Genomic DNA, 56,978 nt, shown 5'->3' with positions numbered 1-56,978 from the left:
GCTGCCGATCGGGATCGTGCAGTCCATGGCGTACAGCGAGTCGCTGTTCACCGCGCTCGCCGCCTGGTCGCTGTACGCGGTGCTGACCGGACGGTGGGTGACCGCGGGTGTGCTCGCGTCGTTGTCGGGCCTGACCCGTCCGGTGGGGCTCGCGGTGGTCGCGGCGGTCTGGGTGGCCGGTCTGGCGTCCTTCACGTCCTCCCCACGGGACCGGGGCACACCCTCGGGGTCCTCGTTCGGGCGGAACCGCAGCACGGCGCCCGAACCCGGCGCGCGCTCCCCGGAACGCGCCCCCGGCCCGCCCGCCGACGCCCCTCTCCGGCGCGAACCGGCACCGGAGGGCGCAGGACGCGCCGCCCGCGCCCTCGGCATGCTCCTCGCGCCGCTGGGCACCGCGGGCTATGTGCTGTGGGTCGGCCACCGCACCGGCCAGGGCCCGCTCGGCTATCTCGATGTCCAGGCGGGCTGGCGCAACGGCTTCGACGGCGGCTACGCCTTCGCCCGTTTCATCGCCGCCAAGTTCACATCGTTTCCGGCCGCCCTGGCCGGCCTCGGCCTGATCGTCGGCGTCGCCGCGCTGATCCGGCTGTACGTCGTCTGCGTACGGCAGCGCCAGCCGCTTCCGCTGCTGGTCTACGGCGGCGTGGTGCTCGCCCTCGCCCTGTGCACGTCGAGCTACTTCGGCTCGAAACCGCGCCTGCTGCTGCCCGCCTTCCCGCTGCTGTTCCCGCTCGCCCTGGCCCTGGCCCGGTCGCGCACACCGAGGGCGGCGCTGGTCGTGGGCGGTGTCGCGGTGGCGTCGGCCGTGTACGGGGCGTGGTGGCTGAACGGTTCCGGTCCTCCGTGAGTTTCCGGTGAACTCATTCATAAGTTCCTTAAAACTGTCTCCCACATTGATCAAAGGAATTGAAGGAACCGGCGTTCGAGGATTAGCGAATCCGCAGGAATTCAGCCGCTCCTGAGAGCAATCCCACATCACATGGTCATCACAAACCAGCGGATTCGGCCGAGTGCCGAGCTCACTCGCTGTAACGTCGTTTAGGTGCGTACCGAACGAAACCTCACCCGTCTGGACCGGGTGTTCGCCAGGCTCGACCGTGAGCCGGAACGACCGGCCCACATCGACGTGCCGAGGATGAGCAGGCACCGGATCGCGCTGCTCGCGGCGACCCTGGCCTTCTATCTGGCGATCGTGTGGCTCGTGGTGGTCACCTCGTGGCTGGTCCGCCTCGACTGGCAGGTCATGTTCTTCCGGCCGTACCAGCAGTGGCCCGAGATCCACGCGTTCCTGGACTACTACGTCGTCCTCGGCCAGCGCGGCCCGACCGCCGTGATGGTCGCGGCCTGGCTCGGCTGGAGATCCTGGCGGCAGCACACCCTGCGCCCGCTGCTGACACTGGGCGCCTCCCTGCTGCTGCTGAACATCACCGTCGGCGCCGCCAAGCTCGGCATGGGCCGGCTCGGACCGCACTACGCGACCACCATCGGCTCCAACGAGATGGGCCTGGGCGGCGACATATTCCCCAGCGGTCACACCGCCAACGCGGTCGTGACCTGGGGAATCCTGGCCTATCTGGCCTCCACTCCGCGGGCCCGCCGCTGGCTGTCGGCCGTCTCCGCCGTGGTCTCGCTGGGCGTCGGCCTGACCACCGTCTACCTCGGCACGCACTGGCTGAGCGACGTCGTGCTCGGCTGGGCCGCGGGGCTGCTGATCCTGCTGGCCCTGCCCTGGTGCGAGCCGCTGATCGCCCGCGCCGAGGTCGCCATCCTCGACCTGCGCGACCGCTGGCGCGAGCGCCACGCCGGCGCTGTCCCGGCACCGGCCGCCCCCGTCGCCGTACCCGTGCCGTTCACGCCGCGGCCCACGGCCCAGGAGGAGGCCGCGGCGGCCCGCGAGACGGTCGCGGCCGCCCGTTCGCCCAGGACCCCGGCCTACCTGGCCCCGGGCCCGCACACGGCCCGTTCGGAACGCACCCCGGTCACCCCCGTCGGCAGCCGAAGACCCCCGCACACCGAGCGGCTGCCGCGCGGCGCGACCGCCTCGGCGGCCCGGCCGCTGACCGGCGGCTGACCCCCCTGAGCAGCGGGACCACCGGTACGCACAACCGGTCCCGCGACCGAAGGCCCCGGTTCCCCTCCTGACGGGAACCGGGGCCTTCGCCGTGTCCTGCTCAGCCCTTCCAGGCCCGTGCCACCCGGCCGTCGCGCACCTCGAAGTTCAGCCGCCCGAAGCGGTACTCCATGGTGATGATCGCCCCGGGCGCCAGGGAGCGGACGGTCGACCACCCCCGCTCCCGGGCGAGCCGCTCGGCGTGCTCGGCATCGAGGCCGACGTATCCGTCCGGATTGTCCTGGGGCTCATTCGCTGCCATGCGGCCCACGCTAGGCCCGGGAGGGCTGCCGGGGAAACCCCGGAACGCGGATGTGGATCACTCCGGTCACACTTCTGTCACAGGATCACGACGCGCGTTTCGGTCGAACTTGGTCACACGTACGAGCGGTTCCCGCAGCCTTCCGTACGCATTCGAACGTAATTCCCGCGTGTCGTCACGACTCCTCGAAAAAACCGGCGGAAAGTACCCGGAGAATCCTCCCCGAGCCCCTTTTCCCGGCCTTTTCGCACGGGTTCGCGGGAGCTGACACCTCGTAGGAAATGCACCACTCCGCCACACAATCTCCGCAGGGGCGAGCGATGGGGACACAGACCGTACCGACGACGGCACCATCCGTGCGGCGCGGGCGCAGGGGCCGCGTGGTGGTCGACTGGCTCACCACCACCGACCACAAGAAGATCGGTCACCTGTATCTGATCACGTCGTTCGTGTTCTTCCTGATCGGCGGGGTCATGGCCCTGCTGATGCGGGCCGAACTCGCCCGGCCCGGACTGCAGATCGTGGACAACGACCAGTTCAACCAGCTGTTCACGATGCACGGCACGATCATGCTGCTGCTCTTCGCGACCCCGTCCTTCGCGGGCTTCGCCAACGAGCTGATGCCGCTGCAGATCGGCTCCCCGGACGTCGCCTTCCCCCGGCTGAACATGTTCTCGTACTGGCTGTTCCTGTTCGGCGGGCTGATCGTGCTCGGCTCGCTGCTCACCCCGGACGGGGCCGCCGCCTTCGGCTGGTTCGCCTACGCGCCGCTCAACAGCGGCCGGTTCTCCCCCGGCGTCGGCCCCGACCTGTGGATCATGGGGCTGGCGCTGGCCGGGTTCGGCACGATCCTCGGCGCGGTCAACTTCATCACCACGATCATCTGCATGCGCGCCCCCGGCATGACGATGTTCCGGATGCCGGTCTTCGTCTGGAACACGCTGTTCACGTCGATCCTGATCCTGCTGGCGTTCCCGGTGCTGGCGGCGGCCCTGCTGGTGCTGGAGGCGGACCGGCGGTTCGGCGCCCGGGTGTTCGACGCGGCCAACGGCGGAGCGCTGCTGTGGCAGCACCTGTTCTGGTTCTTCGGGCATCCCGAGGTCTACATCATCGCGCTGCCGTTCTTCGGGATCATCACCGAGATCATCCCGGTCTTCAGCCGCAAGCCGATCTTCGGCTACCTCACCCTGGTCGGCGCGACCATGACGATCACCGGGCTGTCGATCGTCGTCTGGGCGCACCACATGTTCGTCACGGGCGCGGTGCTGCTGCCGTTCTTCTCGTTCATGAGCTTCCTGATCGCCGTCCCGACGGGCGTGAAGTTCTTCAACTGGACCGGGACCATGCTCAAGGGCTCCCTGTCGTTCGAGACGCCGATGCTGTGGGCGACGGGCTTCCTGGTGACGTTCCTGTTCGGCGGGCTGACCGGGGTGATCCTGGCATCGCCGCCGATGGACTTCCAGGTCAGCGACTCGTACTTCGTCGTCGCGCACTTCCACTACGTCGTCTTCGGCACGGTCGTCTTCGCGGTGTTCGCCGGATTCTCCTTCTGGTGGCCGAAGTTCACCGGGAAGATGCTCGACGAGCGGCTCGGGAAGATGCACTTCTGGACGCTGTTCGTCGGCTTCCACCTGACGTTCCTGGTGCAGCACTGGCTGGGCGCGGAGGGCATGCCCCGCCGGTACGCCGACTATCTCGCCGCCGACGGCTTCACCACGCTGAACACCATCTCGACGATCGGCGCGTTCCTGCTCGGCCTGTCCACGCTGCCGTTCCTCCACAACGTCTGGAAGACCACCAAGTACGCCGAGAAGGTCGAGGTCGACGACCCCTGGGGCTACGGCCGCTCCCTGGAGTGGGCGACCTCCTGCCCGCCGCCGCGGCACAACTTCACCACGCTGCCGAAGATCCGCTCGGAGTCCCCGGCGTTCGATCTGCACCACCCGGAGTACGCGGCCCTGGAGGCGACGGATCAGGGGGTGTAGGCGATCTGGGGGACGTCGAAGCAGGTGCGGTCCATGTCCCCCTGGGTGATCCAGCCCTTCCCGTCCCGCCAGCGGGCGACCGACAGACAGGTCCGTCGGGTCTCGGGGGGTGCGGCGAGCCGTTCGAAGCGGACGGGGATCAGCAGACCGTCGGCGTCGAAGCCCTCACTGCGGTCCATGAAGGCGTCCACGCACGCGCGCGTGATCCCGCTCGCCGCGCAGGACCGCGCCGCCTGTGTGAACCACAGGGCCGCGGCCCAGCCCTCCAGCTGCCACTGGGAGTGCGTCGGCAGGCCCTTCGTCGCCTCCCGGAACTCCCGTACGGCCGGGTCGGAGGTGTCGTCGAAGTTCCGGCTGGACCCGGTCACCCACAGGGCGTTGCGGCAGGCCGGGGAGTCCTTGTAGTCCTCGGGGACGGTGGACGTCCAGTTCTGCACATTGGTGACCTTGGCGGTGACCCGGGCCCCGACCTGGTCCATCGCCTCGCACAGCTGTGCGTTGCCGTGGGTGTCGAGGGCGTCGAGGACGAGGTCGGCGCCCTGCGCCTTCAGATCGGCGGCGGCGGCACGGAAGTTGGGCAGCGCGAAGTCGACCTGTTCGCCCACCACCTTGTAGCCCTCGGCCCTCAGCCCCCGCTCGACGAGCCGGGCGTAGGACGCGGACGCCGGCTGGTTGTAGGAGACGACGGCGGCGGTACGGGCGCCGTGCTCGCGCTGGAAGTAGCGGTAGACCTCGGTGCCGCCGTACAGCGTGCCGTCCCAGCCCGGGGTGCCGTCGCGGGGCGCGAGGCTGCCGTAGATGCCGTAGAGGTGCGGCCAGGTGTCGTAGGCGGGGCCGATGGGCTGGCCGCCGATGTCGGGCACGCGCGCGTGGGAGACACGAGGGGCGCCCGCGTAGTCGAGGGAGGTGGTGGCCACGAGGGCGACGACCTTGTCCTCGTCGAGCAGCTTGTGCACGCAGGTGTTGTTCCCGATGCCGCTGCCGCCGTCGTCGCAGAGCCGCACCTCGATGCGGTGGCCCGCGATGCCGCCGTGCGCGTTGAGCGTGTCGAAGTAGGCCACCGCCCCGTCGCGCGGCCCGGTGAAGGCGGCGCCGCCGACGGGGCTGGTCGTGCTGGTGAGCACGCCGACGCGGATCGTGGACGTCTGCGGGGTCGTGGTGGTGTGCTCGAAGTCGCGCTCCGGGAGCCGGCTGCCGCAGGCCGCGCCCAGCAGGAGCAGCAGCGTGGCGGCAGCGCTCTCAGCAACCCGGAACCGCCGACGCGGACGCATCACCGCTCAGCTTCACCAGGGCGCACAGGGTCGTGACGGAGACCTTCCAGGTGCCGTCCTGCAGTACGGCCCTCCCCGTGGCGTTCGGCAGCGCGGTCGCGCCGTCGAGGGTGAGGGTGTACGTCACGGTCGCCTCGGTCGGGGAGGTGAACTCGACCTTCTGGACCTCGGCCGCGACCCGTCCGCCGCGCTCGTCCCCGCCGAACGCCCGGAGCATCGGGCCCATCATCCGGCCGTTCTCCAGCAGGGCCTGCTTGTCGGCGGTGGAGGTGGCCGGGTCGAAGAACTTCTGCCAGTTCTGCCGGACCTGCTGTTCGGCCGCCGCCGTGTCGGTGGGCGCGGTAGTCGCGGTGGTCGCCCCGCCGACCGTCGCGGTGGCCGTCACGGTCGCCCCGCCGCCCCCGCCCCCGTCGTCGCTGCACGCCGCGAGGACCGGGGCGAGCACGAGGACGGCCGCCGCCGCCAGTGCCGTGCCCCGCGGGCGTCCGCGGTCGCTCCCGAGAAGCATCAGGCTCACCACCGGGTGTCGGTCCGGGCGTGCGCGCCCGGTCCTTTCAGGGTCAGCTTGCAGAAGGCATAGTGCAAGCCATCGGCGGACTGCGGCGGGAGCGTGGGATGCGGACAGGACGACTGCGGACCGTGCCCCCCGTCCTGTGGGCCGGCTGGGTCGTGCTGACCGCCGGCGCGGTGCTGTGTGTGGCGGGCTGGTACGGCGTCTCCGGCGAGCGCTTCACCGCGCGCCAGCTGCCCTATCTCGCCTCCTGCACGGTCCCGGGCGCCGCGCTGATCGTCGCCGGGGCGGTCCTGCTCGCGTCCGGGCGGGAGCGTCTCGCCACCGCGCGCGTGGAGGAGCTGTACGGCCTTCTGGTCGCCGTCGGCGAGGAGCCCGAGGCGCCGGAGGCGGCGCTCTCCGCTCCCGTCGCGGTCAGCGGTGAGCTGCGGATGGTGCCCGGGGGCACGCTGTGGCACCGGGCGGACTGTCCGCTGGTCGCCGGGAAGCCGGAGGCGGTGCCGGTGGACGGCGGGCTGCTGGCCGGCGGCGACCTCGACCCGTGCCCGATCTGCGAACCGGACGCGGCGGACTCCTGATGTCGTCCCTGACCTACGACCTCACGCTCGCCGGCCTCGCGGTCGGCAGCGCGGCCGCCCTCACGGGCATCGGTCTGATCGTCACCCATCGGGCGACCGGCGTGCTCAACTTCGCGCACGGGGCGATCGCGATGGTCTGCGCCTACGCGCTGCGGAGCTGCGTGGTGGAGTGGGGGTGGCCGCTGTGGCTCGGGGCGGTGGTGACCCTGCTGTTCCTCGCGCCCGCGATCGGGGTGCTGCTGGAACGCTTCGTCTTCCGTCCGCTCGCGGTCCTGGGCAATGATCCGGCGCGCACCCTGGTGGCGTCGATCGGCGTGTTCGTGCTGCTGGTGGGCGGGGCGGCACTGGTGTGGGGGCAGGGGGCGCGCGACGACGCGCCGGAGCTGGTCCCGGCGGATCCCTGGGGGCAGCTCGCCGTGGTGCTGGTCCTGGCGGCCGGGGTCGGCGCGGTCGTCCGGTGGACGCGCTTCGGGCGGGAGCTGCGGGCGGTGGTCGACGACCGGGAGCTGGCCGTGCTCGGCGGGGTCGACGCGGACCGGGTGGCGGCGGCGGGCTGGGCGTTCGGCTCGTTCACGGCCGGGGTGACGGGCGTGCTGCTGGCGCCGTACGTACGGCTCGACCCCTACGGCCTGCCGCTGCTGGTGATGGAGGTGCTCGCGGTCGCGGTGGCGGCCCGGATGCGCAGTCTGCCGGTCGCGGTGACGGTGGCGCTGGGCATCGGGATCGCGCAGAGCCAGCTGACCCGGCTGCACCCGTCGGGCTGGGCGGCCCCGCTGGTGCAGGCGGTCGGCGCGAACCTGTTCGTGGTCGCCCTGCTGGTCGCCGCGCTCGTCCTGCCGGGTACGGGCGGGCGGGACGCGCCGCCGGCCCCGGTGGGGACACGCGTGCGGACCCCGCCGGGAGCGTGGGTGGTGGCGGCGGTGCTGTTCCTGCTGCCGCTCGGGTTCGCGGGGTCCGACCTGCACACCGCGGTCCAGGTGCCCGCCCTCGCGGTGATCCTGCTGTCCCTGGTGGTGGTCACCGGCCGGGGCGGCCAGATCTCCCTGGGGCAGGCGGCGTACGCGGGGCTGGGCGCCCTGTTCACGGCGCTGCTGGCCGCGGGCCGCTTCCCGGGGCTCCCCCGCCTTCCCGAGCCGGCGGCCCTGGCCGTGGCGGTCCTGCTGGTGGCCCCGCTCGGCCTGCTGACCGGCTGGCCGGCGATCCGCCGTCACGGCCTCGCCCTGGCCCTCGCGACCTTCGCCGTCGGCGTCGGCGTGAGCCGTTTCGTCTTCGCCCAGCCGTACGCCACGGCCGACCTGTCCCTGGGCCGCCCCACGGGCTTCGACGGGGACCGCGCCTACTACGTCCTGGAGCTGGCGCTGCTCGCCCTGGCGCTGCTGGCGACCCGGGCGCTGCGCCGGGGCCGTACCGGGCGGGCCCTGGCGGCGATGCGGGACCACGAACCGGGCGCCTCGGCGGCGGGCGTGCGCGTGCCCTCCCTGAAACTGCTGGCCTTCGTCGCGGGGGCGGCGCTGGCCGCGCTCGGCGGCGCCCTGCTCGGCATGGGCCTGCGCGCCTTCGACGCCACGGCCTACGACCCCGTCCGCGGCCTGCTCTGGTTCGCGGCGGTGGTGGTCCTGGGCGCCGACAACACCATGGGCGCGCTCGCGGCGGCGGCCCTGCTGGTGGGCCTGGACGCGGGCGCCCGCGGTGGGGTGGCCGCGGCCCTGGTCGGGATCCTGGCGGCCCTGACGGGACGCTTCCCGGACGGCCCGTACGAGGCGCTCCGGGCGGCGTGGGCGCGGACGCTCGCTCGGCGGAGGGGGGTGCTGACGCCGTTGGGCGTGCGGGTGCGCAAACGGCTCGTACCGCGGCCCGCCCCGGAGCCGGTACCCATCCCTCTCCCTGTGCCTATGCCTACGCCTACGCCCATGTCGGTGCCGGTGTCCGGGCCGGTGGAGACCGTCCGTCGGCCGTTCCCGCCGAAACGCCCCCGGCGCCGCGGCCCCGCACCGGCCCCGGTGCTCCTCGCCGCTCGCGGGCTCGAGGCCCGCTACGGCGGTTTCACCGCTCTCGACGGGGTGGGGCTGGAGGTTCCCGGCGGGCGGGTCACCGCCGTCGTCGGGCCCAACGGCGCCGGGAAGACCACGCTGTTCCACTGTCTGGCCGGCACCCTGCGCCCGGTCCGCGGGCAGGTGCTGTTCGCCGGGCGGGACATCACCCGGCGGCCCGGGCACGCCCGTACCCGGCTCGGCGTCGCGCGGACCTTCCAGCAGCTGGCCGTGTTCCCGTCGCTGACGGTGGCGGAGAACGTGCGCGTGGGCGCCGAGCAGGGGCGGCGCGGCGGACCGGAGGCGGTGGAGCGGGCGGTGGAGCGGGCGCTGGCGCTGTTCGGGCTGGCCGGGCCGGTCCGTGCGCGGCCCGCCGCCGGGCTGCCCACCGGCACCCTGCGCCGGGTCGAGCTGGCCCGGGCGTACGCGGGAAGCCCGCGGGTGCTGCTGCTGGACGAGCCGGCCGCCGGGCTCGACACGGCCGAGGTGAGCGCGCTGGCCAGGATCCTGCGCGCCCTGGCCGCCGAGGGCACCGCCCTGCTCGTCGTCGAGCACGACCTCGATCTGGTCGCCGGGCTCGCGGACGTCGTGCACGTCATGGCGGCCGGCCGGATCGTCGCCTCGGGCCCGCCCGACCGTGTCCTGGACTCCCTGGAGGAGGCGGCCTGGTGATCTCACTGCGGCACGCGCGCGTGCGGTACGGCCCGCTGGAGGCCCTGCACGGCGTCACCCTCACCGCCCCCGCCCCGGGCCTCACCGTCCTGCTGGGCCGCAACGGCTCCGGCCGTACGACGGTGCTGCGGGCGTTGGCCGGGGCCGTACCGCTGGCGGGCGGGGCGGTGGTGTGGGACGGGGCGGACGTGACCCGGGTGCCCGCGTTCGAGCGGGCGCGGCGGGGGCTGTGCCTGGTGCCGGAACGGCGGGCGGTGTTCGGCTCGCTGACGGTCCGCGAGAACCTGGAGCTGACCGGGGCCGACCCCGCCCTCTATCCGCGGCTGGAGCCGTTGCTCGCCCGCCGCGCCGGGACCCTGTCGGGGGGTGAGCAGCGGATGGTGGCCCTGTGCCGCGCCCTGTCGGCGCACGCGCGCGTGGTCCTCGTCGACGAGCCGGCCCAGGGGATGTCCCCGGCGGTCGCGGCCCGGACGTACGCCCTGCTGGCCTCGCTCGACGCGTGCGTGGTCCTCGCCGAGCAGCGGCTGCCGCCCGCGCTGCGCGGCCGGCGGGTCTTCGTGTACGAACTGCGGCGCGGGGCGGTCGTGTTCGGCGGGGAGGCGGCCGAGTGGGCGGGACGGGCCCGGTGAACGCGCCGGCCCCGCCCGGCGGATGAACCGGGCGGGGCCGCGAGCTCCGGCGGGGCGGCTCAGTACGCGAGGCGCTGGCCGGGCAGGATCAGGTCGGGATCGTTGCCGATGACGGTCCTGTTGGCGGTGTAGAGCTGCTGCCAGGTGGTGTTGTGCGCGGCGGCGATGGTGCTGAGGGTGTCGCCGACACGGACGGTGTAGTCGCCTCGGCCGCTGCCGCGCGAGGTGCTGGTCGTGGTGCGCTCGGGCGCCCTGGAGGAACCGGACTTCGTGGTGCTGCTCGGCTTGCTCGACCGGGTCGACTTGCCGGACGTCGACTTGCTCGAGTTCGACTTGCTCGAGTTCGAGGTGCTCGACTTCGACGTGCTCGAGTGCGAGCCGGAGGTCGACGGGGCGCTGCCGGTGGCTCCGGCGCGGGCCGAGCAGACCGGCCAGGCGCCCCAGCCCTGGGACTTCTGGACCTTGGTGGCGACGGCGATCTGCTGCTCCCGGCTGGCCCCGTCGGCGGTGGCCGCGTAGGCCGAGCCGCCGTAGGCGCGCCAGGTGGAGGCGGAGAACTGCAGTCCGCCGTAGTAGCCGTTGCCGGTGTTGATGTGCCAGTTGCCGCCGCTCTCGCACTGGGCGATGCGGTCCCACACCCCGCTGTCCGCCGCCGCGGCGTTGCCGGTCGCGGCCAGCAGTCCCAGGGGGGCGAGCAGTGCCGCCCCGGCGAGGACCGCCGTCTTGCGCGTCTTGCGGGTGTAGTGATCGGCACAGTCGGACATGAAGTTCCCTCTCTGCAAACCCGGGTCTCCCCCGGGCGGGGCGCTTCCCACGTGTCGACGTGGGTGTCACGCTCCGCCCCGTCCGCCGGCGGTGTCGCTGCGCCTGGTCCTGCTCTGCGCGGCCGGTGGACGTACCCGAGCGGTGCTCGCTGCACACGGCGGAGCAATCTAGGGAGCCTGACGAGCCGTTATCAACCAGATACCTGTTCCCGCAGGCCAGTTGAGGGTTACCGTAAGTAGCAGTGAATTTCGGCCACCCACTACATCACCTGATGTCAGCCTTTGCCGGACAGCTGTCGAGGCATGCTGTGAGTCAGTTCACGGGATCAACCCCCGTGACCTCCCCGTTACTTGACAGGGAGTGCCAGATTCTCCACGGAACGTGACCATCCGTGTTCGGCGATTTGAACGACTCAGTCGTCCAGCGTGACCCCCACCACAGCTCCCCCGTTGTCATCTCATGAGCCGGGGACCCACCCGGCCCGCCCACGCACCGCCTTCCGAGGGAGTCACCCGTGCCGCGCATGCTCGACGTCAGCGACGAGGTACGCGCCGAGATCGGCGACGAAGAAGCCGACCGGCTGCTCGCCGGAGACAACGCCCCGGGCAGTTACGACTGCACGTCCTGCCGCACCCCGGGCGACTCCGCGCACGAGCGCACCAGCACCGTCCTGTTCATCGGGGACGAGACCGCCGTCCTCGCCTTCGCCCACGCCACCTGTCTGCCCTCGCAGGTCGTCCAGGTCACCGAGGAGCAGCTCCAGGGCGCCGTCCGCTCCATCAGCGGCGACACCGTCGACCTGGACCCGCAGAAGGTCGCGCCCGAGCAGGCCGTGCTCGGCGTGACCAGCGGACTCGTCCTGCTCGCCGGGGAGTTGCACCCGGCGCTGGTCGTCGAGCCCACCGCGCCCATCGTGCGCCCGGGCACCACCGGCGCCGGCGACGACTTCCTGCCGCTCCTCATCGAGCAGGGCTTCATGCCGCTGTCCGAGCTGTCCGAGGTGCCGCCGGTGCAGCACGGCTGGTCCGTGCTGCTGGCGATGGGTCAGCTGCACGCCGTGCTGCAGCCCTCGGCGAACGGCGGGCAGCCGGTCGCCTGGTGGCAGGCACACCAGCCGCTGCAGGTGACGGAGGGGTGGCGGGCCGCCGCCAACAAGCACCAGCAGGTGCTGATGTTCGCGGCGCCGGTGGGGTCGATCGGGCGGCAGCCGCGGGAGGATCTGCTGCGGGACGCGCTGGACAAGGCGGCGGCCAACGGGAAGCTGGTGGGGGCGGCGATGCCGCTGGCCGGTACCTGAGCGCCCACCGGGCGGGGGGTGCGGAGGTACGGCGGCTGCGGCGCCGTCGTGGTTGCTCGCGCAGTTCCCCGCGCCCCTGACGGTTACCGCATCTCTTTGAGGCACAGGTCGTTTGCACTTACGTGCACAGCTACGAGGTTCCCCGCCGCCCCGTGTATCCGTCGGTCCCCTCCGCGCGACCGGCCCAGGATTCCCAGGGCGGCCCGTCGGCCACGCCGATCTACGACGCGCTCTACGCCGAGTACGTCAAGACGTTCCGCTCGCTGCCGGGTGACCGCAGCGGCGAGGACGATCTGGGGTTCACCGCCTTCGGGAACATGCCGCACCGCACGGAGGCGCCGACGGCGTACCGGCCCGGCTCGTTCAGTCACTCCTACAGTGCCTACAGCGCGGGCGCGCAGAGCGCCCGGCAGCAGTCGCAGTGGCAGCGGGTCGGGCAGATCGGCCAGCTGCAGCCGGAGCGGCAGCAGACGGCGATGGTGCCCGTCCCGGTGGCGCTTCCGCCGATGTCCCGGCGGGGCTTCTGAGTGAGGGGGGTCGTGACGGCGTCACGACCCCCCTCACTCATTGCTCACTTCTTCTTGCCGCGCTTCTCGCGCACCCGGACCGAGATGTGGATCGGGGTGCCCTCGAAGCCGAACTCCTCGCGCAGCCGGCGCTCGATGAAGCGGCGGTAGCCCGCCTCGATGAAGCCGGAGGCGAAGAGGACGAACCGCGGCGGCTTGGTGCCCGCCTGGGTGCCGAAGAGGATGCGCGGCTGCTTGCCGCCCCGGATCGGGTGCGGGTGGGCGGCGACCAACTCGCCGAGGAAGGCGTTGAGGCGGCCCGTGGGGACACGGGTCTCCCAGCCGGCCAGGGCGGTCTCGATCGCCGGGACCAGCTTCTCCATGTGCCGTCCGGTGCGCGCCGAGACATTGACCCGGGGCGCCCAGGCGACCTGGCCGAACTCGGTCTCGATCTCCCGCTCCAGGTAGTAGCGGCGCTCCTCGTCGAGGGTGTCCCACTTGTTGTAGGCGATGACCATCGCGCGGCCGGCCTCGACGGCCATCGTCACGATCCGCTGGTCCTGCACCGAGATGGACTCGGAGGCGTCGATCAGGATGACCGCGACCTCGGCCTTCTCGACGGCGGCCGCGGTGCGCAGTGAGGCGTAGTAGTCGGCGCCCTGCTGGAGGTGGACCCGCTTGCGGATACCGGCGGTGTCGACGAACTTCCAGGTGACGCCGCCGAGTTCGATGAGCTCGTCGACGGGGTCACGGGTGGTGCCGGCGACCTCGTTGACGACGACGCGCTCCTCGTTCGCCACCTTGTTCAGCAGCGAGGACTTGCCGACGTTCGGGCGGCCGATGAGGGCGATCCGGCGGGGGCCGCCGATCCCGGCGCCGCCGAAGAGCTGCTCGGGGGCGTCCGGCAGCACCTCCAGGACGGCGTCCAGCATGTCGCCGGTGCCGCGACCGTGCAGCGCGGAGACGGGGTGCGGCTCGCCGAGGCCGAGGGACCACAGGTACGCGGCATCCGCCTCCCCGCTCGGCCCGTCGACCTTGTTGGCGCACAGCACGACCGGCTTGCCGGCCTTGCGCAGCAGCCGGACGACGGCCTCGTCGGTGTCGGTGGCGCCGACCTTGGCGTCCACGACGAAGACGACCGCGTCGGCGGCCTCGATCGCGTACTCGGCCTGGGCGGCCACCGAGGCGTCGATACCGAGGACGTCCTGCTCCCAGCCACCGGTGTCGACGACCTTGAAGCGGCGGCCCGACCACTCGGCCTCGTAGGTCACGCGGTCGCGGGTGACACCGGGCTTGTCCTCGACGACGGCCTCACGGCGCCCGATGATCCGGTTGACGAGGGTCGACTTGCCGACGTTCGGGCGGCCTACGACGGCGAGCACCGGGAGCGGGCCGTGTCCGGCCTCCTCGATGGCACCCTCGACGTCCTCGAGGTCGAAGCCCTCTTCCGCGGCGAGCTCCATGAACTCCGCGTACTCGGCGTCGCCGAGCGCCCCGTGATCGTGCTCGACGCCGTCCGAGCCGCCGGGCTGGATGTGGTCGTTCATGAAGTGCGTACCTCGTCGTTCCATCGTGGTGGTCGGTGGATCACCCCGTTTTGTTCCAGGTTGATCCACTACTCAGTGTCGCCCGGCGTCCGGTCGGACGCCCGGCGTTTTATGCGCCCGTGGGCGGTCGGCCGGTGAGCCGGCGGGCGTGGTCCAGGTGGGCGGCCAGGTTCTTCTGGATGCGCTCGGTCGCCTCGTCCAACGCCTTGCGCGTGCGCCGTCCGCTGCCGTCGCCCGCCTCGAACGGGTCGCCGAAGACGACGTCCACGCGGGAGCGCAGCGGGGGCAGCCCCTTGATCAACCGCCCGCGCCGCTCGGCACTTCCCAGCACCGCGACGGGCACGATCGGCGCCCCGCTGCGGACGGCGAAGTAGGCGAGCCCGGCGCGCAGGGAGGCGAAGTCGCCCTCGCCGCGGGTGCCCTCGGGGAAGATGCCGAGGACGCCGCCGTTCTCCAGGACGCCGAGGGCGCGGGCGATCGCCGTGCGGTCGGTGCTCGTACGGTCGACCGCGATCTGGCCGGTGTGGACCATGAAGCTGCCGACCGGGCCGACGAACGCCTCCTTCTTCACCAGGAAGTGCGACGCCCTGGGCGCCACGCCGATGACCATCGGGCCGTCGAGGTTGTGGGAGTGGTTCGGCGCGAAGATCACCGGGCCGCTCGCGGGCACCTTCCAGGCGCCCAGCACCCGCGGCCGCCACAGGCCGTACATCAGGCCGACGCCGATGCGCCGCCCGATCTCGGCGCCCCGCTCGGAAGGCAGCTCGCTCGTCACTTTCCGGCCCGCTTCTCCCCGACGAGGGTGACGACGCACTCGATGACCTGGGCGAGGGTCAGCTCGGTGGTGTCCACCTCGACGGCGTCGTCCGCCTTGGCGAGCGGGGAGGTCTTGCGGGAGGAGTCGGCCGCGTCCCGCTTGATCAGCGCCTCGCGGGTGGTGGCCACGTCGGCGCCCTTGAGCTCGCCGCTGCGGCGGGCGGCCCGCGCCTCCGCCGAGGCGGTGAGGAAGATCTTCAGGTCGGCGTCGGGCAGCACGGTCGTACCGATGTCCCGCCCCTCGACGACGATCCCGTGCTCGGCGTCGGCGGCCAGCGACCGCTGCAGCTCGGTGATCCGGGCCCGCACCTCCGGCACCGCGCTGACCGCGCTGACCCGGGAGGTGACCTCCTGGGTGCGGATCGGACCGGCGACGTCCACGCCGTCGACGGTGATCGTCGGGTTCGCCGGGTCGGTGCCGGAGACGATCTCCGCCTTGCCCGCGACGGCGGCGATCGCCGTCGGGTCCTCGATGTCGATCCCGTTGGTCACCATCCACCAGGTGATCGCCCGGTACTGGGCGCCGGTGTCCAGGTAGCTCAGCCCGAGCTGGGCGGCCACGGCCTTGGACGTGCTCGACTTGCCCGTGCCGGAGGGACCGTCGATGGCGACAATCACGGGCTGGGCGGCGCCGTTTTCCACGGGGGGACACCTTCCTGGTGCGAGGCGGTGGGTGTGCGGGGCGCGACTGTGCCCCGCACAAGGTTACCGGGCACGGGTCACCCTTCTGGCCGAGGCCGGTCCCCGGCCCGTGCCGCCTACTGCCGGATCGCCCAGCCCCGCTCCCGCAGCGCCGCCGAAAGAACCGTCGCCGACTTCGGTTCGACCATGAGCTGCACCAGACCCGCCTGCTGTCCGGTCGCGTGTTCGATCCGTACGTCCTCGATGTTGACGCCCGCCCGTCCGGCGTCCGCGAAGATGCGGGCCAGCTGACCCGGCTGGTCGTCGATGAGCACCGCGACGACCTCGTACACGCGCGGGGCGGCGCCGTGCTTGCCGGGGACGCGGACCTGTCCGGCGTTGCCGCGACGCAGGATGTCCTCGATGCCGTCGACGCCCTCGATGCGCTTCGCCTCGTCGGAGGACTCCAGCGCGCGCAGGGCCCGCACGGTCTCCTCCAGGTCGGCGGAGACGTCGGTGAGCAGGTCGGCGACGGGCCCCGGGTTCGCGGAGAGGATGTCGATCCACATCCGGGGATCGGAGGCGGCGATCCGGGTGACGTCCCGGATGCCCTGCCCGCACAGCCGTACGGCGGCCTCCTCGGCGTTCTGCAGCCGCGCGGCGACCATGCTGGAGACCAGGTGGGGCATGTGGGAGACGAGCGCGACGGCGCGGTCGTGGGCGTCGGCGTCCATCACCACCGGGACGGCCCGGCAGTGCGAGACGAGTTCCAGCGCGAGGTTGAGGACCTCGGTGTCGGTGTCCCGGGTCGGGGTCAGCACCCAGGGCCGGCCCTCGAAGAGGTCGCCGGTCGCGGCCAGCGGGCCGGACTTCTCCCGGCCGGACATGGGGTGGGTGCCGAGGTAGGCCGACAGGTCCAGGCCGAGCGCCTCCAGCTCCCGGCGCGGCCCGCCCTTGACGCTGGCGACGTCCAGGTAGCCGCGGGCCACGCCCCGGCGCATCGCGTCGGCGAGCACCGAGGCCACATGGGCGGGCGGGGCGGCGACCACGGCGAGGTCGACGGGCCCCTCGGGCGCGTCGTCGGTGCCGGCGCCGAGCGCGGCGGCCGTACGGGCCTGTCCGGGGTCGTGGTCCTCCAGGTGGACGACGACGCCCCGCTGGGCGAGGGCCAGGGCGGCGGAGGTGCCGATCAGCCCGGTTCCGATGACGAGTGCGGTCCTCACTGGGCGATGTCCTTGCGCAGAGCGGCGGCGGCGCCGAGGTAGACATGGCTGATCTCGGCGCGCGGCCGGTCGGACTCGACGTGCGCGAGCAGCCGCACGACCCGCGGCATGGCGCCCTCGACCGAGAGTTCCTGGGCGCAGATCAGCGGTACGTCGACGATGCCGAGCTTGCGGGCGGCGGCGGCCGGGAAGTCGCTGTGCAGATCGGGCGTGGCCGTGAACCAGATGCTGATCAGGTCGTCCGCGCTGAGGGAGTTCCGCTCCAGGACGGCGGTGAGCAGGGCCCCGACCTGCTCGTCCATGTGCCCGGCCTCGTCGCGTTCCAGTTGGACGGCTCCCCGGACCGCTCGTACCGCCACGGCGCTGCTCCTTGCTGAGGTCATTGATGCACGGCTTCTCAAACGTCCAGCCTAGTCAGCCCGGGCCGACGCGAGTGCGCCCCGCCCGCCCCCTGAGACGCGGCGCGTCCGGTTGCGGGGCACCGCCGGGACGCGCTTGGCTGGCAGCTGTACGTGCTTCCGCACCCCCGGAGTGACGCCATGACCTTCTCCCCGACACGACGCACGGTGCTCATCGTGACGGGCGGCGCGACAGCGGCCCTCGCCACGGGCTGCGGCAACGACGACGGCGGTTCGTCGTCGGACGCGGCGGACACGACGAAGTCCGCCGCCGGGGGCGCGCTGGCGAAGACCGCCGACATCCCCGAGGGCGGCGGCAAGATCTTCACGGCCGAGAAGGTCGTCGTCACCCAGCCCACGCAGGGCGACTTCAAGGCCTTCTCCGCGGTCTGCACCCACCAGGGCTGCACGGTCGGCTCCGTCGCGAACGGCACGATCAACTGCCCCTGTCACAAGAGCGAGTTCCGGATCGCCGACGGCTCGGTGGCCTCCGGTCCGGCGACGAAGCCGCTGCCGGAGAAGCAGATCACGGTGACGGGCGACACCATCACGCTGACCTGATCACAGGTGACTTGATCACAGGGGCTTGATCACAGGTCCCACAGCGCGCCGAGCGTCACCAGCTCTCCCTGGTACTCGATCCGGTCCGCCCAGGGCGTGGGCCAGGCGTCCGCGCCGGCGTGCGCGCCCGCGAAGGCGCCCGTCAGACAGGCGATGGAGTCGGAGTCGCCGGAGGAGCAGGCGGCCCGGCGCAGCGCGGTCACCGGCTCGTCGGGGAAGAGCAGGAAGCACAGCAGCCCGGTGGCCATGGCCTCCTCGGCGATCCAGCCCGCCCCGGTGGCCAGGCACGGGTCGCTCTCGGGCGCGGGGTCGCGCAGGGCCTCGGCGAGGCGGTCCAGGACGCCCAGGCACTCGTCCCAGCCGCGCGCGATGAAGTGCTCGGCGGACGGGTCCTGGCTGCGGGTCCACAGGTCGCCGAGCCAGCGCTGGTGGTAGCGGGTGCGGTTCGCGACGGCGTACGCGCGCAGCTGTCCGACCAGGCCGGCCGGCGGGGCGCCCTGGGCGAGGAGCCGTACGGCGTGGGCGGTGAGGTCGGACGCGGCGAGCGCGGTGGGGTGTCCGTGGGTGAGCGCGGACTGGAACTGGGCGGCGCCGGCGCGCTGTTCCTCGCTGAGGCCGGGGGCGAGGCCCACGGGGGCGACGCGCATGTTGGCCCCGCAGCCCTTGGAGCCGATCTGGCTGGCGTCCTGCCACAGCCGCCGCTCGTCCCTGAGCAGGTCGCAGGCGGTCAGGCAGGTCCGGCCGGGGGCCCGGTTGTTCTCGGGCGACTGGTACCAGTCCACGAACTCCTCGCGCAGCGGCCGCTCCAGCCGGGTGGGCACGAGCAGTCCCCGGTCCATCGCGGTGCGCAGGGCGCGGGCCACGGCGAGGGTCATCTGGGTGTCGTCGGAGACGACGGCGCGTCCGGGCAGTTCCATGCCCCGCCAGGGCCCGCACTTGGCGAGGATCGAGGGGACGTCGTTGAACTCGGTGGGGAAGCCGAGCGCGTCCCCGAGGGCGAGGCCCAGCAGGGCGCCGGTGGCGGCGCGCTTCCTCACGGTGGTCGTGGTCATGCGGAACGTCCTTCCCGGGGCGGTCGCAGCAGGGGCGGGTGGAGCGCGGTGGCGGTGCCCGCGCGGTAGAGCGCGGCCGGTTTGCCGCGGCCGCCGGTCAGCCGCGCGGCCCCGGGCACCGGTTCGACGAACCCCGGTGTGGCCAGCACCTTGCGGCGGAAGTTGGGACGGTCGAGCCCCGTCCCCCAGACCGTCTCGTAGACCTGCTGGAGCTCGCCGAGGGTGAACTCGGGCGGGCAGAAGGAGGTCGCGAGGCAGGTGTACTCGAGCTTGGCGCCGACCCGGTCGTGGGCGTCGGCGAGGATCCGGTCGTGGTCGAAGGCGAGCGGCCCGGTGTCGTCGTACGGCAGCCAGCGGGCCTGGGCCGCGTCGCCGCCGCCGTGCGGTTCGGGGGCGTCGGGCAGCAGTGCGGCGAAGGCGACGGACACGACCCGCATCCGGGGGTCGCGGTCGGGGTCGCTGTAGGTGCGCAGCTGCTCCAGGTGGAGTCCGGACGTCGCGCAGACCTCGTCCAGGCCGGTCTCCTCGGCCAGTTCGCGCCGGGCGGCCGTCTCGGCGGACTCGTCCGGCCGTACGAAGCCGCCGGGCAGGGCCCATTTCCCGGCGTACGGCTCCTGTCCGCGCTCGATGAGCAGCACGTGCAGGGCGCCCTCGCGGAGGGTGAGGACGGCGAGGTCGACGGTGACGGCGAAGGGCTCGTGCGCGTACTTGTCGTAGCCCTGCACCTCTGCCGCCTCCTTCACGGTCAACCTTTATGGTCAACATGACTAATAGTCGGGACGACTATAAAGAATCGGCCGACGGCCCACAAGCCCTCAGCGGCCCCCTGACAGGGTTTTGCACAAACGGAGGCGGCCGGCACCGGAGAACCCGGTACCGGCCGCCACACAGCCGTGCAGAGCGCCTCTAGAGGTCGACCTCGTTCATCAGCATGCCGACCTCCGTGTTGGACAGCCGTCGCAGCCAGCCCGACTTCTGGTCGCCCAGGGTGATCGGCCCGAAGGACGTGCGCACCAGCTTCTCGACCGGGAAGCCCGCCTCGGCCAGCATGCGGCGCACGATGTGCTTGCGGCCCTCGTGCAGGGTGACCTCGACGAGGTAGTTCTTGCCGGTCTGCTCGACGACCCGGAAGTGGTCCGCGCGCGCGTACCCGTCCTCCAGCTGGATGCCGTCCTTGAGCTTCTTGCCCAGGTCGCGCGGGATCGGGCCCACGACGGCGGCGAGGTAGGTCTTCTTCACGCCGTACTTCGGGTGGGCCAGCCGGTGCGCCAGCTCGCCGTGGTTGGTGAGCAGGATGACGCCCTCGGTCTCGGTGTCGAGCCGGCCCACGTGGAAGAGCCGCGTCTCGCGGTTGGTGACGTAGTCCCCGAGGCACTGCCGGCCCTCCGGGTCCTCCATCGTGGAGACGACACCGGCCGGCTTGTTCAGCGAGAAGAACTGGTACGACTGCGTCGCGACCGTCAGGCCGTCGACCCTGACCTCGTCCTTCTCCGGGTCGACCCGCTTGCCCTGTTCGAGCACGATCTCGCCGTTGACCTCGACCCGCGCCTGCTCGATCAGCTCCTCGCAGGCCCGGCGGGAGCCGTAGCCCGCGCGCGCGAGGACCTTCTGGAGCCGCTCGCCCTCCTGCTCGGCGCCCGGGAAGGTCTTGGGCGGCTTGATGTCCTTCTTGCCCGCGTACCGCTCGCGGTTGCGCTCCTCGGCCCGCGCCTCGTACTCGCGCGAGGTGCCCGGGGCCGTACGCCCGCGCTGGGGCTGGGGCTTCCTGGGGCCGCCCTTGGCGCCGCCGCGCGCGGAGCCTCCGCGCCCGGACTTCGGGCCGTCCGGGGAGGCGGAGGGGCCCACGTCATAGCGGCGCTCCTCGGGACGGGGCTTGCGGGGGCGCCCCTGGCCGCCCTGGCCGCCTTGTCCGCCTTGTCCGCCCTGCTTCTGGTCCCTGCCGTTGCCGGCCCCGCGGTAGTTCCCGCGCCCGCCGCTCTTCCCGCTACCGCTACCGCTGCTTCGCATCAAAATTCCGTCGTCGTCGTGTCAGTCGTCTTCGTCGTGGGCCCGTCGTCCGTGTCCGGGGCGTCCGGGTCGAACGACGGCACGGCTTCCTGGGTCTCGGCCTCGATCGCCTCCGCCTCCGGGAGGAAGGGCGCGAGCTCCGGGAGCTCGTCCAGACCGCGCAGGCCCATCCGCTCCAGGAAGTAGTTCGTCGTCGCATACAGGATCGCACCTGTTTCGGGTTCCGTGCCCGCCTCCTCGACCAGACCGCGCTGCAACAGGGTGCGCATCACACCGTCGCAGTTGACTCCGCGCACCGCGGAGACCCGGCTGCGGCTGACCGGCTGGCGGTAGGCGACCACGGCGAGCGTCTCCAGCGCGGCCTGGGTGAGCCGGGCCTGCTGCCCGTCCAGCACGAACCGCTCCACGGCGGGCGCGTACTCCGCGCGCGTGTAGAACCGCCAGCCGCCCGCGACGAACCGCAGCTCGAAGCCGCGCCCCTGCACGGTGTACTCGTCGGCCAGTTCCCGCAGCGCGTCGGCGACCTGCCGCCGGGGCCGCTCCACGATCTTCGCGAGGTGCTCCTCGGTGGCGGGCTCGTCCACGACCATCAGGACGGCCTCCAGGGCACCCTTGAGATCGAGCGCGGCGACGGTGCTCTCGGTCACGGCTTCCTCCCCTTCTCGCTTCCCTTCTCGCTTCCCTTCTCGCTTCCCTTCTCGGGCTCCTCGGGTGTCTCCGGCGGCCGGTCGAACTCGTCGGTGACCATCGGCTCGGCGTCCCCGTCCCCGGCGGTCCAGCGCACGAGCAGCTCGCCGAGCGCGGTCTCCTGGTCGAGCGCGACCGCCTTCTCCCGGTACAGCTCCAGCAGCGCCAGGAACCGGGCCACGACGGTCAGGGTGTCGTCGGTGTCCTCGACGAGCGTCCGGAAGCTGGCCACGCCCAGTTCCCGCAACCGCGCGACGACGATCCCGGCCTGCTCCTGCACGCTCACCAGCGGGGCGTGGATGTGGTCGACGTACACCTGCGGCTTCGGCCGGGGCTGCATCGCCTTGACCGCGAGTCTGGCGAATCCTTCCGCCCCGATGCTGATGACCACCTCGGGCAGCAGCTCGGCGTGGTGCGGTTCGAGGCCCACGGTACGCGGGTAGCGGCGGGCCTCGACGTCGAGCCGGTACGTGAAGATGTCGGCGACCTGTTTGTACGCGCGGTATTGGAGCAGCCGGGCGAACAGCAGGTCCCGGGCCTCCAGCAGCGCGAGGTCGGCCTCGTCCTCGACCTCGGCGGCGGGCAGCAGCCGGGCGGCCTTGAGATCGAGCAGGGTGGCGGCGACGACGAGGAACTCGGTCGTCTGGTCCAGGTCCCAGTCCGGCCCCATCGCCCGGATGTGCACCATGAACTCGTCGGTCACCCTGGACAGCGCGACCTCGGTGACGTCCAGCTTGTGCTTGGAGATCAGCTGGAGCAGCAGATCGAACGGACCCTCGAAGTTCGCGAGCCGCACCTTGAAGACGCCGTCGGGGGTTTCCGGCGGGGCTTCCGGCGGGGTTCCGGCCGGTGCTTCAGCCAATGCTTCGGCCGGCGGCACCTCCTCGACGGCCGGCGCCTCTTCGACGACCGGCTCCTGCACCGCCGTATCCGGCTCGCCCTGCGGAGCGCCCGGCCCCCGGCCCAGCACACGTCGGCGACCGCCCGCTCTGCCGGGCCCGGAAGCGTCCTGGGAGGGGTTCGAGGAGGTCATGGCCCCCGCAGGCTACCCCTACCGCCCCCGCAGCCGTCGTACGAGGATGCTGGCGTCGCCCCGGGTCTCCAGGTCGGCGAGCACCACGGCGACCGCCTCCCGCACGATCCGCCCCCGGTCCACGGCCAGCCCGTGCTCGCCGCGGAGCACCAGACGGGCGTGCTCCAGGTCCATGAGTTCCTCGGCGGACACGTACACGGTGATCTTCTCGTCGTGCCGCTCCCGCCCGCTGGGCCGGCGGGCGGCCTGCCGCCCCCGCTTGCGCGACGCCTCGCCGGAGGCGGCGGCAGAACCTTCCTGCGCCGGTGCCGCGGGCCGCCGCGCGGGGCGCTCCCCGGCGATGGTCTGGTCGGCGTCGGCCGCCACATGCTCCGGGCCCTCGCCGTCCCCGCCCTGCGCGGGGACGGCCTGTGGCGCGTCCTCGCCCGCGGCGACCCCGTCGCTCTCGCCCGCCGGGGCGGGCACCCGGGCCTCGCCACCGGCCTGGCGTCGGGGTGCGGACGGCTGCAGCGCCATCCCCCCTGTCGTACGGAAGAGTTCGTCGGCCCCCGGCAGACTCACTCGGCGTGACACCGGGCGAGCACCTCCCTGGCGAGCTGGCGGTAGGCGGCGGCGCCGACGGAGTTGGAGGCGTACGTGGTGATCGGCTCACCGGCGACCGTGGTCTCCGGGAAGCGGACCGTGCGTCCGATGACCGTGTGGTAGACGTGGTCGTCGAAGGCCTCGACCACCCGGGCCAGGACCTCGCGGCTGTGGACCGTGCGGGAGTCGTACATCGTGGCGAGGATGCCGTCGAGCTCCAGCTCCGGGTTGAGCCGCTCCTGGACCTTCTCGATGGTCTCGGTCAGCAGGGCCACACCGCGCAGCGCGAAGAACTCGCACTCCAGCGGCACGATGACCTTGTGCGCGGCCGTGAGCGCGTTGACCGTGAGCAGGCCGAGCGAGGGCTGGCAGTCGATGACGATGTAGTCGTAGTCGTCCATCAGCGGCTTGAGCGCCCGCTGGAGGGTCGACTCGCGCGCGACCTCGGAGACCAGCTGGACCTCGGCGGCCGACAGGTCGATGTTGCTGGGCAGCAGGTCCATGTTGGGGACCGCGGTCTTCAGGAGCACCTCGTCGGCCGCCATGCCCCGCTCCATGAGCAGGTTGTAGACCGTGAGGTCGAGCTCCATCGGATTGACGCCGAGGCCGACCGACAGCGCGCCCTGCGGGTCGAAGTCGACGAGCAGCACCCGGCGTCCGTACTCCGCGAGCGCGGCACCCAGGTTGATGGTCGACGTCGTCTTGCCGACGCCGCCCTTCTGGTTGCACATCGCGATGATCGTCGCGGGGCCGTGCTGGGTCAGCGGGCCCGGGATCGGGAAGTACGGCAGCGGGCGTCCGGTCGGGCCGACGCGCTCACGGCGCTGCCGTGCCGCGTCGGGCGCGAGCGTGGCCGCGTACTCCGGGTCCGGCTCGTATTCGGCGTCGGGGTCGTAGAAGTGCCCGTCGGGCAGTTCGTCGTAGTCGGCGAAGTGGTTGTGGGGCGCGCCACTTCCGTCGCCGGCCATGGCGTTCACGTGATGACCGTCCATGCTCTGGTGTGCTGACAGAGCCGTGCGGGGGCCGAGCCGGCTCTGGTGGGCTGCGAAGGTTCGGACAGCGACGGAGCCGACAGCCTCGAACCCCGCGGAACCCTGGTCCCGCGTAGGCATTCCTGGTTGACCACCCCCGGGAGCAAATGTCGACTCATTCACAAGTCGTCTTACCTCCTTGGTGACCAGGAAACTTCTAGACAAGGTCAGCGTGGCACCATGCCGACGGTTGGCGACTCTATGGCGTGTCGGGCGTCCGCAGCAACACAATCCGCCGGACCCGGCCCGATGTGTCGGCAATGAAACATGTCGCTGTCAAGGGCGTACGGCCGTCGCACGGCAGGTTCAACCGGTGTGCGAATCGGTCGAAGGGTTACGTTCGAGGCGAGTTGACCGAGAGCCGCAAAGTGACCATACACACACCCGGCCGGACCTTGTGGGGCAAGGTCCGGCCGGGTGTCTGCCGTTGACGCGCCTTGTTGACGTATCGCCTTTACGGAAAGGTGACTTAGCCGAGGAGCTGGTCGAGCTCCATGTGCTCCAGGCCGTGCGCCTCCGCCACCTCGCGGTAAACGACCTTGCCGTCATGGGTGTTGAGGCCCCGGGCCAGTGCGGCGTCGCGGCGCAGCGCCTCGACCCAGCCCCTGTCGGCGAGTTCGACGATGTAGGGCAGCGTGGCGTTGGTGAGCGCGTAGGTGGAGGTGTTGGGGACGGCGCCGGGCATGTTGGCGACGCAGTAGAAGACCGAGTTGTGGACCTGGAAGGTCGGCTCGGCGTGGGTGGTGGGGCGGGAGTCCTCGAAGCAGCCGCCCTGGTCGATCGCGATGTCGACAAGGACACTTCCGGGCTTCATCCGGGACACCAGCTCGTTGGTGACGAGCTTGGGGGCCTTGGCGCCGGGGATGAGCACGGCGCCGATGACGAGGTCGGCCTCGAGGCAGGCCTTCTCCAGCTCGAAGGCGTTGGAGACGACGGTCTGGATCCTCGTGCCGAACACCTTGTCGGCTTCCTTGAGCTTGTTGATGTCCTTGTCGAGCAGGGTGACGTGGAAGCCCATGCCGACGGCGATCTGCGCCGCGTTCCAGCCGGAGACGCCGCCGCCGATGACGACGGCCTTGCCGGCCGGGACGCCGGGGACGCCGCCGGGCAGCACACCGCGGCCGCCGCCGGCCCGCATCAGGTGGTAGGCGCCGACCTGCGGGGCGAGGCGGCCGGCCACCTCGGACATGGGCGCGAGCAGCGGCAGCGCGCGGTTCGGGAGCTCGACGGTCTCGTAGGCGATCGCCGTCGTGCCGGACTCCAGCAGGGCGTCCGTGCACTCCTTGGACGCGGCCAGGTGCAGGTAGGTGAAGAGGGTCTGGTCCTTGCGGAGGCGGTGGTACTCCTCGGCGACGGGCTCCTTGACCTTGAGCAGCAGGTCGGCGGTGGCCCACACCTCGTCGGCCGTCTCCAGGATCACGGCCCCGGCGGACACGTACTCCTCGTCGGTGATCGACGAGCCGACGCCGGCGTTGCGCTCGACGACCACCTGGTGGCCGTGGCGCACCAGCTCGTGCACGCCGGCGGGGGTGATGGCCACCCGGAACTCGTTGTTCTTGACCTCGCGGGGGATGCCGACCTTCACGTCGATCACGGTCCTTGGCTCAGAGGGTGTGGGCATAGAGATACATACCCGGATACAAGGGGTACACCGGGATACACCGCAGGAGAAGGTGCGGCAGAGCCAGTCTAATGAAGGTATTCCCGCTGTCTAGCCTTTCAATGCATCAATCTTCAGCCGAGGCACTGCGGATTTCGCAGGTGTTAGGGCTGTGTTCCAGCCGATCGTGCTCCTCGAGCAGCCGGCCCGCCTCGCCACGGTGCAGCCGCGCGGCCGTCGGATCGCCGAGATGGTCCAGGGTGTCGGCGAGGCGCAGCCGCACCGCCGCCTGCAGCCGGGTGTCCTCGGCCCGCCGCGCCCACTCCAGCGCCTCCTCGCAGGTGCGCAGCGACTCCTCGGGCCGGCCCGCGTACTCCTGGACCCGGGCCAGCTCGCTCAACGCCCGCGCGTAGGCGGCCACATCGCCGTTCTTGCGGTGTCCGGCCGCCGCGGCCCGCCAGGCCCGCTGCGCCTCGCCGTAGCGGCCCGCGTAGGTGTGCGCGCCGGCGATCCGGCCGTACAGCCGGGCGGCGTCCGTGCGCTCGTCCCGGGCCAGGCGCTGGGCGAGGGCCCGCCCGTACCAGTCGGCGGCCCGTTCGTAGTCCCCGAGTTCCAGATGCGCGCCGCCTACGGATTCCATCGCGCGGCCGGTCGCGTACGGGTCGTGCGCCGCCCGTCCGGCGTCCAGCGCCGCCCGGTAGCGCACCAGGGCCTCGGCCGTGCGCCCGGTCCTGGCGTCCACGTCGGCCAGGTTCAGCAGGGCGGCGGCCTTCTCCCGGGGCAGGTCGCGGCGCTCGGCCACGTCGAGGACCAGCCGGTGGACGCCGTAGAGGTCGGGCGCGGCCTCCTGGGTGCCGAAGTGCGCGACCATCGCCCGCACCAGCTGGGACATCAGCCGGCGGGCCAGGGTGTCCAGCTCGCCGTCCGCGACGGCCGCGCGGGCCGCGGCGAGCAGGGCGGGGCGGCGAGCGGTGAGCCACTCGGCGGCGGCGGCCCGGGTGGGGAAGCGCAGGCCGCGGGGGGTGCCCTGGAGCTTCTCGCGGGCCTGGAGGTTGTCCGGCTCGGTGACGGCCCGGCAGGACTGCAGCAGCCGTACCGTCCGCTCGAACATCCGGGCGCGGGCCAGCTGGAGCTCGGCGGGGCGTTCCTGGGCCTCGGCGGCGGCGCGCAGCAGGGGGTGCAGGGCCGCCGGGACCTCGTACTGGGGCAGCGGGGAGTCCACGGCCCGCAGGAGGCCGTGGGCGGTGAGGTCGTCCAGGGCGGTCCGGGCCGCGCTGATCGAGCAGCCGGCGAGCGCGGAGGCGGTGTGCGGGTCGGCCAGTCCGGCCGGGGCCAGCGAGAGCAGGCGCAGGGTGCGGGCGACGGGGGCGGGCAGGGTGGCGTGGACGAGGCCGAAGACATGGCTGAGCGGGGTGCCGGCGGAATCCTCGGCGATCTCCGCGTTGAGCTGTTTGGCGAGGTCGGAGACGGCCGCCTGGGGGCGGGCGGCGAGCCAGCCGCCGGCCAGGATCAGCGCGGCGGGCTGGCCCTGGCAGATCTCGACCAGGCCCTCGGCCGCGCGCGGGTCGACGGTGATGCGGACCGAGCCGGTGTACCGGGTGAGGAGGTCGAGGGCGGACTTGGTGTCCAGGCCGCCGAGGGTGCAGGGGCGGACGTCCGCGATGCCGGTGAGGGGGCCCGCGGAGACGGCGACGAGCAGGCATTCCGGGGTGTCCGGCAGCAGTGCGTCGACCTGGTCCGCGCCGGTCGCGTCGTCCAGCAGGATGAGTGCGCGCCGGTCGGCGAGGGCCTCGCGCAGGGTGGCCGCGAGCTCGTCCTCGTCGGCGCCGGCCGGGGTCGGCACCTCCAGGGCGGTGAGGAGGTCGCGGGCGGCGCGCTCGACGGGGACGGGGGTGCCGTCGGGTTCGGCGAGCCGGGTGCGCAGGACCCCGTCGGGGTAGCGGCGGGCGACCTGTCGTACGAGCTCCTCGGCGAGCGCGGTGCGGCCGGAGCCGGGCCGGCCCGCGATGAGGAGCACGCGTGCGCGGGGGGCCTTCCGCCCGGTGAGGGTGTCCAGCCCGGTGCGTTCGATGTCGGCGCGCAGTTCCTTCAACTCCCGGATCCGGCCCAGGAATTGACCCCGTGTCGCAGCGTGTCCGGACAGCTGCACGCCGCCTGTGTCCACTGCCTGATCCGTCACGGGCCACACTCCCGTCCCACGCGCACGCCTGTCCGCCGGGACTCCGGATCGGACGATTCCAGAGCCTAGTTCACGCTCTGCGACGTTCCGGGCGCAGGACGGTGGGGCGCAGCCATGAGGTCCCCCGATCGGATCAGGCGATCGTCACACCGCAGCCGCGCGTGCGGCGGCTCAGGCCTCGAACGGGCGCGCCGGCCAGGGCGCCTCCGCGGGACGCAGCGCGTCGAGGCCGTCCCCGCCGCGTGCGGCCGCGAACGACAGCACGCCCACCACGAGACAGGTGTTGTGCACATCGCCCGCGAGCACCGCCCGGACGAGCTCGTCGACCGGCACGCGCGCGTGCTCCATGTCGGCCTCCTCGTCCTCCACCGCGAAACGCTGTCCCTCGGCCTCGGACAGCCCCCGGGCGAGGAAGACCCGTACCGACTCGTCACAGCCGCCGGGAGTCGTGTACACGTCCGTCAGCACCCGCCAGTCCTCGGCCTTGACGTGTGCCTCCTCGTACAGCTCGCGCTGCGCGGCGTGCAGCGGGTTCTCGCCGGGCACGTCGAGCAGACCGGCGGGGATCTCCCAGAGCTTGTGGCGTACGGGGTGGCGGTACTGCTTGATCAGCAGCACCCGGTCCTCGTCGTCGAGGGCGAGGACGGCGACGGATCCGGGGTGGACCTGATAGTCGCGGCGGACCACGCCACCGTCGGGCATGACCACCTCATCCGTACGGACGGAGGTCTTGTTGCCCACGAAGGGGGTCTCCGTGGAGCGGATCTCCCATGCCTCGGGGGTGTCCTTGATCGTCCTGATCGTCATGCCCTGCAGCCCTTCCACGTGCATAAACGAAAACCGGGGTGCTCACCTTTGAAGGGAAGCACCCCGGCCACCGTACAAGCTGGTGTGTTACTTGGAATTCTCCCGCTCGCCCTCGACCCGCTGCCGCTCGACCGAGGCCTTCACCAGGCCGGCGAACAGCGGGTGCGGGCGCGTGGGCCGCGAGCGCAGCTCGGGGTGCGCCTGCGTGGCGACCAGGTAGGGGTGGACGTCGCGCGGGTACTCGACGTACTCGACGAGCTTGCCGTCCGGCGAGGTGCCGGAGAACAGGATGCCCGCCTTCTTCTCCAGCTCGGCGCGGTAGGCGTTGTTCACCTCGTACCGGTGACGGTGCCGCTCCTCGACGTACTCCTTGCCGTCGTAGACCTCACGGACGATGGAGCCCTCGGCCAGCTTGGCCGGGTACATGCCCAGGCGCATCGTTCCGCCCATGTCGCCCTCGCCCGCCACGATGTCGAGCTGCTCGGCCATGGTGGAGATGACCGGGTGCGCGGTGGCCGCGTCGAACTCGGTGGAGTTCGCGTCGCCGATGTCGGCGAGGTTGCGGGCCGCCTCGATCACGATGCACTGCAGGCCCAGGCAGAGGCCGAGCAGCGGGATCCGGTTCTCGCGGGCGTAGCGGATCGCGCCGACCTTGCCGAGCACACCGCGGTCGCCGAAGCCGCCCGGGATGCAGATGCCGTCCACGTCGGCGAGCTGCGCCTTGGCGCCGGCCGGGGTCTTGCAGTCGTCGGAGGTGACCCACTTGATCTTCACGCGGGCCTTGTTGGCGAAGCCGCCGGCGCGCAGCGCCTCGGTGACCGAGAGGTAGGCGTCGGGCAGGTCGATGTACTTGCCGACCAGCGCGAGGGTGATCTCGTGGTCGGGGTTGTGGACGCGGTCGAGCAGGTCGTCCCAGGTCGTCCAGTCCACATCGCGGAACGGCAGGTCCAGCTTGCGGACAACATAGGCGTCCAGGCCCTCGCCGTGCACGGTCTTCGGGATGTCGTAGATGGACCGCGCGTCGGGGCAGGCCACGACCGCCGCCTCGTCGACGTCGCACATCAGCGAGATCTTGCGCTTGATCGCGGTCGGCACCTCGCGGTCGCAGCGCAGCACGATCGCGTCGGGCTGGATACCGATGTTGCGCAGGGCGGCCACGGAGTGCTGGGTGGGCTTGGTCTTCAGCTCGCCGGACGGGCCGATGTACGGCAGGAGCGAGATGTGCACCACGAAGACGTTGTCCCGGCCGACCTCGTGCCGCACCTGGCGGACGGTCTCCAGGAACGGCAGCGACTCGATGTCGCCGACCGTGCCGCCGACCTCGGTGATCACGACGTCGACCTCGTCCGTCGCCATACGGCGGATGCGGTGCTTGATCTCGTTGGTGATGTGCGGGATGACCTGCACGGTGTCGCCCAGGTACTCGCCGCGCCGCTCCTTGGCGATCACCGTCGAGTACACCTGGCCGGTGGTGACGTTCGCCGAGCCGTCGAGGTCGCGGTCGAGGAAGCGCTCGTAGTGGCCGATGTCCAGGTCGGTCTCGGCGCCGTCGTTGGTGACGAACACCTCACCGTGCTGGAAGGGGTTCATCGTGCCCGGGTCGACGTTCAGGTACGGGTCGAGCTTCTGCATCACGACGCGCAGACCGCGCGCCTTGAGCAGCATGCCCAGGCTGGAGGCGGTCAGACCCTTGCCGAGAGAGGAGGCGACACCCCCGGTGACGAAGATGTGCTTGGTCGTCGTAGATTTCGGCGGCATGGCCAAGAGGGGGCTCCCGTGGTCGCGGTCTGGGGTCGCTGCGGTTCGGGGGTTTCGAGCCCACCGGTCCACGGGCTACCAGGGTATCAGCGCCTCGACGGGATGGCTTCCGGCCACGCTCCGGGTACGCGCCGACACCGGACGCGCCATTCGCGCGAGCCGGGCAGACTACTTCTTACGGGCTTCTCACCGGTGGCTCACCCGTTCGGCGTACGCACGTTGCCCGGAGCGACACACAGATCATCTACGTGCGTCGTATCCTGCTCGGACACTCGCTGCCGAGCCCGGCCGGTCAGACGGCACACCCCAGCCCGTAACCACCGGAACAACGAGAGCTCGTCAGTTCGTTGAGCAAGAATTGGCGTTTTGCCCATACGGCGGAGCGTTTGCTTTGCTTCATCGCTCAACGACGCATTACAACGACCCCTTGACCGCACTAGCGACAGCCCCCCGTTCGCGTGGGGGTGACGTGGCCGTTCGACTGGAGTTGCACGTGGCCGGGCGCATCGAAGACTACGCACTCATCGGAGACATGCAGACCGCTGCCCTGGTCTGCCGTGACGGGACAGTGGACTGGCTGTGCCTGCCCCGCTTCGACTCGCACGCGATCTTCGCAGGTCTGCTCGGCACAGAGGAACACGGCTTCTGGCGCCTGGGCCCCGCCCACGCCTCCGACACCCGGCCGCCCGCCGCCGCCCGCCGCACCTACCGCGGCGACTCGCTGATCCTGGAGTCCGAGTGGGACACCCCGCGCGGCACGGTCCGGATCACCGACTTCATGCCCCCGCGCGACGGCGCGCCCCAGCTGATCCGCATCGTCGAGGGCGTCACGGGCCGCGTCCCGATGCGCTCCACCCTGCGCATGCGCTTCTCCTACGGCCGTGTCGTCCCGTGGGTGCACAAGCACGAGGGGCGCACGGTCGCCGTCGCGGGCCCGGACTCGGTGTGGTTCGACACCACCGCCGAGACCTACGGGAAGTCGCTGACCACGTACGCGGACTTCACCGTCGCCCCCGGTGACCGGATCGCGTTCACGATCTCGTGGGAGCCCTCGCACAAGCAGCCGCCGCCGCTGCCGGAGCCGGAGCAGTCGCTGGAGGCGACGGAGGAGTTCTGGCGCGAGTGGGTCGAGCACTGCACCTACCACGGCCCCTACCGCGAGGCGGTGATCCGCTCCCTGATCACCCTGAAGGCCCTCACCTACGCCCCCACCGGCGGCATCGTCGCGGCCCCCACCACCTCGCTCCCCGAGGACATCGGCGGCGTCCGCAACTGGGACTACCGCTACACCTGGCTGCGCGACGCGGCCATCACCCTCTCCTCGCTGCTGCGCACCGGCTACCGCGAGGAGGCCCGCGCCTGGCGCGAGTGGCTGCTGCGCGCGGTCGCCGGCGACCCCGAGAACCTGCAGATCATGTACGGCATCGCGGGCGAGCGCGAGCTGGGCGAGGCCGAGCTGGACTGGCTGCCGGGCTACGAGAACTCCGCCCCCGTCCGGGTCGGCAACGGCGCGGCGCACCAGCTCCAGCTGGACGTCTACGGCGAGGTCACCGAGGCCCTGCACCTCGGCCACATGACGGGCCTCGCCCGCAACGACTACGCCTCCCTGCTCCAGCTGAAGCTGATCCGCTACCTGGAGAAGCACTGGGACACGCCCGACGAGGGCATCTGGGAGGTGCGCGGCCCGCGCCGGCACTTCGTGCACTCCAAGGTGATGGCGTGGGTCGCCGTCGACCGCACCATCAAGCTCATCGAGTCCGGCGACGCCGACGGCCCGCTGGAGCGGTGGCGCGAGCTGCGCGACGACATCCACCGGGACGTGTGCGAGAAGGGCTACGACAAGGAACGCAACACGTTCACCCAGTCGTACGGCTCGAAGGAACTGGACGCCTCGCTGCTCCTGATCCCCCAGATGGGCTTCCTGCCGCCCGACGACAAGCGGGTCATCGGCACCATCGAGGCGATCCAGCGGGAGCTGTCCACCCCGGACGGCTTCATCCTGCGCTACCCCACCTCGGGCGACAACGAGGGCGTCGACGGCCTCCCCGGCGACGAGGGCGCCTTCCTCGCCTGCTCGTTCTGGATGGCCGACGACCTCGCGATGATCGGCCGCGTCGACGAGGCCCGCAAGCTCTTCGAGAAGCTGCTCTCCCTGCGCAACGACCTCGGCCTCCTCGCCGAGGAATGGGACCCCCGTCTCAAGCGCCAGGTCGGCAACTTCCCCCAGGCCTTCAGCCACGTGCCCCTGATCGACACGGCACTGCGGCTGACGGCTTCGGGGGCCTACGGCGGCTGACGCGATCATCGCCGGGCAGGGGAGGATCCCTCCCCTGCGTGCCATCAGCTCCCGACGGGGCGGTATCCCCACCGGATGGTGACGGTGAGGGCTTTCGCGCCCCGCACGATGCCGAGCGTCGACGTGGAGTGCGGGCGGTGTCGGGCGGCGGCCGCGCCGAGGTCGTCGGGGGTGCGGACCGGGCGGCCGTCCACGGTCGTGATGCGGTCGCCCTCGCGCACCCCGGCCACATCGGCGGCGAAGCCCGGCACGACCTCCGTCACGCGCAGGCCGTCCGCGGCGCCGGCGGTCCGGACACCGGCGTAGGCCTGGTCGCCGTCGACAGGGCCGACGAACCTCTGCGCGAGGCCTTGTGCGTACCCCGCGACCACGTCGGAGGGCACGATCGTGCCCTGGCCGTCGGGCGTGACGAACACGACGTAACCGAGCAGTGCGGGTTCCTGGGCGCGCCGCTGCGTCAGCACCGGTGTGGTCATCAGCGGTGCCGTGCCGTCGGACGCGACGGTGGACTGGAAGAAGTCGTCGACCTCGTACAGCCGCCCCAGCCGGGAGGTGGCCCCGGCCCTGCCGGAGCCGAGGAAGGCCGTCGGGGTTCCGGCCGGCTCGGTGGCGAAGGCCCAGCGGGTCAGGTGCGGCCGGAGCGAGGCGGGAAGCCGGACGTCGACCAGACAGAAGACGGCACCCCACCGGCCCGCGCAGTGTTCGGTCCCGCCCAGCTCCGCTCCCCGGTACCGGACGCGGACGGGGTGTTCGACGGACAGCCCGTCGGCCGCGGCGGTGACGAAGAGGTAGTGGCCCCGCAGCGCGTCCGGGTCCTTCGCCTCGCCGAAGAACGTCTCCAGCGCCACTGCCTTCCACCCGCTGATCCGGGGCATGACGTAGCGGTCGGCGAGCGGGCCGATCAGGGACGCCGGGCGCTCCTGCCCGGCGCCGGGGCCCTGGACCGTGGCGGTGAGCCGCGGCGCCGCCGCGTCCAGCCAGGCGTCGGCCGCCATGGCCTTCCCCGAGCGGTGCTGCGCGACGGTCGCGGCGATGAGGAGCACGACGACGATGCCGACCACCAGCTTCAGCGCCTTGGGCGCCAGCCAGGCCGCGAGGGCGCCCGCCATCAGGACGGGGGTCCACGCGGGATGGTCCAGGAAGTCGGCGGGCCGCTCGGGGGAGGGCGCCTCGGGCAGTCGGTCCGGCGGCAGGTCGGGGCAGTTCAGGATCTTCTCGGCCAGCACGGTACGGGGGCCGGGCCGGGCGGGGTCCCAGGCGAGGCGGGCGGCGGCGTCGGTCCCGGGCAGGTCCAGGGCGCAGAAGAGCACATGGGCCGAGGTCACCTCCCGATGCCGGAGGTGGTGGGCGAGGTCGGTGGCCCGCCGCAGGCTGTCGGCGACGGCGGCGCTGACGGTCGGCGCGACGTTCCCGACCTCCACCCGCACACCGCCCTCGCGTGCTTCGTCGCCCTGTCGCGCCGGGCGGACGACGATGCCTGCCACGGCCCAGGCGTGCAGCGCCGGGTCATGGCGGTCGGCCATGTGGGCCAGCAGCCCGGCGGTGCCGGCCTCGGGTGAGGGGCCGGGGGCCGCCGCGAGCGGTCCGGCGGCCGACTGGGCCTCGGCGAGCCGCGCGGCCCAGTCGCCGAGTTCGGCCGAGGGGACCAGCCGGTACGTACCGGTCGGGCGCTGCGGGGCCTCGGAGGACTCGGGGGACTCGGGGGACTCGGGGGACTCGGGGGACTCGGGGGACGTACCGATCGGGTTCCGCGGGGCCTCGGGGGGCGAGGAGTCGGCGGGGAGCCGGGGCGCGGGCGGCAGGTCCGCACCCGGCAGGTCCGCACCGCGGACGCGGTCCACGAGCAGCCGTACGACCGCGGCCTGTCCCCGCGCATCCACGGCGCCCAGCCACACGGCCGCCGCGCAGTCGTGGTCGGCGGCCATGCCGTGGACGACATGAACGGGATCGACGACTCCGTGGCCCTGGTGCCGCGCCAGTCGCCGACCGCCTTCGAGGGCCGCCATGAGCGCCTGGCTCACCTCGAACCGCTCGTCGCATCCGACGGTCAGGACCACCCGCCCCCTCTCGTGGCCGGACCGCGTCGCGGCGCCGTCGGGAGCCACGGTGTCCAAGGCGTGCCAGAACGCCGACCACGGGGAGGCGGCGCCGCCGTCCGTCTCGGTGACCGCCGCCAGCAGCGCCAGCGTGGTCACCGGGGACCCGGACGGCAGCAGGGTCCGGGCGTGGCGCAGCGCGCGCCGGGACGACTCGCTCAGCTCGGGGCCCCGAGGTCGTGACGTCGTGGCGCCGGGGCGGCTGACCTTGCGCAGCACATCGAACCGGAGGGAGCCGTGGACGTCCGGCTGCTCGTCGTCGCTGTGGGACGTCCACGATCTCCAGGTGTCCGCGAGTCGTCGGGCCGCGGGCGGCGGGTCGGTGGTCCAGCAGGTCAGGTTCGCCCAGCCGGCGGCCGCTCCGGTGCCGACGCGCGGGGTACGGCTCAGGGTCCGCAGCGCCCCGCCCAGCGTCTGGGCCGGCCGCTCGCCCTGGGCGCTGCCCACCACGACCCGGGCGATGACGGAGGCCACGATCGGGCTGGCGTTGATCGGGGCCTGACCGCCGACCACGCTGCGGGCGCCCGCCAGGAGACACGCGGTCGGCAGGCCGAAGGGCTCCTGCGCCTCGGCCGGCAGCAGATGGGCGGCCCAGCAGGACCCCAGGACGACGGTGCCCGGCCAGTTCCATCTGCGGGCGGTGGTGGCCGACAGGTATCCGCCGTCGGCGAGGCGGACACCTCGGCTGGCGGAGTCGGGGGCGGTGTCGCCGTGGTGGAAGAGCACGGCCACGTCGTCCGGTGCGGCCGTGCGGAGGGCCTCGTGCAGGTCCGCGCGGTTCGCCGGCTCGCTCACCGGCGGCGGCAGGGGCTCCCGCTCGACGAACGCGGTGAGTCGTTCGGTGAACATCGGCACGGCGGCATGGGCGATCACCCGCCCCTGGACCGGCGGCCCGACGCGGTGTGCTGCCGTCCCCTGCCCAGCCTCCTCCTGAGCCGCCGCCCCCTCCCCCGCCGGCCGGTCCCCCGCCGGCCGGTCCCCCACCGGCCGGTCGCCCGGCGGCACCAGCAGGCCGAGGCCGGGCACGAAGACGGTGGTCGCGCACTCGGCCAGCGTCCGGTTCCCGGTGAGCCGCAGACCGGCGAAGGGCACCAGGGCGAGTGGTCCGTCCGGGACCACGACGAGGACGGCCGGGGCGTCGGGGGTGGACGACTGCTCCAGCCAGGTGCCGAGTCCGGCGGGCAGCAGCACGTCGGCCAGCTCGTCCCACACGGGCCGCGACAAGGCGATCTCGGTGTGCACCTGAGCGGCCTGCGGTATGCCGTCGTCGTCGCGGCCCTCGCCGGTGTCGGCGAGCATGGTCAGCAGCCCGTGCGGCGTACTGCCGCCGGGCGCACCCCGCGGCGGCACGGGCAGCGTCGCGCAGTGCAGTCGCACCCCCGAAGGGCCCGCCATCGCGCAGGCGATGTGCCACCCCGCCGTGTCCTCACGGCACCGGTAGGTCAGCGCCACCCGGCCGGCCAGGGCGGACTGGAGTCGGCGGACGTCGGGCAGATCGGGGAACAGCGCCTGCGCCATCTCGCGGGATTCGATCTCCATGATCTGCGCCCGCCGTACGGCCTGTGCGCCGTCCATGGCGGATGGGTGCCGCTCGTTCGCCCGCGCCGCCCGTTCCGCGGAGACCGTGACCCGCTCGTCGGCGTCCAGCTCGGCGAGCAGGGTCCGCAGCTTGTCCTCGGGGGTGTGGCGCAGGCCTCGGCGGATCGCGTCGGCCAGCGCGTTGCGGTTCAGCGACTCCATGAACCACAGGGCGAGCTCGGCGGCCCGCCGGGGGTGGTGGACCACACCGGTGTCCAGGGCGGTGAAGACGGCGTCGGCCAGAGCGCCTCGTGCCTTGGCCAGCCCGAGCCGGTTGTGGCGGTCGCGCAGTCGTCCGCGGGGCGCCTCGACCCGTTCCAGACTGTGCAGCAGGCCTTCGAGCAGGCGGTCCTCCGCCACGGCCGACCGGGCGTCCCGCCGCAGCAGACACGCGGTGATGACCCAGGCGCTCCACAGGCCCGCCTGCTCCGGCTGGGCCAGTTCCTGGAACAGTTCGCCGGCCGTGGTGAGCGGTTCGACCGCCTCGCGGTAGCGGCGCCGGGCGAGCAGCCGGTTGCCGATGAGCGCGTAGGACTCCGCCCGTACGGCGACCAGGTCCAGCGCCTCCACCGGGGTCAGTTCCGTGCTGAAGAGCGGCTCGCCCAGCTCGGTGACCAGGTTCGCGATCCGGCGCGCCAGCCGCAGCCCGTCCTCCTCGTCCGCCGTGTCCGCGAGGCCGGCCGCTCGCGCCAGCAGGTGGCGCAGGACCAGGGCGTAGCGCTGTCCCAGCACCAGCCGCAGCAGCGTACGGTCCGGCCACCTGGGGATGTCGGCCCGCTCCAGGGCGATCAGCATCCGCAGCGCCGGCGGCACGGGCCGCTCCCGGGTCGTCAGCGTCCTGCGCGCCTTGTCCAGGTGCCCCTCCACCTCTTCGTACCGGCCGGTGGCCTGGCAGAACAGACCGTGGGCGGCCTGGAAGGCCGGCTCCTGCCGCCAGGGGTCGCCCTCGTCGCCCTCGCCGTCCTCACCGTCCGACGCGGTCCGGCGCGCGTCGAAGAGGAACTCCACGTCCGCGGCCCGCCCGGCCCCCAGCGCGTCGTCCACCGCGCGAGCCGCGCACCAGGCCGCCGCCGCGGTGGCCCCCCGGGAGACGAAGTACGCGTGCGCGTCCAGCGCCTCGCGCGGCGGTCCGGTACGGCCGCCGCGCCGCAGGTCGACGCACCGGCGCAGGTGTCCGCGCGCCCGGCGCGACCAGGTGGCCCGGAACGGGGGCCGGAAGCCGGCCCGGGTGGCGGCCAGCAGCCGGGCCCGGGCGATGACGCGGCGTACGAGCCAGCCGTAGAGGACCGCGACCGTCATCGGGCCGAACCGGACCGCGAGACTGCCCGGCACGAAGAACTCGTTGAGGCAGAACAGGCCCGCGGTGAACACCGCCGCGTAGAGCGGCAGCCGGGTGACCACGCTGACCGCGGTCCCCGACGGCAGCCGCCGGGTCGACCGGCGGCCCAGGCGCAGGACGACGGCGCACGCGGTGAGGGCCAGCAGCACCGGGAGGACCGCCCACATCCGGTGGCGCAGCATGAACTGCAGCAGCGGGTCGGGGGTCACGTCGTAGTCCGCTGCGGGAGTCGGCGCCACGCCCACCCACCACAGGCCCAGCGCGGCGGGCGGGAGGAGCGCCAGCGCGTCGAACGCCACCGCGCGCGCGGCGTTGACCACGACGTACGTGGCCTCGTACGCGAAGAGACTGCCGCCGGAGGCTCGCCAGACCGGTGTGTCTCTCAGGGCCTGAATCGGTCTCGATCCCACGGAATCGCCCCTCCCCGAGAAGCGCCGACTATACGCTGCAAGGCGACCTCGGACAGGGGGAATTGATGACGCATCAGGCCAGAACGCCCGACAGCGCGACAAGCGGGCACCCTCGGACATGGACGACCCCCCTCATCGACGCCGAGCACTGGCTGGTGCTCTTCGACACCGAGGGCGTCGACGGCGCCGGGGAACTGCCCGACCGTGCCGTTCTGGACGAGCTGAGCCGGCTCGCGCACCGTCGGCAGCACCGCCCCACCATGGGAGCGGGCGACTGGTCCGAGGTGGCCGCGCTGGCCGAGGCCATCGGCAGCGGAGCGGCCGCCAGCGCGGTGTGGGCGGGCTGCCAGTCCGCCGCGGGCTATCTGCGGCGGCGCAGGGAGGCCCGCAGGGCCGCCATCGACCGGGCCGAGGCCGACCGGCTGGCCCGGCTGGCCGTCGACGCCGTCCGGCGGACGGCCGGGCGGGACGGCTCCGACGTCCCCCTGCCCCCGGCCGATCGGCTGCCGCCGTCCGAGCCCGTGGCGCCCGGCCCGGACGGCCGGCCCACCGCGTACGTCCTGCGCATCGGCCGGCCGGACTTCACCCTGCGGGTCACCATCTCCCTCGACGGTCAGGCCGCCGACGTCGAGTTCCAGGTCGAGGAAGTGGTGCCGGACCTCTGACGGGCTCCGGCCGGTCCTCTCCCCCGGCCCAACAGGACCGCGCCGCCGCGCGCGCCTAGGCTGGGAAGGTCATACTGCCCCTGCACGGAAGGGGGCGCCCCATGGCCTCCCCGTCGAAGGCGGGCGCGGCCCTTGCCGCGCTGCGCGAAGAACTGTCGGGCGACGTGTTCGCCCCGGACGACCCGGGCTACGACGAGGCCCGCACGGTCTTCAACGCGATGGTCGACCGGCGGCCTGCGGTGATCGCGCAGTGCGTGGACGAGGCGGACGTCGTACGGACGGTCCGCTTCGCCCGTGACCTGGACCTGCGCGTCGCGGTGCGCGGCGGCGGGCACAGCGTGGCGGGCAGCGCCCTGGGGGACGGCGCGGTGGTGGCCGACCTGCGGCACATGCGGACGGTCGCCGTCGATCCCGAGGCCCGTACGGTGCGCATCGCGGGCGGCGCCACCATGAGCGACCTGGACCGCGCCTGCGCCCCCTTCTCGCTCGCCACCACCGGCGGCCGGGCCTCCACCACGGGCGTCGGCGGTTTCGTCCTCGGCGGCGGCTCCGGCTGGCTGGACCGCTCCTTCGGCCTGGCCGTCGACAACCTGCTCGGCGTGGACCTGGTCACCGCCGACGGCACCCGGACGCACGCCGACGCCGACGACAACCCGGAGCTGTTCTGGGCCCTGCACGGCGGCGGCGGGAACTTCGGCGTCGCCACCGCGCTCACCCTCGGCCTGCACGACCTGCCCGACTTCTCGATCGCGCTGCTGCTGTACCAGCCCGACTTCGGCCGCGAGGTCACCCGCACCTACCGCGAGGTGATCGCGGCCGGTCCCGACGAGGCGAGCGGCATGGTCGTCTACTTCACCGGCCCGCCGGCGGAGTTCGTCCCGCCGCACCTGGTCGGCACCCTGCTGGTCGGCGCGCTGCTGACATACGCCGGTTCCGAGGCCGATCTGCGCAAGGTGGCCGAGCCGATGCTGGCGCTGCCCCACGAGGCGGCGGTCGTCGGCGCGATGCCGTACGCCGAGGTGCAGTGCATGCTGGACGACCCGCCGGGCATGCGGAACTACTGGTCGGCGGAGTACCTGACCGGCGTACCGGACGAGTTCGTGGACGTCTACTGCGCCCGCGGCGAGTCTGTGCCGGTGCCGACGGGCACCATGCACGCGCTGTTCCCGCAGGGCGGCGCGATCGCCGCGGGCCCGCACGACTACCCGGTGCCGTACCGCGACGCGCCGTGGGGCGTGCACCCCTTCGGTCTCTGGGAGGACCCGGCCGACGACGAGCGCTGCGTCGCGTGGGTGCGGGACGTACGGTCCGACACGCGGCCGTGGAGCACCGGGGACGTCTATCTGAACTTCATCGGCGACGAGGGCACCGACCGGGTCGTGGCCGGCCTCGGCGCGCAGAACGCGCGGCGGCTCGCGGACGTCAAACGGCACTACGACCCCGACAACGTCTTCCGCTTCAACCACAACATCAAGCCCGCCTGACCGGCCGCTCGGCTGTCTGCCGGGGCGTCCGCGCAGGTAGCGTCCGCTGCATGGACAGCCGTACCGACCACCGACCCGACAGCCAGGACGCCGGCATCACCGTGCGGCGGGCGCTGGAACTGCCCGGCCTGCGCAGCGGGCTGCCCGAGATCCTGGCGGGCGCGGACCGGCTGGGGCGGACCGTGCGCTGGGTGCACGCAGGCGAGGTCCCGCACATCGCCTCCCTGCTCAAGGGCGGCGAGCTGCTGCTGACCACGGGCTACGGCCTCGGCACCCGGCCGGCCGAGCAGCGGGCGTTCGTGCGCACCCTGGCCGAGCGGGGCATCGCGGCCCTGGTGATCGAGCTGGGCCCGCGCTTCACCCGGCTGCCCGCGACCCTCGTGGAGACGGCGCGGGCGAACGGCCTGCCCCTGGTGCAACTGCACCGCGAGGTGCCGTTCGTGACGGTCACGGAGGAGATCCACACCGAGATCGTCAACGGCCACTACGCCCTGCTGCAGCGCGCGGAGGAGGTGCACCGCCGCTGCACGGAGGCGCTGCTGGGCGGCGGCGGGATCCCGCAGGTGCTGGGCATCCTGGCCGACTTCGGCGGCAACCCGGTGTTCCTGGAGACGACGGACGGTCAGCTGCTGTACGCCGCCGGGGAAGGACCCGAGGGGGCGGATCCGCTCCAGGTGTGGGAGGGGCTGCGCGGCCCGCGCAAGGACGCGCCGCCGCCCTCCGGTTCGGTGCTCGTGGACGTGCCCGGGGGCGGGCCGGGGGCGGGTTCGGTGCGCGCCCGGCTCGTGCTGCTGCCCGTGCGCGGCCCGCTCGCTCCGGTGCACCGGATGGCCGCCGAGCGGGCGGCGGGGATCCTGGCCGTGGTGCTGATGCAGGCCCGTCAGGAGGAGGAGCTCGCGGCACGCGGCCGGGGCGACTTCCTGACCGATCTCGCCGAGGGCCGGATCACGGCGGAGGACGCTCCGGCGCAGGCCCGCGTCCTCGGCTTCAAGCCCGGCGCCGGCCCGCTGCTGCCGGTCGTGATGCGGCTGGGCGACATGATCGCCCCGGGCGGGGGCTGGGCGGTGCTGGCCCGGGCGGTGGCGGAGGAGCTGGCATCGGTGGGCGTGCCGGTGCTGCTCGGCGTGCGGCCGGTGGAGGGCCGGGTGCCGCTCTTGGTGGGCCTGCGGTCGGAGTCGGAGCGGTCGGCGGTCGCGGACCGGGTCGCCGCGGCGCTGCGGGCCGGGGTGGAACGGGCCGGGATGCGGCGGCCGGGCGCCCCGCCGCCGATCGTGGTCGTCGGGGTGTCGGGCGGCTGGGCGGCGGCCTCGGCGGGCCTCAGACACGCGGCGGAGACGGCGGCCGCCGCGCAGGGGCTGTCGGACCGCCCCTGGTACGACGCCCGCCGCCTCGACATCGACCTGCTGCTGTGGCGGCTGCGCGACCACCCGGACCTGGCGGCCTTCGTGGACCGCGCGATCGGCCCCGTCCGCGACCACGACCTGCGCTCCAAGCCGCCCCTGCTGCCCACCCTGGAGACCTATCTGGCCCACGCGGGCCGCAAGGCGGAGACGGCCCGCGAGCTGCACCTCAACCGCCAGACGCTCTACAACCGCCTCGCCCGCATCGGCGAACTGCTGGGCACCGACCTGGACGATCCGCAGACGGTCCTGGCCCTCAGCCTGGCCCTGCGCGCCCGCCGGCATCTGCCCTGAGCGCGCCGCCGCGTCAGATCATCGGCAGCGGCTGCGTCAGCTCGTCGTAGACGCTCAGGACCTGCGCGACGGTCTCGTCCTCGGTCGGCCAGGTGGCCGCCTGACGGGTCCCCAGGTCCCGCAGCCGCTCATACCGGTCCGGATCGTCGAGCAGGCGTACGACGGCCTCGGCGAAGGCCTGTGCGTCATCCGGCGGGACGAGTACGGCGGCCTCGCCGACGAGTTCGCGGATCCCGCCGGCCTGGGCGGCGACCAGCGGCACGCGCGCGTGGAGGGCCTCCTGCGCCAGGACCGAACGGGCCTCCTCGCCGCCCGGCAGCAGCGCGAGGTCGGCGGCGGCGAGCAGCGCGCCGACGTCGTCCCGCCTCCCGAGCAGCGCGACCGGCAGCTCCTCGTCCTCGATCCGGCGCTGGAGCGCCGGCCGCAGCGGGCCCTCCCCGGCGATGACGACCAGGGGCACCGGATCCAGCCGGCACCACGCGTGCGTGGCGTCCAGCAGCAGGTCGTAGCCCCGGTGCCGGTCCAGCGAACCGACGGCCATCAGCAACGGGCGGCCGATCGCGCCGAGTTCGGCCCGCACCTTGGAATGCGGCCGTTCGGCGTCCTCGGGCTCCTCGGGCTCCTCGGCCGTGCCGGGTCCGGGCAGCGCCACACCGGCGAGCCGGGCGTCCCTGGCGCCGGTGCGGCGGGCCCGGTCGACGAGGTCGGAGGTGGTGCCCAGCACCACGGCGGCCGCCTTCGCCACCCGCCGCTCCAGCAGCCGCAGCAGATGCGCGCGGGCGCCCTCGGCACGGGCCCGGCTGTGCCAGGTGACGACGAGCGGGGTGTGGCGCCCGCCGAGCGCGAGAACGGCCCGGAAGGAGGCGTGCAGCCCGTGCGCGTGGACCACGTCGGCGTCCGCGCAGGCCGCCCGCAGCGCCGCCACCGATCCCGGGTCGCTGCTACGCGGCACGTGCACGTGTGCGGCGCCGACGCCCGTGAAGTCGTAGAGGTGCTCGGCCTCGGACGGGGCGCACACCGTCACCCGCACGCCCCGCGCGACGAGCCCCGCGGCCAGGGAGCGCACGTGCGCGCTGCTGCCGGCGTTGCCGCCGCCCAGCACCTGCACGGTGCGCAGCGGCGACTGGCCGTGCGCTGAGTGGCTGCTCACGCGGGCGGGGCTCCTGGTTAGGCGTGGGACGGTCACGAAGGAACGTACTGGGGGGCCGGCGGAGGGGCGGACCGCTCGGCTTCCTCCGTACCAAGCCCAAGGATGCCAGCACGCACGGGTGTTCCGTGCCGCCCGGCCGCCGGACCCCCGGCGACACGGCCGTACATGTCACCCACACGAGCGAAGAAACCCAGGGATCCGTTCGATTACAGCCCGGGGTGCCGGGTCCCTGGGGCGCCTCTCTCCTCGCTCACGCGTCCGCGCGGGCCGCCTCCAGGAGTTCCTCCGCGTGGGCCCGGGCCGTCTCCGAGTCCTCCTGCCCGGCCAGCATCCGGGACAGCTCCCGGATCCGCTCCTCGCCCTCCAGGACCTTCACACCGGACCGGGTGACCGACCCGTCGTTGGTCTTCTCGACCAGCAGCTGCCGGTCGGCGAACGCGGCGACCTGCGGAAGGTGGGTGACGACCACGACCTGCGCGCTCTTGGCGAGCTTCGCGAGCCGCCGCCCGATCTCGACCGCCGCCTTGCCGCCGACCCCCGCGTCGACCTCGTCGAAGAGGTACGTCGGCACGGGGTCGGTCCCCGCGAACACGACCTCCACGGCGAGCATCACACGCGACAGCTCACCGCCCGAGGCGCCCTTGGCGATGGGCCGGGGCGGGGCGCCCGGGTGCGGGGCGAGCAGCAGCTCGACCTCGTCGGCGCCGGAGGGCCCGTAGGCGACCGTCCGCCCGCCGACCTCGACGCCCTCCGCGTCCTCGGTCTGCCGGATCGCGAACGACACACGCGCGTGCGGCATCGCGAGGGACGCCAGCTCCGCCGTCACCGCCGCCGCGAACCTCTCCGCCGCCTCGGTCCGGGCGTCCGTGAGCGCCTGGGCCAGGCCGCCCAGTTCGGTCCGCAGCGCGTCCCGCTCGGCGGTCAGCTCGTCGATCCGCTCGTCGTCGCCCTCCAGCTCGGTCAGCCGCGTCACGCTCTGCTCGGCCCAGGCCAGCACCGCGTTCACGTCCGGCCCGTACTTGCGGGTCAGCGCGGTGAGCGCGGCCCGCCGCTCCTCGACGGCCGCGAGGCGCAGCGGATCGGCGTCGAGGTCGTCCGCGTACCCGGCGAGCTCGCCCGCCACATCCCCCAGCAGGATCCCGATCTCCCCGATCCGGTCGGCGAGGGCGGCGAGCCTCGGGTCGTAGGACCGCACGGCCTCCAGGGCCCGCTGGGCGCCCGCCACCAGGGTCGCGGCGTCGATGCCCTCGGGATCCTCCGGATTGCCCGCGAGAGCGGCGTGCGCGGCCGTGGCGGCCGAGGACAGCGCCTCGGCGTGCCCGAGCCGCTCGGCCTCCTCCGCGAGCTCCCCGTCCTCCCCGGCGCGCGGTTCCACGCCGGACACCTCGTCGAGGCCGTAGCGCAGCATGTCGGCCTCCTGGGCCCGCTCACGCGCACGGGTGACGATCTCGTCGAGCTCGACGGCGACGGCCCGCAGCCGACGGTAGGCCTCGGTGTACTTGGTGAGGGGCACGGCGACGGCGTCCCCGGCGTACCGGTCGAGGGCCTGCCGCTGCCGGGACAGCTTCAGCAGCCCCTGCTGGTCGGTCTGCCCGTGCACGGCCACCAGCTCGTCGGCCAGCTCGGCCAGCACGCCCACCGGCACGCTGCGCCCGCCGACGTGCGCCCGCGACCGCCCCTCGGCGGAAACGGTACGGCTGATGAGCAGCGCACCGTCGTCGAGCTCGGCGCCGGCCTCCTCGGCCCGTACGGCCACCGAGGCGCCCGGGGGCACGGCGATGCGCCCCTCGACGACCGCCCGCTCGGCGCCGATCCGCACGAGCGCGGCATCGGCGCGCCCGCCCAGCAGCAGCCCGAGGCTGGTGACCACCATGGTCTTGCCCGCACCCGTCTCACCGGTGACGGCGGTGAACCCCGGCGACAGCTCGACGACCGCGTCGTCGATGACTCCGAGCGACCGTATCCGCATCTCCTCCAACACGGAGAAGACCTTACGAGGTCCGACCCGAAGAGTGCGAGGCACCCTGTCACCCGGGCGAGTGGAGCTTGTCTTACCAGTCCCCCGCCACCCCCTACCGACCGCTAATGCCGAGCCCCCCGCCACCCGGAAACGGGCAGAGCGAACTTCGCCACCAGCCGATCGGTGAACGAAGCATGATGCAGTCGGGCGAGCCGCACCGGCACAGCCCCCCGCCGCACCTCCACCCGGGCCCCCGGCGGCAACTCGAACGTCCGCCGCCCGTCACACCACAACACCCCCGGCGGAATGTGCGGCAACAGCTCCACGGCCAGCACGGAATTCGGCGAGGTCACCAACGGCTTCGCGAACAGCGCATGCGCACTGATCGGCACCATCAGCAACGCCTCGACCTCGGGCCACACCACAGGCCCACCCGCCGAGAAGGCATAGGCGGTCGACCCGGTCGGCGTGGACAGCACGATGCCGTCACACCCGAACCCCGTCACCGGCCGCCCGTCGATCTCCAGCACGACTTCCAGCAGCTTCTCGGCGCCCGCCTTCTGCACGGCCGCCTCGTTCAGCGCCCAGTCCGTGTGCACGATGTCCCCGTTGCGATGCACGACGACATCGACGGTCATCCGCTCCTCGACCTCGTACGCCTTGCTGACCACCCGGTCGACGACCTTGTCGAGGTCGTCCCGCTCGGCCTCGGCGAGGAACCCGACGCTCCCGAGGTTGACGCCGAGCATCGGCACCCCGGACGCCCGCGCGAACTCGGCGCCCCGCAGCAGCGTCCCGTCACCGCCGAGGACGATGAGCAGCTCGCAGCCCTCCAGGCAGTCCGGAGTGGCCTCGGCGACCAGTTCCACCTCGTCCGGCACATGCAGGTCGGAGGCCTCGTACTCCAGGACGCGCACCCCGATGCCCTCGCGCAGCAGCCCCTTCACCACCAGTTCCGCGCTGCGGATGGCGGCGGGCCGGCCCGTGTGGGCGAGGAGGAAAACAGTACGGGTTCGGTTCTCGGTCAACGCGGCCCCTCCGCAACTGCACGGTCAACGTCGGCCGGGTCCAGGGCAGGCGCCCCGGCCCGGAGCCACAGAAAGTACTCGACATTGCCCGACGGCCCGGGCAGTGGACTGGCGGTGACACCCTTCACGCCGAGCCCGAGGTCCCACGCCTTGCCGGCGACGCCGCGCACCGCCTCGGCCCGCAGCCGCGGGCTGCGCACGACGCCCCCGCTGCCGAGCCGTTCCTTCCCCACCTCGAACTGCGGCTTGACCATCATCACCAGATCCGCGTCCGGCTCGGTGCACCGCTCCAGGGCCGGCAGCACCAGCCCGAGCGGGATGAAGGACAAGTCCCCCACGACAAGATCCACTGGCTTCCCATCGATCGCTTCAAGCGTCAACTCGCGTACGTTCGTACGGTCCTTGACGGTGACGCGTTCATCGCTCTGCAGAGACCAGGCGAGTTGTCCGTATCCGACGTCGACGGCGACGACGTGCGCCGCGCCGGCCCGCAGCAGCACATCGGTGAACCCGCCGGTGGAGGCCCCGGCGTCCAGCGCCCGCCGCCCCTCGACGACGAGCCCCTGCGGCACGAAGACCTCGAGCGCCCCGGCGAGCTTGTGCCCGCCCCGGGAGACGTAGTCGGGCTCGTCGTCGTCCACGGCGACGACGATCGCGGCGGCCGTCTCCACCTGGGTGGCGGACTTGGTCGCGACGGTCCTGCCGACGGTGACCCGCCCCGCGGCGATCAGCTGCCCGGCGTGCTCCCGCGACCGCGCGAGCTTGCGGCGGACCAGCTCCGCGTCCAGACGGCGACGTGCGACTCCTGCCACGTTCGGTTCAGCTCCTAATGCCGTGCGAGGGTGTGCCATACGAGGGTGAAGGCGCCCTCTGGTCGTACGAGGGTGAGGGCGCCGGAGGTCCCGGGCGGGCGTCGAGCGCGGTGAGCGCGTCGCGCAGCCCCCGGTGTACATCCTCGTACACCTCGAGGTGTCCGTCGGTGGCGAGGTGGTCGGCGTCGGCCAGCCGGTCCAGCTGGGCGTCGACCTCGGCGTTGCCGGTGGGAGTGCGGGGGACGGCCAGCGGGGCGGGCGCGGCGGGGTCGTACTCGGGTTCGACCGCCGGGTCCGGTGCGGCCTCGTTCTCCGGCACTGTGTCGCTCATGCCCAGACGCTACCCCGAACCCCTGGGGTACCGTCGATCGCGATGGCCACGATCGAGGAGTGCCGTGCGGCGCTCGAGAAGCTCTCGGAGAACATGCGCAGCGCCGAAGGGGACGCGCGGACCGCCGCGTCCCTGGACCGTTCGGTGAGCTGCCGGATCACGGACCTGGACGTCACCTTCGTCGGCCGGATGACGGGCGGCCGGATCGTGGTCCAGGACACCCTGCAGGGCCCTCCCCGGGAGAAGGCCCAGATCAGACTGACCATGACGGGCGAGGACCTGGTCGCCCTGGTGAACGGCGAGCTGAACTTCGCGAAGGCGTGGGGCTCGGGCCGGGTGAAGCTGGAGGCGGGCCTACGGGACCTGTTCCAGCTCAGGAAGCTTCTGTAGCGACAGCGACCGCCTGCCGGGCCCCGGCCCGCGCCGTGCGCGCCGCCGGCACCACCAGCGGCGTACCGGTCTCCGGGTCGTCGATGACCTGGCAGCGCAGCCCGAAGACCTCCTCCACCAGAGCGGCCGTGACGATGTCGTTCGGCGCGCCCTGCGCGATGACCTCGCCGCCCTTCAGCGCGATGAGGTGGGTGGCGTACCGGGCCGCGTGGTTGAGGTCGTGCAGCACGGCGACGAGCGTGCGGCCCTGCTCCTCGTGCAGCTCGGCACAGAGGTCGAGGACGTCGATCTGGTGCTGGATGTCGAGGTAGGTGGTCGGCTCGTCGAGGAGGAGCAGCGGGGTCTGCTGGGCGAGGACCATCGCGATCCACACCCGCTGGCGCTGACCGCCGGACAGCTCGTCCACGTACCGGTCGGCGAGCCCGGCCACACCGGTCTGTGTCATGGCCTCCTGGACGACCCGCTCGTCCTCGGCCGACCACTGCCGCAGGATGCCCTGGTGGGGGTAGCGGCCCCGGCCGACGAGGTCGGCGACGGTGATCCCGTCCGGCGCGATCGACGACTGCGGCAGCAGGCCCAGAGTGCGCGCGACCTTCTTCGCCGGCATCGACTGGATGACCTGCCCGTCGAGCAGCACCCGTCCCGTCGACGGCTTCAGCATCCGCGACAGCGCCCGCAGCAGCGTGGACTTGCCGCACGCGTTGGGGCCGACGATCACCGTGAAGGAGTTGTCGGGTATCTGCACCGACAGCTGCTCGGCGATGACCCGCTGGTCGTAGGCGAGGGTGACGTTCTCGGCGGACAGGCGGTTCACGGTGCTCCCTGGGTCGTTCTGGTTCATATCCGGCCCGCCTTGCGCTCGGTGACGAGGAGCCACAGCAGGTAGACACCGCCGAGGACGCCGGTGACCACGCCCACGGGCAGCTGTCCGTCGCCGAACAGCCGCTGCGAGGCCCAGTCGGCGGTGACCAGCAGGGCGGCGCCCATGCACAGCGAGGCCAGGAGGTTGGGGCCGGGCGAGCGGGTGAGGCGCCGGGCGAGCTGCGGCGCGGTGAGCGCCACGAAGCTCACCGGGCCCGCGGCGGCGGTGGCGGCGGCGGTGAGCAGCACGGCCGACACCATCAGCACCAGCCGGACGCGCTCCACCCGCACCCCGAGCGCGTGGGAGACGTCGTCGCCCATCTCCATCATCCGCAGCCCGCGCGCGTTGCCGAGGACGAGCGGGACGAGGACACAGACCAGGACGAGCAGCGGCCACACCTGCTTCCAGTCCCGTCCGTCCAGCGTGCCGGTCATCCACACGACGGCCCGCGCCGCGTCCACGAAGTCGGCCTTGGTGATCAGATAGCCGTTGACCGCGGTCGCCACGGCCGACACACCGATGCCGACGAGCACCAGCCGGTAGCCGTGCACGCCGCGCTTCCAGGCCAGCAGATAGATCGCGGCCCCGGTCACCAGCCCGCCGACCAGCGCGCCGACGGTGACCTGGGTGGTGGTCCCGGAGAACAGCACGATCATCACGAGCGCGCCGGCCGTCGCCCCCTGCCCGAGGCCGAGCACGTCGGGGCTGCCCAGCGGATTGCGCGACACGGCCTGGAACAGCGCCCCGCCCAGCCCCAGCGAGGCCCCGACCAGCAGTCCGACCAGCACCCGGGGCAGCCGCAGCTCGTTGACGATGAGCTCCTGGCCGGGGTTGCCCTCGCCGAACAGGGTCTTGACGACGTCCCCGAACGAGATGGGGAAGTCGCCGGTACCGATCAGCACCACGCTCGCGGCGAACGCGGCGGCCAGCAGCAGCACGACGACCACGAGGGCCCGCACGTCCAGCCGCACCGACAGCCCGCCGGGCGTGCGCAGCGCACGCGCCCCCGTGGTCTTCCGGGTTGTCTCCTCGGTCCTCACAGCTGGGCCGTCCTCCGCCGTCGTACGAGAAAGATGAAGACCGGCCCGCCGATGATCGCGGTGATGATGCCGACCTGGACCTCCGAGGGGCGGGCCACGACCCGGCCGATCACATCGGAGCCGAGCAGCAGCACCGGCGACAGGATCGCCGCGTACGGCATGATCCAGCGCAGGTCGGGGCCGGTGAAGGAGCGGACGATGTGCGGGACCATCAGCCCGACGAACACGATCGGCCCGCAGGCGGCGGTCGCGGCCCCGCAGAGCACGGTCGCGGCGAGCATGGCCAGCGCCCGGGTGCGGTTGAGGTTCGCGCCGAGCGCCTTGGCGGTGTCGTCGCCCATCTCCACCGCGTTCAGCGGCCGGGCGAGGGCCAGCGCGAGGGCCGTACCGGCGACCAGGAAGGGCAGCACCTGCCGGATCGTCCCGTCGGTCGCCGAGGACAGCGAACCGACCGTCCAGAACCGCATCCTGGCCAGCGCCGCCTCATCCATGATCATCACGGCCTGGAGATAGCCGTACAGCGCGGCGCTGATCGCGGTGCCGGCGAGCGCGAGCCGCACGGGCGTGGCCCCCCGGCTCCCGCCGAGGAACCAGACCAGCGCCCCGACCGCGGCCGCCCCGAGGAAGGCGAACCAGACATATCCGGTCAGGCTGGTCACCCCGAGGAAGGTGATGGCGGTGACGACGGCGGCCGAGGCGCCCGCGTTGATCCCGAGCAGCCCGGGGTCGGCCAGCGGATTGCGCGTCAGCGCCTGGAGCACGGCTCCGGACAGCCCCAGCGCGGCACCCACCAGCAGCCCGAGGACGGTCCGCGACAGCCGCTCGTCGACGACCACGTCCGCGTACGTCCCCGAGTCCGCGAACAGCCCGTGCCAGACCTGGGCGACGGACAGCTCCTTCGCCCCGACCGCGATGCTCGCCACCGCGACCACGGCGAGCACCGCGACGGCGCCGAGCAGCCCAAGGGAACGGACCGCCCGGCGGGTTGGGGGCGCGGGGACGGTCTCCGCGCGCTGTTCGGGAACGCTGTCGACCAACACGCAGTTAGGTTAGCCTACCCTGCTAAACAGGTCGGGTCCCGAGTGCGGGCTCACAGCCCCAGCCGCGCCAGCGCCTTCCCCCCGTCCAGCGCGCAACTCCCCTCCCCCGCAGCCGTCCAGGCCGCCGCGCACAGCGCCCGCAGCCCGTCCAACGCCCCGCCGTCCCCCTCCAGCTCCAGCCGCTCCTGCCCCGCCGTCGCCGTCCACCCACCGCACCGGAAACCCTCCCCGGCCTCGGTGACCTCCGGCTGCCCGGTGAGCAGCCCGCGCAGATCGGCGTCCACGAACGTCGGCCGGTGCTGCGGCGGCGCCGCCAGCAGCTGCGCCCCGTCGGTGACACCGGTCAGGACGAGCAGCGAGTCCACCTCCCCGTTGAACGCCCCCTCGATGTCGGTGTCCAGCCGGTCCCCGACCACCAACGGCCGCTCCGCGCCCGTCCGCAGGATCGTCTCCCGGTGCATCGGAGGCAGCGGCTTGCCCGCGACCTGCGGCTCGGCACCGGTCGCTATCCGCACCACCTCCACCGCCGCCCCGTTGCCCGGCGCGATCCCCCGACCGCTCGGAATCGTCAGATCGGTGTTCGACGCGAACCACGGCACCCCGCGCGCGACGGCGTACGACGCCTCGGCGAACCGCCCCCACGGCAGATCCGGCCCGCCGAACCCCTGCACCACGGCCGCCGGATCGTCGTCCGCCGACTCCACCGGTACGAGCCCCCGCTCCCGCAGCGCGACCCGCAGCCCCTCCCCACCGATCACCAGCACCCGCGCCCCCGCCGGCACCTGCTCACTGATCAGCCGCGCCACCGCCTGAGCCGAGGTGATGACGTCCTCGGCCCCCGTCGGGATCCCCAGCTCGGTCAGATGCCCGGCCACCGTGTCCGGCGTCCGCAGCGCGTTGTTGGTGACATACGCGAGGTGCATCCCGCCCGCACGAGCCGTGGCCAGCGACTCGACGGCGTGCACGATCGCCGCCCCGCCCGCGTACACCACCCCGTCCAGGTCGAGCAGCGCCGTGTCGTACGCCTCGCTCAGGGCCCGCCCACTGCCCTCGGGCCTCGTCCTGACGCTCCGGCTCATTCCACACCGCTCCTCGCTCGATCCGCTTTCCCTCGATCATCCCGCACGCCACCGACACACGTACGATGCCGGGATGAACACTGCAGGTCACTCGGAAGCAACGGCGCCCCGAGGCCTGGAACTCACCCCGTTCCGAGGCCTGCGCTACGACCCCGACCGGGTCGGCAGCCTCGCCGCCGTCACCTCCCCGCCGTATGACGTCGTCGTCCGCCCCGACGGCCTGCACCAGCTCCAGGACGCGGACCCCTACAACATCGTCCGCCTGATCCTCCCCCAGGCCACCACGCCCAGCGCCCGCAACGAACAGGCCGCCGACGCCCTGCGCCGCTGGCTCGCCGAGGGCGTCCTGACCGCCGACCCCGAACCCGCCCTGTACGTCTACGAGCAGCGGCACACCGACGGCATGCTCCAGCGCGGCCTCATCGGCACCCTGCGCGTCACCGACCCGGCGGAGGGGATCGTCCTCCCCCACGAGGACGTCATCGAACCCGTCGTGGCGGAGCGCGCGGCCCTGATGCGCGCCACCTACGCCAACCTCGAGCCCCTGCTCCTCACCTACCGCGGCAACGGCACGGCGGCCGAGATCGTCGACCGCACCGCCGAGCGCCCCCCGCTCCTCTCGACCACCACCGAGGACGGCTACCACCACCGCCTCTGGGCGATCACCGACCCCGCCGACCAAACCCTCGTCCGGGCCGACCTGGCCCACCACCAGGCCCTGATCGCCGACGGCCACCACCGCTGGGCCACCTACCGCCGGCTCCGCGCCGCCCACCCCTCCCCCAGCCCCTGGGACCACGGCCTGGTCCTCCTGGTCGACACCGCCCGCTACCCCCTGCGGGTCCGCGCCATCCACCGCCTCCTGCACGGCCTGCCGGTCGCCGAGGCCCTCACCGCGGTACAGGACCTGTTCCGGGTCCGCCATCTGCGCGTCCCCCTCCCCGAGGCCCTGGAAGCGCTGGCGGACGCGGCCTGCGCCGGAAACGCGTTCCTGCTGGCCGGCGACGGCGCCTTCCACCTCCTGGACCGCCCGGACCCGGCCCTCCTGGCCCGTACGGTCCCGCAGGACCGCCCCCAGGCCTGGCGCACCCTGGACGCGACCGTCCTGCACGCCGCGCTCCTCGCCCACGTCTGGCACATCCCCGAGGACGACCCGACCCGTATCGCCTACATCCACGACACCGCCGCCACCGTCCGCAAGGCGGAACGCGGCGGCACCACGGCGGTCCTCCTCCACCCCGTACGCGAGGAGGTCGTCCGCGACCTCGCACGCCAGGGCGTCACCATGCCCCGTAAATCGACGTCGTTCGGCCCCAAACCGGCCTCCGGTCTGGTCCTGCGAGCACTCGACGTCTGAAAAATCTTCGGGAAAAGTCGCGGGCGATGTCGAGAACCCGCGTCGGGCTCCGTCCCCGTGGTGAACGCGACCAGAATGGGTCGCACAGCACCGAGGAGACACACCATGGCCAAGTACCTGTTGCTGAAGCACTACCGCGGCGCCCCGGCGGCGGTGAACGACGTGCCGATGGACCAGTGGACGCCGGAGGAGATCTCGGCGCACATCCAGTACATGCAGGACTTCGCGGACCGGCTCGAGAAGACCGGCGAGTTCGTCGACGGCCAGGCGCTCGCCCCCGAGGGCCAGTGGGTCCGCTACGACGGTGAGGGCCGCCCGCCGGTCACCGACGGCCCGTTCGCCGAGACCAAGGACCTCATCGCCGGCTGGATGATCATCGACGTCGACAGCCCCGACCGCGCCGTCGAACTGGCCGGGGAACTGTCGGCCGCCCCCGGCGCGGGCGGGAAGCCGATCCACGAGTGGCTCGAGGTACGCCCCTTCTACACCGCCCCGCCCACCATCACGGAGTGACCCCACCCATGGACGAGGCCCTCCTGCGGAGCCTCACACCGAACGTCCTCGCCGTCCTCGTCCGCCGCGGAGCCGACTTCGCGGCGGCCGAGGACGCCGTGCAGGACGCGCTGGTCGAGGCGGTCCGCGTCTGGCCCGCCGACCCGCCCCGGGACCCCAAGGGCTGGCTGATCACGGTGGCCTGGCGCCGCTTCCTGGACGCGACCCGCGCGGACGCCGCCCGCCGCCGCCGCGAGGACCTCGTCGACGAGGAGCCGCCCCCCGGCTCCACCCCCTCGGCGGACGACACGCTCCAGCTCTACTTCCTCTGCGCCCACCCGTCCCTCACCCCGCCCTCCGCCGTCGCGCTCACCCTGCGCGCGGTCGGCGGGCTCACCACCCGCCAGATCGCCCAGGCCTACCTGGTGCCCGAGGCGACCATGGCCCAGCGCATCAGCCGCGCCAAGCGCACCGTCTCCGGCGTCCGCCTCGACCGACCCGGCGATGTCGCCACCGTGCTGCGCGTCCTCTACCTGGTCTTCAACGAGGGCTACTCCGGCGATGTCGACCTCGCCGCCGAGGCCATCCGTCTCACCCGGCAGCTCGCGGCCGCGATCGACCACCCCGAGGTGTCCGGGCTGCTGGCCCTCATGCTGCTCCACCACGCCCGACGCGCCACCCGGACCGCACCCGACGGCAGCCTGGTGCCCCTCGCCGACCAGGACCGCGACCGCTGGGACACCCGGTCGATCGCCGAGGGTGTCTCGATCCTTCAGGCGGCTCTGGCCCGCGACCGGCTGGGCGAGTTCCAGGCCCAGGCCGCCATCGCGGCCCTGCACGCCGACGCGCCCACCGCGGAGGAGACCGACTGGGTGCAGATCGTCGAGTGGTACGACGAACTCACCCGGCTGACCGACAGCCCCGTCGTCCGCCTCAACCGCGCGGTCGCCGTCGGCGAGGCCGACGGACCCCGCGCCGGCCTTGCGGCACTCGCGGCACTGGACGACTCACTGCCCCGCCACACCGCCGTCGCGGCCTACCTCCACGAACGCGACGGCGACCCGACGACGGCGGCCCGCCTGTACGCCGAGGCGGCCCACAAGGCCCCCAACCTCGCCGAACGCGACCACCTGACGCGCCAGGCCGCCCGCCTCAACACCCGCAGGAACCACTGACCCGCAAACGCAGAAGGGGCAGGTTCCGCCAGGAACCTGCCCCTCACTCACTTACACGGCGACGTCTGCGACGTTCAGGCCCTCAGTCCTCGTCGTCCGGCTCGTCGCCGTCCTCGTCCTCGTCCTCGTCGTCGTCCTGCGTCTCCCCGGCCTCGCTCGCGCCTTCGCCTTCACTCTCGCCCTCGCCCTCGCCCTCGCCCTCGTCGAGAGCGTCGACGAAGTCCACCCCGTCCAGCTCGGCGAGCCGGTCGGAGGCGTCCGTGCTGCCGTCCCGGTCCGCCTCGACGGCCTTGGCGAACCACTCCCGCGCCTCGCCCTCACGGCCGGCGGCCAGCAGCGCGTCGGCATAGGCGTACCGCAGCCGCGCGGTCCACGGCTGTACGGAGTTGGAGGCGAGCTCGGGGCTCTGCAGCGTCACGATGGCCGCGTCCAGCTGCCCCATGTCCCGCCGGGCACCGGCCGCGACGAGCCGCATCTCCACCTGGCCGGCCTTGTCGAGCTTGTGCACGTCGGGGGCACCGGCCATGTCCAGCGCCTTCTCCGGCCGGCCGAGCCCACGCTCGCAGTCGGCCATGACGGGCCACAGCTCCGCCGACCCGGTCATCCGCCGCGCGGCCCGGAACTCGGCGAGCGCCTCGCTGTACTTCTGGTTCGCGTACGCCGCGAACCCGGCCGCCTCCCGCACGGCGGCGACCCGCGACGCGAGCCGCAGGGCCACCCTGGAGTACCCGTAGGCCCCCTCGGGGTCCTCGTCGATCAGCCGAGCGACCATCACCAGGTTCCTGGCGACGTCATCGGCGAGCGTCTTGGGCAGGCTCTGCAGCTCCTGCCGTACGTCCTTGTCGATCTCCTCGCCGGTGACGTCCTCCGGGATCGGCAGCCGCTTGATCGGCTCACGGTCCCGGTCCCGCTCGTCACGGAACCGACCGCCGCCCCGCCGGTCGTCACCGCGCCGGTCGTCCCTACGGTCGTCACGGCCCCGGAAACCGCCGGGCCGCCCGCCCCGATCGTCCCGCCGGAACCCACCACGTCCACCGCGATCGTCCCTACGGTCGTCACGCCGGTCATCACGACGATCGTCCCGCCGGTCATCGCGGCGGAAGGCCGGCCGGTCACCACGGTCGTCACGCCGGAACCCACCCCGGTCGTCACCACGCCGGTCATCCCTGCGGTCATCCCTGCGGTCGTCGCGGCGGTCATCGCGGCGATCGTCACGCCGGTCGTCCCGACGGAATCCGCCACGGTTGTCGTCGCGCCGGAAGGCCGGCCGGTCACCACGGTCGTCGCGCCGGTCGTCGCGCCGGAAGGCCGGCCGGTCACCGCGGTGGCCGCCGCGCTCGCCGCCACGCTCGTCACGGCGATCATCGCGCCGGTCGTCGCGCCGGAAGGCCGGCCGGTCACCGCGGTCGTCCCGCCGGTCGTCACGGCGGAAGCCGCCGCGCTCGCCCCGCTCGTCGCCGCGCCGGTCGTCCCTACGGTCGTCACGGCGCCCGTAGCCGCCCCGGTCACGGTCCCGGTCGCCGAACCCGCCACGGTTGTCGTCGCGCCGGAAGGCCGGGCGGTCACCGCGGTCGTCCCGACGGTCGTCACGCCGGAACCCGCGGTCCCGGTCGTCCCTACGCGGCCCACGGTCACGGTCGTCGCGCTGGAACGCGGGACGGGGGCCACGATCGCCCTCGCGCCGGTCATCACGGCGGTCGTCCCGACGACCGTACCCACCACCACGGTTGTCGTCGCGCCGGTCGTCACGACGGTCGTCGCGGCGGAACCCGCCACGGTCGCCGCGCTCACCACGGTCGTCCCGACGGCCGTACCCACCACCGCGGTTGTCGTCACGCCGGCCGTGACCACCGCGCTCACCACGGTCGTCGCGGCGGAAGCCCCCGCGATCGCCGCGGTCACGGTCTCCGCGGTAGCCGCCCCGATCGCCGCGATCCCCACCGTCCCGTCGCTGCTGGTCGCGCTCCGGTCGGTCGTCGGGAGAGTTGGTGGACATCGGTGACTCCTGTCTTCGGTACCGCAATCATTCTAAAAACGAAAGGACCCCTGGTCCCAGCTGAACGCTGGGACCAGGGGTCCTTTCCAAAGATTGTTCGGCGGTGTCCTACTCTCCCACAGGGTCCCCCCTGCAGTACCATCGGCGCTGTAAGGCTTAGCTTCCGGGTTCGGAATGTAACCGGGC

General features: G+C 72.9%; 49 protein-coding genes and 1 rRNA gene (1 of these 50 running past the window's edge). 18 read left to right on the top strand and 32 right to left on the bottom strand.

Features of this window, described 5'->3' with window-relative positions:
• Together ABZ464_RS31060 and ABZ464_RS31055 are read left to right on the top strand one after the other, a co-directional pair.
• Positions 1-847, top strand: partial view of a mannosyltransferase family protein gene (locus ABZ464_RS31060; protein ID WP_359282184.1) — the 3' portion only. 437 nt of this gene lie to the left of the window's left edge; 847 of the gene's 1,284 nt are visible here — the last part of the coding sequence; its start codon lies beyond the left edge, outside the window; its stop codon occupies positions 845-847.
• 195 nt (positions 848-1,042) lie between these two features.
• Positions 1,043-2,071: a phosphatase PAP2 family protein gene (locus ABZ464_RS31055; protein ID WP_359282181.1), complete on the top strand. Its 1,029-nt coding sequence runs from the start codon at positions 1,043-1,045 to the stop codon at positions 2,069-2,071.
• Positions 2,072-2,171: 100 nt separating this feature from the next.
• On the opposite strand, the gene ABZ464_RS31050 is transcribed toward ABZ464_RS31055, so the two are convergent.
• Positions 2,172-2,372 (bottom strand): I78 family peptidase inhibitor, encoded by a 201-nt coding sequence (locus ABZ464_RS31050; RefSeq protein ID WP_359282179.1) that lies wholly within the window; start codon positions 2,370-2,372, stop codon positions 2,172-2,174.
• Between the two features lie 320 nt (positions 2,373-2,692).
• Between ABZ464_RS31050 and ctaD the strand changes: the two genes are divergently transcribed.
• Positions 2,693-4,357, top strand: a complete 1,665-nt coding sequence (gene ctaD, locus ABZ464_RS31045) for a cytochrome c oxidase subunit I (protein WP_359282177.1) — start codon at positions 2,693-2,695, stop codon at positions 4,355-4,357.
• Here ctaD and ABZ464_RS31040 read toward each other — a convergent pair.
• Both ABZ464_RS31040 and ABZ464_RS31035 read right to left on the bottom strand, forming a co-directional pair.
• A complete protein-coding gene (locus ABZ464_RS31040) occupies positions 4,345-5,628 on the bottom strand; it encodes an ABC transporter substrate-binding protein (protein ID WP_359282174.1) in 1,284 nt (427 codons plus the stop codon). The two genes, ctaD and ABZ464_RS31040, sit on opposite strands and share 13 nt — an antisense overlap.
• Positions 5,597-6,136 (bottom strand): hypothetical protein, encoded by a 540-nt coding sequence (locus ABZ464_RS31035; RefSeq protein WP_359282172.1) that lies wholly within the window; start codon positions 6,134-6,136, stop codon positions 5,597-5,599. The genes ABZ464_RS31040 and ABZ464_RS31035 overlap by 32 nt, the downstream gene beginning before the upstream one ends.
• 107 nt (positions 6,137-6,243) lie before the next feature.
• On the opposite strand from ABZ464_RS31035, the gene ABZ464_RS31030 reads away from it, so the two are divergent.
• Genes ABZ464_RS31030 through ABZ464_RS31020 form a run of 3 tightly spaced genes read left to right on the top strand, consistent with a single transcriptional unit; the run spans position 6,244 to position 10,048 of the window.
• Positions 6,244-6,717 (top strand): hypothetical protein, encoded by a 474-nt coding sequence (locus ABZ464_RS31030; protein ID WP_359282171.1) that lies wholly within the window; start codon positions 6,244-6,246, stop codon positions 6,715-6,717.
• Positions 6,717-9,419: an ATP-binding cassette domain-containing protein gene (locus ABZ464_RS31025; RefSeq protein ID WP_359282169.1), complete on the top strand. Its 2,703-nt coding sequence runs from the start codon at positions 6,717-6,719 to the stop codon at positions 9,417-9,419. The genes ABZ464_RS31030 and ABZ464_RS31025 overlap by 1 nt, the downstream gene beginning before the upstream one ends.
• Positions 9,413-10,048 carry an ATP-binding cassette domain-containing protein gene (locus ABZ464_RS31020; protein ID WP_359282380.1) on the top strand — a complete coding sequence of 212 codons (636 nt, stop codon included), beginning with the start codon at positions 9,413-9,415 and terminating at the stop codon, positions 10,046-10,048. Before ABZ464_RS31025 ends, ABZ464_RS31020 begins: the two co-directional genes overlap by 7 nt.
• A 59-nt stretch (positions 10,049-10,107) precedes the next feature.
• Here ABZ464_RS31020 and ABZ464_RS31015 read toward each other — a convergent pair whose 3' ends face one another.
• Complete coding sequence (locus tag ABZ464_RS31015) at positions 10,108-10,812, bottom strand: transglycosylase family protein (protein ID WP_359282166.1); 705 nt, start codon at positions 10,810-10,812, stop codon at positions 10,108-10,110.
• Positions 10,813-11,327: 515 nt separating this feature from the next.
• On the opposite strand from ABZ464_RS31015, the gene ABZ464_RS31010 reads away from it, so the two are divergent.
• A complete protein-coding gene (locus tag ABZ464_RS31010) occupies positions 11,328-12,110 on the top strand; it encodes a hypothetical protein (protein WP_359282164.1) in 783 nt (260 codons plus the stop codon).
• A 122-nt stretch (positions 12,111-12,232) separates the two neighbouring features.
• Positions 12,233-12,637: a hypothetical protein gene (locus ABZ464_RS31005; protein WP_359282162.1), complete on the top strand. Its 405-nt coding sequence runs from the start codon at positions 12,233-12,235 to the stop codon at positions 12,635-12,637.
• 44 nt (positions 12,638-12,681) lie between these two features.
• On the opposite strand, the gene der is transcribed toward ABZ464_RS31005, so the two are convergent.
• From der to aroH, 5 genes are all read right to left on the bottom strand, one after another.
• Positions 12,682-14,163 (bottom strand): ribosome biogenesis GTPase Der, encoded by a 1,482-nt coding sequence (gene der / locus ABZ464_RS31000; protein ID WP_359282160.1) that lies wholly within the window; start codon positions 14,161-14,163, stop codon positions 12,682-12,684.
• 109 nt (positions 14,164-14,272) lie between these two features.
• A complete protein-coding gene (locus ABZ464_RS30995; protein ID WP_359282377.1) occupies positions 14,273-14,875 on the bottom strand; it encodes a lysophospholipid acyltransferase family protein in 603 nt (200 codons plus the stop codon).
• Positions 14,876-14,934: 59 nt separating this feature from the next.
• Positions 14,935-15,621: a (d)CMP kinase gene (gene cmk, locus ABZ464_RS30990; RefSeq protein WP_359282157.1), complete on the bottom strand. Its 687-nt coding sequence runs from the start codon at positions 15,619-15,621 to the stop codon at positions 14,935-14,937.
• Between the two features lie 116 nt (positions 15,622-15,737).
• The gene (locus ABZ464_RS30985) at positions 15,738-16,823 is read right to left on the bottom strand and encodes a prephenate dehydrogenase (protein ID WP_359282155.1); all 1,086 of its coding nucleotides are present in this window, start codon (positions 16,821-16,823) and stop codon (positions 15,738-15,740) included.
• Positions 16,820-17,182, bottom strand: coding sequence for a chorismate mutase (gene aroH, locus ABZ464_RS30980; protein ID WP_359282152.1), 363 nt, complete (start codon positions 17,180-17,182; stop codon positions 16,820-16,822). The genes ABZ464_RS30985 and aroH overlap by 4 nt, the downstream gene beginning before the upstream one ends.
• Positions 17,183-17,362: 180 nt before the next feature.
• On the opposite strand from aroH, the gene ABZ464_RS30975 reads away from it, so the two are divergent.
• On the top strand, positions 17,363-17,782 hold the full coding sequence (locus tag ABZ464_RS30975) for a Rieske (2Fe-2S) protein (protein ID WP_359282150.1): 420 nt from the start codon (positions 17,363-17,365) through the stop codon (positions 17,780-17,782).
• 29 nt (positions 17,783-17,811) lie between these two features.
• On the opposite strand, the gene ABZ464_RS30970 is transcribed toward ABZ464_RS30975, so the two are convergent.
• The 11 genes from ABZ464_RS30970 to ABZ464_RS30920 all read right to left on the bottom strand — a co-directional run bounded on the left by ABZ464_RS30970 (position 17,812) and on the right by ABZ464_RS30920 (position 30,518).
• Positions 17,812-18,834 (bottom strand): ADP-ribosylglycohydrolase family protein, encoded by a 1,023-nt coding sequence (locus tag ABZ464_RS30970; protein WP_359282148.1) that lies wholly within the window; start codon positions 18,832-18,834, stop codon positions 17,812-17,814.
• Entirely contained in the window at positions 18,831-19,577 is a 747-nt protein-coding gene (locus tag ABZ464_RS30965; RefSeq protein WP_359282145.1) for an NUDIX domain-containing protein, read from the bottom strand. The genes ABZ464_RS30970 and ABZ464_RS30965 overlap by 4 nt, the downstream gene beginning before the upstream one ends.
• 163 nt (positions 19,578-19,740) lie before the next feature.
• A complete protein-coding gene (locus ABZ464_RS30960) occupies positions 19,741-20,841 on the bottom strand; it encodes a pseudouridine synthase (RefSeq protein WP_359282144.1) in 1,101 nt (366 codons plus the stop codon).
• Positions 20,841-21,488, bottom strand: coding sequence for an SMC-Scp complex subunit ScpB (gene scpB / locus ABZ464_RS30955; RefSeq protein WP_359282142.1), 648 nt, complete (start codon positions 21,486-21,488; stop codon positions 20,841-20,843). The genes ABZ464_RS30960 and scpB overlap by 1 nt, the downstream gene beginning before the upstream one ends.
• The gene (locus ABZ464_RS30950; protein ID WP_359282140.1) at positions 21,485-22,561 is read right to left on the bottom strand and encodes a segregation/condensation protein A; all 1,077 of its coding nucleotides are present in this window, start codon (positions 22,559-22,561) and stop codon (positions 21,485-21,487) included. The genes scpB and ABZ464_RS30950 overlap by 4 nt, the downstream gene beginning before the upstream one ends.
• An 18-nt stretch (positions 22,562-22,579) precedes the next feature.
• The gene (locus ABZ464_RS30945; protein ID WP_359282137.1) at positions 22,580-23,134 is read right to left on the bottom strand and encodes a hypothetical protein; all 555 of its coding nucleotides are present in this window, start codon (positions 23,132-23,134) and stop codon (positions 22,580-22,582) included.
• A complete protein-coding gene (locus ABZ464_RS30940) occupies positions 23,119-24,255 on the bottom strand; it encodes a ParA family protein (protein ID WP_359282134.1) in 1,137 nt (378 codons plus the stop codon). The genes ABZ464_RS30945 and ABZ464_RS30940 overlap by 16 nt, the downstream gene beginning before the upstream one ends.
• 388 nt (positions 24,256-24,643) lie before the next feature.
• Positions 24,644-25,768 (bottom strand): alanine dehydrogenase, encoded by a 1,125-nt coding sequence (gene ald, locus ABZ464_RS30935; RefSeq protein WP_359282131.1) that lies wholly within the window; start codon positions 25,766-25,768, stop codon positions 24,644-24,646.
• 133 nt (positions 25,769-25,901) lie between these two features.
• Positions 25,902-27,953, bottom strand: coding sequence for a tetratricopeptide repeat protein (locus tag ABZ464_RS30930; RefSeq protein WP_359282127.1), 2,052 nt, complete (start codon positions 27,951-27,953; stop codon positions 25,902-25,904).
• Positions 27,954-28,124: 171 nt separating this feature from the next.
• Positions 28,125-28,760 (bottom strand): NUDIX hydrolase, encoded by a 636-nt coding sequence (locus tag ABZ464_RS30925; RefSeq protein ID WP_359282124.1) that lies wholly within the window; start codon positions 28,758-28,760, stop codon positions 28,125-28,127.
• A gap of 87 nt (positions 28,761-28,847) precedes the next feature.
• Positions 28,848-30,518 (bottom strand): CTP synthase, encoded by a 1,671-nt coding sequence (locus ABZ464_RS30920; RefSeq protein ID WP_359282121.1) that lies wholly within the window; start codon positions 30,516-30,518, stop codon positions 28,848-28,850.
• 493 nt (positions 30,519-31,011) lie between these two features.
• Here ABZ464_RS30920 and ABZ464_RS30915 point away from each other — a divergent pair, with 493 nt between their 5' ends.
• A complete protein-coding gene (locus tag ABZ464_RS30915) occupies positions 31,012-32,814 on the top strand; it encodes a glycoside hydrolase family 15 protein (protein ID WP_359282374.1) in 1,803 nt (600 codons plus the stop codon).
• Between the two features lie 44 nt (positions 32,815-32,858).
• Here the strand turns inward: ABZ464_RS30915 and ABZ464_RS30910 are convergent, their stop codons facing one another.
• The gene (locus tag ABZ464_RS30910; protein WP_359282118.1) at positions 32,859-38,237 is read right to left on the bottom strand and encodes a CHAT domain-containing protein; all 5,379 of its coding nucleotides are present in this window, start codon (positions 38,235-38,237) and stop codon (positions 32,859-32,861) included.
• Positions 38,238-38,302: 65 nt separating this feature from the next.
• On the opposite strand from ABZ464_RS30910, the gene ABZ464_RS30905 reads away from it, so the two are divergent.
• The 3 genes from ABZ464_RS30905 to ABZ464_RS30895 all read left to right on the top strand — a co-directional run bounded on the left by ABZ464_RS30905 (position 38,303) and on the right by ABZ464_RS30895 (position 42,080).
• A complete protein-coding gene (locus ABZ464_RS30905; protein ID WP_359282115.1) occupies positions 38,303-38,902 on the top strand; it encodes a hypothetical protein in 600 nt (199 codons plus the stop codon).
• Positions 38,903-39,003: 101 nt separating this feature from the next.
• The gene (locus tag ABZ464_RS30900; protein WP_359282113.1) at positions 39,004-40,386 is read left to right on the top strand and encodes an FAD-binding oxidoreductase; all 1,383 of its coding nucleotides are present in this window, start codon (positions 39,004-39,006) and stop codon (positions 40,384-40,386) included.
• Between the two features lie 50 nt (positions 40,387-40,436).
• Positions 40,437-42,080, top strand: a complete 1,644-nt coding sequence (locus ABZ464_RS30895) for a PucR family transcriptional regulator (RefSeq protein ID WP_359282110.1) — start codon at positions 40,437-40,439, stop codon at positions 42,078-42,080.
• 13 nt (positions 42,081-42,093) lie between these two features.
• On the opposite strand, the gene ABZ464_RS30890 is transcribed toward ABZ464_RS30895, so the two are convergent.
• The 5 genes from ABZ464_RS30890 to ABZ464_RS30870 all read right to left on the bottom strand — a co-directional run bounded on the left by ABZ464_RS30890 (position 42,094) and on the right by ABZ464_RS30870 (position 47,361).
• Complete coding sequence (locus ABZ464_RS30890; protein ID WP_359282107.1) at positions 42,094-43,230, bottom strand: glycosyltransferase family 4 protein; 1,137 nt, start codon at positions 43,228-43,230, stop codon at positions 42,094-42,096.
• 250 nt (positions 43,231-43,480) lie between these two features.
• Entirely contained in the window at positions 43,481-45,199 is a 1,719-nt protein-coding gene (gene recN, locus ABZ464_RS30885) for a DNA repair protein RecN (RefSeq protein ID WP_359282372.1), read from the bottom strand.
• Positions 45,200-45,312: 113 nt separating this feature from the next.
• Positions 45,313-46,218, bottom strand: coding sequence for an NAD kinase (locus tag ABZ464_RS30880; protein WP_059203299.1), 906 nt, complete (start codon positions 46,216-46,218; stop codon positions 45,313-45,315).
• Complete coding sequence (locus tag ABZ464_RS30875) at positions 46,215-47,030, bottom strand: TlyA family RNA methyltransferase (RefSeq protein WP_359282105.1); 816 nt, start codon at positions 47,028-47,030, stop codon at positions 46,215-46,217. Before ABZ464_RS30875 ends, ABZ464_RS30880 begins: the two co-directional genes overlap by 4 nt.
• A gap of 7 nt (positions 47,031-47,037) precedes the next feature.
• A complete protein-coding gene (locus ABZ464_RS30870) occupies positions 47,038-47,361 on the bottom strand; it encodes a hypothetical protein (RefSeq protein WP_359282102.1) in 324 nt (107 codons plus the stop codon).
• Between the two features lie 42 nt (positions 47,362-47,403).
• Here ABZ464_RS30870 and ABZ464_RS30865 point away from each other — a divergent pair, with 42 nt between their 5' ends.
• Complete coding sequence (locus ABZ464_RS30865) at positions 47,404-47,751, top strand: SCP2 sterol-binding domain-containing protein (protein WP_359282100.1); 348 nt, start codon at positions 47,404-47,406, stop codon at positions 47,749-47,751.
• On the opposite strand, the gene ABZ464_RS30860 is transcribed toward ABZ464_RS30865, so the two are convergent.
• From ABZ464_RS30860 to ABZ464_RS30845, 4 genes are read right to left on the bottom strand one after another with little or no spacing between them, the layout of a single operon-like run.
• Positions 47,735-48,592 (bottom strand): ABC transporter ATP-binding protein, encoded by an 858-nt coding sequence (locus ABZ464_RS30860; RefSeq protein WP_359282097.1) that lies wholly within the window; start codon positions 48,590-48,592, stop codon positions 47,735-47,737. The two genes, ABZ464_RS30865 and ABZ464_RS30860, sit on opposite strands and share 17 nt — an antisense overlap.
• Positions 48,589-49,653, bottom strand: coding sequence for an iron chelate uptake ABC transporter family permease subunit (locus ABZ464_RS30855; RefSeq protein ID WP_359282095.1), 1,065 nt, complete (start codon positions 49,651-49,653; stop codon positions 48,589-48,591). Before ABZ464_RS30855 ends, ABZ464_RS30860 begins: the two co-directional genes overlap by 4 nt.
• Positions 49,650-50,693: an iron ABC transporter permease gene (locus ABZ464_RS30850; RefSeq protein ID WP_359282092.1), complete on the bottom strand. Its 1,044-nt coding sequence runs from the start codon at positions 50,691-50,693 to the stop codon at positions 49,650-49,652. The genes ABZ464_RS30855 and ABZ464_RS30850 overlap by 4 nt, the downstream gene beginning before the upstream one ends.
• A gap of 50 nt (positions 50,694-50,743) precedes the next feature.
• A complete protein-coding gene (locus tag ABZ464_RS30845; RefSeq protein ID WP_359282089.1) occupies positions 50,744-51,772 on the bottom strand; it encodes an HAD hydrolase-like protein in 1,029 nt (342 codons plus the stop codon).
• 73 nt (positions 51,773-51,845) lie between these two features.
• Between ABZ464_RS30845 and ABZ464_RS30840 the strand changes: the two genes are divergently transcribed.
• From ABZ464_RS30840 to ABZ464_RS30830, 3 genes are all read left to right on the top strand, one after another.
• A complete protein-coding gene (locus tag ABZ464_RS30840) occupies positions 51,846-53,129 on the top strand; it encodes a DUF1015 domain-containing protein (RefSeq protein WP_359282088.1) in 1,284 nt (427 codons plus the stop codon).
• Positions 53,130-53,234: 105 nt separating this feature from the next.
• Positions 53,235-53,642: a YciI family protein gene (locus ABZ464_RS30835; RefSeq protein ID WP_359282086.1), complete on the top strand. Its 408-nt coding sequence runs from the start codon at positions 53,235-53,237 to the stop codon at positions 53,640-53,642.
• Positions 53,643-53,650: 8 nt separating this feature from the next.
• Entirely contained in the window at positions 53,651-54,796 is a 1,146-nt protein-coding gene (locus ABZ464_RS30830) for a DUF6596 domain-containing protein (protein WP_359282084.1), read from the top strand.
• 82 nt (positions 54,797-54,878) lie between these two features.
• Here ABZ464_RS30830 and ABZ464_RS30825 read toward each other — a convergent pair whose 3' ends face one another.
• Positions 54,879-55,676 (bottom strand): hypothetical protein, encoded by a 798-nt coding sequence (locus ABZ464_RS30825; protein WP_359282370.1) that lies wholly within the window; start codon positions 55,674-55,676, stop codon positions 54,879-54,881.
• A gap of 444 nt (positions 55,677-56,120) precedes the next feature.
• Here ABZ464_RS30825 and ABZ464_RS30820 point away from each other — a divergent pair, with 444 nt between their 5' ends.
• Positions 56,121-56,798 carry a hypothetical protein gene (locus ABZ464_RS30820; protein ID WP_359282393.1) on the top strand — a complete coding sequence of 226 codons (678 nt, stop codon included), beginning with the start codon at positions 56,121-56,123 and terminating at the stop codon, positions 56,796-56,798.
• An 89-nt stretch (positions 56,799-56,887) separates the two neighbouring features.
• Here ABZ464_RS30820 and rrf read toward each other — a convergent pair.
• A 5S ribosomal RNA gene (gene rrf, locus ABZ464_RS30815) occupies positions 56,888-56,978 on the bottom strand; the annotation flags it as partial.

It is taken from the genome of Streptomyces sp. NPDC005820 (assembly GCF_040630255.1).
Lineage (GTDB): Bacteria > Actinomycetota > Actinomycetes > Streptomycetales > Streptomycetaceae > Streptomyces.
This window is presented reverse-complemented; position numbering and strand designations above follow the sequence as displayed.

What these genes read in the sequence shown, in the direction of transcription:
- ABZ464_RS30865 (WP_359282100.1), top strand. Translation starts at nt 47,404, where the DNA reads ATGGCCACGATCGAGGAGTGCCGTGCGGCGCTCGAGAAGCTCTCGGAG.
- ABZ464_RS30970 (WP_359282148.1), bottom strand. Translation starts at nt 18,834, where the DNA reads ATGACCACGACCACCGTGAGGAAGCGCGCCGCCACCGGCGCCCTGCTG.
- ABZ464_RS30860 (WP_359282097.1), bottom strand. Translation starts at nt 48,592, where the DNA reads ATGAACCAGAACGACCCAGGGAGCACCGTGAACCGCCTGTCCGCCGAG.
- ABZ464_RS30895 (WP_359282110.1), top strand. Translation starts at nt 40,437, where the DNA reads ATGGACAGCCGTACCGACCACCGACCCGACAGCCAGGACGCCGGCATC.
- ABZ464_RS30940 (WP_359282134.1), bottom strand. Translation starts at nt 24,255, where the DNA reads ATGCCTACGCGGGACCAGGGTTCCGCGGGGTTCGAGGCTGTCGGCTCC.
- ABZ464_RS30840 (WP_359282088.1), top strand. Translation starts at nt 51,846, where the DNA reads ATGAACACTGCAGGTCACTCGGAAGCAACGGCGCCCCGAGGCCTGGAA.
- ABZ464_RS30835 (WP_359282086.1), top strand. Translation starts at nt 53,235, where the DNA reads ATGGCCAAGTACCTGTTGCTGAAGCACTACCGCGGCGCCCCGGCGGCG.
- ABZ464_RS30960 (WP_359282144.1), bottom strand. Translation starts at nt 20,841, where the DNA reads ATGCGAAGCAGCGGTAGCGGTAGCGGGAAGAGCGGCGGGCGCGGGAAC.
- ABZ464_RS30995 (WP_359282377.1), bottom strand. Translation starts at nt 14,875, where the DNA reads ATGTACGGCCTGTGGCGGCCGCGGGTGCTGGGCGCCTGGAAGGTGCCC.
- ABZ464_RS30905 (WP_359282115.1), top strand. Translation starts at nt 38,303, where the DNA reads ATGACGCATCAGGCCAGAACGCCCGACAGCGCGACAAGCGGGCACCCT.
- ABZ464_RS30950 (WP_359282140.1), bottom strand. Translation starts at nt 22,561, where the DNA reads ATGACCTCCTCGAACCCCTCCCAGGACGCTTCCGGGCCCGGCAGAGCG.
- der (WP_359282160.1), bottom strand. Translation starts at nt 14,163, where the DNA reads ATGAACGACCACATCCAGCCCGGCGGCTCGGACGGCGTCGAGCACGAT.
- ABZ464_RS31040 (WP_359282174.1), bottom strand. Translation starts at nt 5,628, where the DNA reads ATGCGTCCGCGTCGGCGGTTCCGGGTTGCTGAGAGCGCTGCCGCCACG.
- ABZ464_RS30925 (WP_359282124.1), bottom strand. Translation starts at nt 28,760, where the DNA reads ATGACGATCAGGACGATCAAGGACACCCCCGAGGCATGGGAGATCCGC.
- ctaD (WP_359282177.1), top strand. Translation starts at nt 2,693, where the DNA reads ATGGGGACACAGACCGTACCGACGACGGCACCATCCGTGCGGCGCGGG.
- ABZ464_RS31050 (WP_359282179.1), bottom strand. Translation starts at nt 2,372, where the DNA reads ATGGCAGCGAATGAGCCCCAGGACAATCCGGACGGATACGTCGGCCTC.
- ABZ464_RS30870 (WP_359282102.1), bottom strand. Translation starts at nt 47,361, where the DNA reads ATGAGCGACACAGTGCCGGAGAACGAGGCCGCACCGGACCCGGCGGTC.
- ABZ464_RS31025 (WP_359282169.1), top strand. Translation starts at nt 6,717, where the DNA reads ATGTCGTCCCTGACCTACGACCTCACGCTCGCCGGCCTCGCGGTCGGC.
- ABZ464_RS30975 (WP_359282150.1), top strand. Translation starts at nt 17,363, where the DNA reads ATGACCTTCTCCCCGACACGACGCACGGTGCTCATCGTGACGGGCGGC.
- recN (WP_359282372.1), bottom strand. Translation starts at nt 45,199, where the DNA reads ATGCGGATACGGTCGCTCGGAGTCATCGACGACGCGGTCGTCGAGCTG.
- ABZ464_RS30845 (WP_359282089.1), bottom strand. Translation starts at nt 51,772, where the DNA reads ATGAGCCGGAGCGTCAGGACGAGGCCCGAGGGCAGTGGGCGGGCCCTG.
- ABZ464_RS30830 (WP_359282084.1), top strand. Translation starts at nt 53,651, where the DNA reads ATGGACGAGGCCCTCCTGCGGAGCCTCACACCGAACGTCCTCGCCGTC.
- ABZ464_RS31035 (WP_359282172.1), bottom strand. Translation starts at nt 6,136, where the DNA reads ATGCTTCTCGGGAGCGACCGCGGACGCCCGCGGGGCACGGCACTGGCG.
- ABZ464_RS30920 (WP_359282121.1), bottom strand. Translation starts at nt 30,518, where the DNA reads ATGCCGCCGAAATCTACGACGACCAAGCACATCTTCGTCACCGGGGGT.
- ABZ464_RS31015 (WP_359282166.1), bottom strand. Translation starts at nt 10,812, where the DNA reads ATGTCCGACTGTGCCGATCACTACACCCGCAAGACGCGCAAGACGGCG.
- ABZ464_RS31030 (WP_359282171.1), top strand. Translation starts at nt 6,244, where the DNA reads ATGCGGACAGGACGACTGCGGACCGTGCCCCCCGTCCTGTGGGCCGGC.
- ABZ464_RS30900 (WP_359282113.1), top strand. Translation starts at nt 39,004, where the DNA reads ATGGCCTCCCCGTCGAAGGCGGGCGCGGCCCTTGCCGCGCTGCGCGAA.